Below are 40,918 nucleotides of genomic sequence, written 5' to 3'. Positions count from 1 at the left end.
TCCGGTGGTATAGCGCTGGCAAAACGCCCGCTGGTAAAGGTTCTCCATCCCGGCGGCTAACTGGTCAGGGATCCCTCGCCAGCCAAAACCCTGCACGCTCTGGAGCGACACGATGCCATCGTCCGGGCAGAAGTAGTTGTACACCCGACCATAATTGTTGCGGCCGTAGCGCGGGTCGCTGTGCCACTGGTGTTTGCGCGCCAGCGTACCGTCGTTCATCATCGCCTGCACAAAGTCCGGGTGATAGCGCCCGGCAGGATCATATTTGGGGTTAGTCGCCATCAGCCGACAAAAGTTACACAGGGTTTCCTGACGGGCTTTTGCGGTCTGCTGGCGGCCCGGGAGCTGGTTTTCCAGAAAACGCGGTGCCAGCGAATAAGGGGAATGGCAGAGGATGGTGCAGTCAGCCACTGCATATTGGGGGTCCTGCTGTCTTACCAGCATATTGGCCAGCATGGTGATAATGGTGCCCTGGCTGTGCGCAACGATATTAATGGTATCAAGTTCAGTTTTAGGGTTTTTTCTAATCTCAAGAATCAAATCCGCCAGCCGCTGCGCCGCAAAGAACTGATAAATCCGGTGCGGATTGCCGTAAATCGGGTGCGTATAATCCCCCCCGTTCAGCTTGCGGCTGTAAACGCCCGCCATCCAGATCGCGCCGCCGTTGGCGCCCGGTCCGAGCATATCCGGGATGCAGGTGGTGGCATTGGCAAAAGTACCACCCCCTTTGGCGACGGCCAGATCCAGCACGTTACCGTAGTTATCGTTGCAGAATCCGCGCATTTCCGGGTTAAGTTTTTTCAGGCGTTTTGGATCATTCTCCTGAAACGCGTCATACGGCAGCACCGATTCCAGCCCGAGCTTTTTGACTTCATCCCGGTAACGCTGCTGGTCGTTGTCATACGTCTCGCGGTCCACCGGGCGATATCCCCAGTAAAACGGGATCACCGGCGAGCGTCCACTGTGGATCACGCGCCGTGCAGCACCGTTCAGGTCGGTTAAGCCACTTATCTCCGCCCATTGATGAGGATGCATATCGGTGCGCGCCAGCCGGGTATTCAGCCCGGCGACAATCCCCTGCTCCTGTGTCTCGTAGGCGTCACCGATATCGTTGACGCCATGCACCAGAATAACGATGCAGGGTAATGGGCTGCGCACCGCAAATTCCTGGGTGAGCATTGCCCCTGCGGTATCACGGGGCACACCAATAAAAGTCCCGAGAACCGGGTTGTTGAACACATCGTCCGACTGCTTTTCCTTGCTCATCGTGTTGCTTCCCTTACTCACGATAGCGTTGCGTCTCGACTGGCAGACCGACGCAACATCTCCTGGCCACGCTACCAAGCGTGGCATCCATTTAGTTGCGTGAGAGGATAGTCAACAATGGTGACTAAGCGAGAAAATCTTTGTCAATCTGGTCGGCAGCACACAAAATTTCCCACTCAACCAAACCGCCCGGTAATGTAATCTTCCGTACGCCGCGCTTGCGGTGAAGTGAAGATCCGATCCGTCTCATCAAACTCCACCAACTGCCCGTTATGCATAAATGCGGTGTAATCGGACACGCGCGCCGCCTGCTGCATGTTGTGCGTTACCAGCACCAGCGTGAAATGTTGCTTGAGCGTCGTCATTAATTCTTCAATCACCAGCGTGGAGATGGGATCGAGCGCGGAAGTTGGCTCGTCCAGCAATAAGACTTCCGGTTCAATGGCGATCGCGCGTGCAATCACCAACCGTTGCTGTTGACCGGTAGAGAGGGTTAACGCGTTTTGCCCCAGCTGATCTTTCACTTCACTCCATAACGCCGCCGCGCGTAGCGCACGTTCGCAGGCTTCATTCAATATCCGGCGGTCACGCACCCCTTGCAAACGCAGGCCATACACCACGTTTTCATAAATTGATTTGGGGAACGGGTTAGGTCGCTGAAACACCATGCCGACACGGCGACGCAGTGCCGCCAGATCCTGCTCCGGTTGCATAATGGCATGCTGCCCCAGCCAAATCTCCCCTTCCATGCGGCTACCATCAATCACATCATTCATGCGATTAAAACAACGCAGCAACGTCGATTTGCCACAGCCGGAAGGGCCGATCAGCGCCGTGATATGGTTCTTCGGCAGTTGCAGGTCAATGTTATTCAGCGCCTGGCGCTCGCCATACCACAGCGAAAGCTGATTAACCTTGAGGGCAATGTCGTAATCAGGGGTCATGTGGAGAACCTTTTAATGCGTCATAAGCCGGTAACGCTCGCGCAGGCGGTGGCGCAACACCATCGCCAGCAGGTTGAGCGACAGGATAATTACCACCAGCAACAGAGCGGTGGCATAAACCAGCGGGCGGTCAGCGTCGATATTCGGGCTTTGAAATGCCAGATCGTAAATCTGAAAACCGAGGTGCATAAACTTGCGGTCAAGATGTAAATACGGAAATACCGCGTCCACCGGGAGTTCCGGCACCATCTTCACCACGCCAACCAGCATCAATGGGGCGGTTTCCCCGGCTGCACGCGCGACCGCCAGAATCAAACCGGTCAACATCGCTGGCACTGCCAGTGGCAACACCACGCGCCACAGGGTTTCCGCCTGAGTGGCTCCCAGCGCCAGCGATCCCTGTCGCAGGCTGTCCGGAATGCGTGATAATCCTTCCTCGGTGGCGACGATCACCACCGGCAACGTCAGCAACGCCAGCGTCAGCGCCGCCCATAACAAACCCGGGGTGCCAAATGTCGGGTTTGGCAGTGCGCGTGAGTAAAACAATTGGTCGATAGTGCCGCCAATCAGCCAGACAAAAAAGCCAAGGCCAAACACGCCGTACACAATCGATGGCACACCCGCCAGATTGACCACCGCAATTCGTACCAGCCGGGTCAGAGCATTACGTCCGGCATATTCATGCAGCCAGAGTGCCGCCACCACGCCAAGCGGCATAACGATGACCGACATCAGCAGTACCATCAGCACAGTGCCAAAAATTGCCGGTAGCGCGCCACTTTCGCTTTCGCCCGCCGCCGGATTATTGCTGACGAATTGCCACACCTGGCTGAAGAAATGTTGCACTTTCTGGCCGAAGCTCATGCTATTCGGGTACCAGGCCGCGACAATTTGCGCCAACGGAATCACATGGTCCTGCCCCTGCACATCGCGCAGCACCAGCACATCCCGCTGGCTTTCACTTTGCAGCTGGCTCAGTTGATTAGCCAGGGCGCTAAAACGCCGTTGCAGCGCGGCGCTGTTGGCATCGTATTCAGATTGCCGCCGCGCACTGAACACCCCTTTGCGTTGCTGCTCTTCCGCCTGTTGTTGCAGGTTTTCCAACTGGGCATTGAGACGCGCCATATCAATACGCCGGATCTGGCTCGCCTGACGTAGCTGCTCATGTGCCGCTTTTAAACGTTGATGCAGCAGCGCATCGCGATCGCGCGCCGTCAGCACTTCATTATTTTCACGCAATTCGATAAACCAGCCGTAAGCATTCCCGCCGCTGCGCCGCTGCAACACCATTACATCCGGCGGCTGACGGATTTCGGCCTGGTTTTGGCTGTCAATGACGCGGAAATCAGGCGGAGCAAAATCACGATTACCGGTTTTCACCACATAACGCCAGCCGCTGCCATGCTGCTGGCGCTGCACTGTCTCGCCCAGCAGCTTCACCGGTTCACCATCGGGTGGCTGGAGCTGATATAGATCGACCGGCTGGGGCCAGAAGGCGCGCATACCCTGCCAGGCCAGCAGCCCAATCAGCAAGGTAAAAGCCAACAGGCAGACGGCCACCGCTCCGGCGGTGAGCCAGCGCCAGCGATCATTTTGGCGCATCGCCTTCATCCCTGCCCCTCATGCTGGCTGAAACGCTGGCGCAGACGCTGACGAATGACCTCCGCCACCGTGTTAATGATCAGGGTAAAAATCAGCAGAATCAGCGCGCTAAGGAACAAGATACGATAATGGGCGCTCCCTGCCGCCGCCTCCGGCATCTCAATGGCGATATTGGCTGACAACGCGCGCAGCCCGGCAAACAAGCCACCTTCGCTCACCGGCGTATTGCCGGTCGCCATCAGGACGATCATGGTTTCACCCAACGCCCGACCAAAACCGATCATCAATGCGGCAAAAATACCCGCTGAAGCCCCCGGCAGCACCACGCGCGTCAGGGTTTGCCACGGTGTCGCCCCCAATGCCAGCGACCCTTGCCCCAGTGAGAGCGGCACACTGAACAAGGCATCTTCCGCTAAGGTAAAGATCAGCGGCACCAGCGCGAATCCCATCGCCAGCGCGGCCACCAGTAGGTTCCGTTGCTCATAATGGGCCAGACGCTCCCCGATATTTGGCCAGATGTAAGTGGGTAGCCACAGCGTAAACAGGGTGACGGCCAGCAATATCGGCAGCAATAACAACACTTCGTAGCCCGGCTGACGCCAGCGTGCGGGCAAACGCGGGCTTAACAGGCCACATAACAGCAAGGTCGCTGCCAGCACCAGTGGCAGCAACAGCACGCCAATCAACGCATTGCTGATGTGTGGTGCCAGCCAGATCCCGGCAATCAAACCGATGACCACGCTCGGCAGCGCCCCCATCATCTCAATGCCCGGCTTGACCCAACGACGCAAACCCGGCGTCATAAACCATGCGGTATACATCGCCGCTGCCAGCGCCAGCGGCGTGGCAAACAGCAGCGCCAGGCTGGCCGCTTTCAACGTGCCAATCACCAGCGGCATCAGACTAAACTTCGCCTGATAGCTGTCCCCTGCGGCGGTGGATTGCCACACCCAATCGGGCCGCGGGTAGTTTTCATACCAGATTTTTTGCCACAAATTACGCCAACTAAAATCCGGCCAGGGATCGTCGAGGCGCAGACGCTGCCATTGCCCTGCCCGCTCCAGCAGCAGCGTGTCACCGCGTGGAGAGAACGCAGCCGCCTGAACGCCGGGAGCCAGTTTGCGGGTGACAATCGGTCCCGGCTGTTTGCTGGCAAACAAGCTAACCTCGCCTGCCGCATTCAGGGTGGCGAATACGCGGCGCTGGGACTCAGTGACAATTAAGCTCGCGCCCGCGCTGGCATTGAAGGTGCGTATTTCCTGTAAACGCGGCCCCTGCGGCCCGGCAATGGCAAACCACTGGCTGACGCCGCGCGTATCCTGAATCAATAAGGTACGCCCCCCAGCCAACAGATGCAGGCTTTGCGGTTTCTCCGTCAGGGTTTGCGTTTCGCGCAATTGCGCACCATCCGCGCTGACTTGCCAGACGCGCAACAGGCGGCCTTCGCTGGTATACAGCACGCTGCCATCGGGTGAGAGCAACAGGCGATCGGCCTGCTGCTGCGGCAGAAGAATTTGACCAACGCGGTTTGAGTTATCCAGTGTCAGGAGAACAATTCCGGCAGCGGTTTGCGCTGCAATCCGCCATTGGTTGTCCGTGAGCGTAGCCAGCGCCATGTGCGACACCGCCCCCTGGGGAAGATGTAACGGACGATCGCCGAGTGGAAAGCGCCATTCGCCGTTAACCGGCTGCATCAGCAGTAGATCGCCCTGCATATTCAGCAGCAGGCTGTGATGGTCGGCGCTCTGCGCTACCCCATCCGGTTTGCCCTGCAACGCCAGCGCAGGTCCGGCAGGTTGTCCATCCAGCGGAATAAAACGTGCTTCGTTACGGCTGATACGCCAACCAAGCGGCCCATCACTGCCCATCGCCAACACCGGGGCTTTGTCCCACAGCTGTTGACTGGCAACCACCTGCACACCTGGCGTGCTAAAAAGGGGTAATACGACCCAGATTAACCAGAAGAACAGCAGTAACATCAATAGCAGAATTCCCACACCGCAAGCGGTGACGATACGCTTAACCCACCGGTCAATGGCACGGCGGCGGTTATCGCTAAAGTGGACGGGAATGCTTGTTATGCTCATGCAGATCAGGGTTAGGCTCGTAGACAAGCCGCTATGTTGCCCGTAGCTGATTGATAAGACAACTGTTGGCGTTGGACAAGCCTGCCATACTCTCGCCATAATGGTGAGGGAGACTGTGCGAAACAGCGCAATCGCGCCTTTTCGCCGGGCATCCCGTCCAGCAACAGCATCACGGAGTCAGAATGGGTCAGGAAAAGCTGTATATAGAAAAAGAATTAAGCTGGTTATCGTTCAACGAACGCGTGTTACAGGAAGCAGCGGACAAAAGTAATCCGCTGATTGAACGTATGCGTTTCCTCGGGATCTATTCGAACAACCTTGATGAATTTTATAAAGTTCGCTTTGCCGATTTAAAACGCCGCATTCTGATTGGGGAAGAACAAGGTTCACCCAGCACGCCACGCCACCTGCTGAAGAAGATTCAACAACGGGTACTGAAGTCTGACCAGGAATTTGATGCGCTGTATAACGATCTGCTGCTGGAAATGGCGCGTAATCAGATCTTCCTGATTAACGAACGCCAACTGTCACCCAACCAGCAGGTATGGTTACGTTACTATTTCAAGCATCAACTGCGTCAGCACATCACGCCAATTCTGGTCAATCACGACACCGACTTAATCGAATTCCTGAAAGATGATTACACCTACCTGGCGGTAGAAATTATTCGTGGGGACGATAAACGCTACGCACTGCTGGAGATTCCGTCCGATAAAGTGCCACGCTTCGTTAACCTGCCTGCTGAGTCGCCACGTCGTCGTAAACCGATGATCCTGTTGGATAATATCCTGCGTTATTGCCTTGATGATATCTTTAAAGGCTTCTACGACTATGATGCGCTGAACGCCTATTCGATGAAGATGACGCGTGATGCTGAGTACGATCTGGTCACGGAGATGGAATCCAGCCTGCTGGAACTGATGTCTTCCAGCCTGAAGCAGCGTCTGAATGCGGAGCCGGTGCGCTTCGTGTATCAACGGGATATGCCAGATGAAATGGTGGAGATGCTGCGCCATAAACTTTCCATCTCCAACTACGATTCGGTGGTGCCGGGTGGCCGTTACCACAACTTTAAAGATTTTATTAGCTTCCCGAATGAGGGCAAAAGCAATCTGGAAAATCGCCCGTTGCCGCAGATCCGTCACATCGGTTTTGATGGCTTCCGCAACGGCTTTGATGCGATTCGTAACCGCGATGTGCTGCTCTACTATCCGTATCATACCTTTGAGCATGTGCTGGAACTGCTGCGTCAGGCGTCTTTCGACCCGAGCGTGCTGGCGATCAAAATCAACATCTACCGAGTAGCCAAGAACTCACGCATCATGGATGCGATGATCCACGCCGCCTACAACGGCAAAAAAGTGACGGTGGTGGTGGAGTTACAGGCGCGTTTCGATGAAGAAGCCAACATCCACTGGGCCAAGCGTCTGACCGAAGCTGGCGTCCACGTTATCTTCTCTGCGCCGGGTCTGAAAATTCACGCCAAGCTGTTCCTGATTTCGCGTCGCGAAGGGGAAGAGATTGTGCGCTACGCGCATATCGGCACCGGTAACTTTAACGAGAAGACCGCGCGCCTTTATACTGACTACTCTTTGCTGACGGCGGATGCTCGTATCACCAACGAAGTGCGTCGGGTGTTTAACTTTATTGAAAACCCTTATCGCCCGGTGAGTTTCGACCATTTGATGGTTTCACCGCAAAATTCGCGCAATATGCTTTATCAATTGATTGATAACGAAATTGCCAACGTGCAGCAGGGAATTCCAGCGGGCATTACGCTGAAAATTAATAACCTGGTAGATAACGGGTTGGTGGATCGGTTGTATGCTGCTTCAGCGGCGGGGGTGAAAGTGAACCTGCTGGTACGCGGCATGTGCTCGCTGATCCCCGATTTACCGGGTATCAGCGAAAATATTCGCGTGATTAGCATCGTTGACCGCTACCTTGAGCATGACCGCGTCTATATTTTCGAAAGCGGCGGCGATAAAAAAGTGTTCCTCTCCTCTGCGGATTGGATGACACGTAACATCGATTACCGTATTGAAGTGGCCGTGTCGATCCTCGACCCGCGTCTGAAACAGCGCGTGCTGGATATCATCGCCATCCTGTTTAGCGATACAGTTAAAGCCCGTATCGTGGACAAAGAACTGAGTAACCGTTATGTGCCGCGCGGCAACCGCAGAAAAGTGCGCTCGCAACTGGCGATTTACGATTACATCAAGCAACTGGAACAACCTGAATAATTCCTATGCCAATATCCCATAAGAGTACGCCAAAGCCTCAGGAGTTTGCGGCCATCGACCTTGGCTCCAACAGTTTCCATATGGTGATTGCCCGTGTGGTGGATGGCGCCATGCAGGTGTTGGGACGCCTCAAGCAACGCGTGCATCTGGCCGATGGGCTGGATGCACAAAATCGGCTGAGCGAAGAAGCCATTCAACGCGGGCTGAATTGCCTGGCGTTATTTGCCGAGCGTTTACAGGGATTCAGTCCAGCCAACGTAACCATCGTCGGGACGCATACGCTGCGTCAGGCCATCAATGCGGAAGAGTTTTTGCAACGCGCGGCCGACGTCATTCCATACCCGATTGAGGTGATCTCCGGGAATGAGGAAGCACGTCTGATCTTTATGGGTGTGGAGCACACCCAGCCGGAGAAAGGTCGTAAGCTGGTCATTGATATCGGCGGTGGTTCGACTGAGCTGGTGATTGGCGAAGATTTTGAGCCACAACTGGTGGAAAGCCGCCGAATGGGTTGCGTCAGCTTTGCCCAGCTCTACTTCCCGAAAGGGGAAATCTCGCCGGAAAACTTTCGTCGCGCCCGTCTGGCAGCAGCACAGAAGCTGGAAACCCTGTCGTGGCAATATCGCCTGCATGGCTGGCAGTATGCGCTGGGCGCATCAGGAACCATCAAAGCGGCCTGCGAAGTGCTGCTGGCGATGGGCGAGAAAGAGAAACTGATTACCCCGGAACGGCTGGACCAGTTGTACAGCGAGGTGATCAAGCACAAATCCTTTGCTGCACTCAGCCTGCCGGGCTTGTCCGAAGAGCGCAAAGTGGTGTTTGTTCCGGGCCTGGCGATTTTGTGTGGCGTGTTTGATGCGCTGGCCATCCGCGAGCTGCGTCTGTCGGATGGTGCGCTGCGCGAAGGCGTGCTGTATGAAATGGAAGGTCGCTTCCGTCATCAGGACATTCGTAGCCGCACCGCCCAGAGTCTGGCAAACCACTACGCTATCGACAGCGATCAGGCTCGCCGCGTGTTGGAAACCACCGAACAACTTTATCTGCAATGGCTCGATCAGAATCCCAAACTGGCTAACCCGCAGCTTTCTGCCCTGCTGAAATGGGCGGCGCTGCTGCATGAAGTCGGGCTGACCATTAACCATAGCGGTATGCAGCGCCATTCGGCCTATATCCTGCAAAACACCAACATGCCGGGCTTTAACCAGGATCAACAGATGCTGCTGGCGATGCTGGTACGCTTCCATCGTAAAGCGGTGAAGATGGATGAGATGCCGCGCTTCACCCTGTTTAAAAAGAAGCAATTCTTACCGTTGGTTTTCCTGCTGCGTCTCGGCACCCTGCTGAACAATCAGCGCCAGGCGACCACGCGTCCGGATTCGCTGAAATTGTCCACCGATGACGGTCACTGGACGCTCACCTTCCCGTCTGGCTACTTTAGCCAGAATACATTGGTGCAGTTGGATCTGGAGCGCGAGCAAAGCTACTGGAATGAAGTGACCGGCTGGAACCTGATTCTGCAAGAGGAGTAAACGCGGGTTACTATGAGCATTCGTCCTGACAACTATTTCGCGGAAAAATATGGCCTGACGCCACCGCATTCGGAAGTGCTGGAAGCGCTGCCCAAATTAACGCCCGGTAAAGCGCTGGATTTGGGATGCGGCCAGGGCCGCAACAGCTTGTTTCTCAACCAGCAGGGCTTTGATGTGACAGGCTGGGACAGCAATCCGCAGAGTCTGGCGCGGTTGCAGCAGATTATCCATGAGGAGCAGCTGCAAAATATCCGCGCTGAGTCCTGTGATCTGAATCAGGTGCGCTTCAACGGCGAGTATCAGCTGGTGCTGTCCACCGTGGTGATGATGTTCCTGCAACCGCAGAGCATCCCGCAGTTGATTGCTGATATGCAGGCCAGCACGGTGAAATATGGCTATAACCTGATCGTCGCGGCGATGAGTACCGATGACTATCCCAACCCGCTGGATTTCCCGTTCACCTTTAAATCCGGCGAACTGAGCCACTACTATCGCAACTGGCATATCGTGAAATACAACGAACATGTGGGTGAGTTGCATCGCCGAGATGAAAACGGCCAGCGCATCCGCTGCCGTTTCGCCACGTTGCTGGCTCAAAAGGCAAGTTACTGACCGTAGCGGCGCGATTTATCGCGCGGGTTTTTCCTGCAACGCGCACGAAATTGCGCGATAAATCGCGTCGCTACGTGTTGGGTGGGTATTTTTAACCTTTTCTGCTCATTTTTCACCCAGCGATTGATTTAGCGATCTAAGTATGACTAAATGTTGCAATCGCCCAGAAGGGTATCAACAGGAAACACCCCGCGTGAATAACGCTTTCCCCGCACGAAGACGTCCCAAAACCGGTTCGATGACACGTATTGTTTTGCTGATCAGTTTTTTTATTTTGGTTGGCCGTCTGATTTTTACCATCCCTGGTGCCATTGAGCATCATCAGCAAAAGAAAGCCACTTCTGATCCGGTGACACAAAGCAGTAACGACACGCGTTAAGGAATTTGCGAGTCACTGCGCCGCCACATTGTCCATTGCGACGATGATGTTTGTTACGTCCTGTTTACCCGTAACGCACTACACTTCGAACTGACATTTACAGACACAAAGGACGCGTTATGTCTGCCACGCCCGCGCAACAACTGACTGAAACCCGCCATCGCATTCTAAACCTGCTGCTCACGCAACACGACCTGGTTGATGTCCTACTGGATAAGTCGGTTGACCTGCCTGCCAGCAAACTGAAAGAAGTCAGCGAGTGGCGTCATCAGTTGGAAGGCGATTTGCAGATGCTGCACGCCGCAGATTTGGCCGATATTCTTGAGGCGCTGCCGCAGGAGGAACGCCAGGCGTTGTGGCGCTTAGTGCCCTGTGAACAGCGTGGTCGGGTATTGGTGGAAGCGTCCGAAACCGTCTGGGCCAGTCTGACGGAAAGCATGACCGATCGCGAAATTCTGCGCGCGATCCAGCCGCTGGATATTGACGATCAGGCTTATCTGGCGCGTTATCTGCCGCGTGATCTGACTGGCCGTCTGTTGACCACCCTCGATCCCAGCCAACGCGCCCATGTTCTCAGCGTGGTGGAGTTCGATCGCGATCGGGTTGGTCGTATTATGGATTTCAACATTCTGACGGTGCGCGCCGATGTCACCCTCGGCACCGTACAACGCTTTCTGCGCCGACGTCAGACCATGCCGGACGGCACCGATAAGCTGTTTATCACGGATAAAACCAATCAACTGCTGGGTGAACTGCCACTCACCACCATCCTGCTCAATCCACCAGAAACGCGGGTGGACGCGGTGATGAATGCCACGCCGACCACCTTCCAGCTCAACGATAAAGCCGAAGATGCCGCAGGCGCGTTTGAGCGTTATAACCTGATTTCTGCCGCCGTTACCGACGCCAAAGGCAAGCTGATCGGCCGCGTTATCGTCGAAGACGTGATTGACCTCGTCAATGAAGAGAATGAGAGCAATATCCGTAAAATGGGCGGTATCAGTCAGGAGGAGGATGTCTTCGCGCCAGTACGCAAAGCAGTGAGCAAGCGCTGGGCATGGCTGGCGATTAACCTCTGCACCGCTTTCGTTGCATCCCGCGTTATCGGCCTGTTTGAAGAAACCATTTCACAACTGGTGGCATTGGCTACCCTGATGCCGATTGTCGCCGGCATTGGCGGCAACACCGGCAATCAGACCATCACCATGATTGTGCGCGCACTGGCGCTGCATCAGGTGGAGCCGGGCAACTTTTCGTTTCTGATTATACGTGAGCTGGGTGTTGCGCTGCTTAACGGCGTGTTCTGGGGCGGCATCATGGGGGCCGTCACCTGGATGATGTACGATAATCTGGCGTTAGGTGGCGTTATGATGCTGGCGATGGTGCTGAACCTGTTGCTGGCCGCGCTGATGGGGGTGCTGATCCCGCTCATTATGACCAAGCTGAAACGTGATCCGGCGGTCGGCTCCAGCGTGCTGATTACTGCCATCACCGATACCGGTGGCTTCTTTATTTTCCTCGGCCTCGCCACCTTGTTTTTGTTGCACACGTAATTTCGCACAACCTAATGCGCAGGGGCGCTATCTGCCAGCTAGAATCAGCCATACCTTAACCTCGCAGGAGAATACGATGTTTAACGTGGATGATTTTGTGCAGCCGAAAACCGGTGGTCCAAAAATGTTGGTGCTACGCGTTGACGGCGATACCCTGTGGTGCGCCCGGATTGATGATGCCACCAAAAAGGAAATTGCGATCAAAGCCGACACCGTCAATCTCTATCACGAAGACGGTGACTTCGGCGTGTGTTGATGGGCTTCGCCGGGGATTAGCCCGGCGGATTATCCTGCTGCACGTTGTCGCTGCCAATGCCGCCAATAAAAGGCAGTCGCAGACGCAATGGGGTAAAATCCAGCCCCATATTCAACCCCAGAATATTGAGTTCAAACCCTTCTTCCGCGCCGAGAGTCACCCCCGCCACCCCCAGCACTGATACCTGAATCCCACGCCCCGATGGCGGCAACCCGATTGGCCGCCATAAAGGGCGATAATCTTTGCCGACCGCGTTGGCAGGCAAATCCAGCGCCAGTGCCGGTACTTCACGACCAATATGAGCAAGGAAGGTGTTGCTGTTCGGGCCTGGCCAGGCATGGTAGGTCTGCGGCCAGGGATAGGATTTGATCGCGGCTTCAATCTGCGGAATCATCGCCTGCGCTGCCGCCCCGCGATGATCGACCAGCAATCTTGGCCGTGCACCATACCAGTAGCCATCGGGGAGATTGGCGTTGTGCCGCACTTTATCGTCACTCCCCCAACTGATCACTTCATAGCGGTTGTACTGTGTTTCTCCAGCGCGTTTAAAAATAATCCACGGATGGACCGCCACCGCCCCTTTCCAGCCATAGGTGGGGGCGGCATAGACCTGAACAATGGCTTGTGCAGCATAGACGCGCGGATCGGGGGCGATGCCAGCAGAATCTCGCCGTGCCGACCACCAGCCCCCGCGTTCGCTGGAGAGCGTACCGCCATGCGTGGCTTGTGCCAGGCTGGCAAACAGCGACAACAAAACGATGATAAAAAAACCAATGGAAAATGCTTTGACGGTCAACATGGCAACATCCGGCGAGAAAACAGGCCATTCACCGTAGCCTGTCTTTCGCTGGCTCGCTTAACGAGGTGTGGCTTTCGGAGTCAATTTCAAAAATCGCATTATGCAGAGGCGACGTTCAGAGGTAAATAACAGACGATTGTCATCGGTCATATCCCTTAATTCTGGCAGGTGGTTGGTTGTACGGTCAATACGCTCAACCATTTCGATATCAAAGAAGTGGTGCGCGTTACGCAGCAACTGAACATATTTTTCCTGGAAATTATCAACCCAGTTATGCACCTCAATAATAATGGTTCAAGCTTGTAATTTCGCTAAAAAAGCCTTACTCAACAATTCAAATCCTTCGATATCGATCAACACCAGCGAGCGTTGCAACTCTTCTGGCCGTAACGACGACAGGCTCAGCTCATTAGCCTCACCGAGGATTTTAAGCTTTCCCGGTGCCAGATTACGCTGCCAGCGTGGAGATTTGCTGATCGGCTGAACAGATATTTTTCAGGGTGAGGAGATCTTTTAACTTTATCTCATTGATTCCATTACTACAATCTGCTGATTGGATTGGTGAGATGTTCAGGCCGGATAGCTGTTTTTTTCTGCCGCAGCGGTCGCCACCAGCCAGTCACGGAAACGACGGTTTATGCGCTGCAAGACGGCAGACTCTTCCCAGACCAGGTAATAGGCGATCGGAGACGTCACCGCCACCTTGAGCGGATTGATTAACAAACTCTGAGCAATCGCCTCTCTGACCAGCGATTGCCGGATGAGAGCGATACCCTTCCCTGCCAGAGCGGCTTCAACAGCACCATTTGAATCAATAAATACCGGCCCTTTAGCGGTTTCAGCATTGTGAAAGCCAAGGGCATGGAACCATAGCTCCCAGTCAAGACGATGTTCATCATGCAGCAGGGTGTAGCGCAGGATATCAGGAGGTGTCAGAGGTTTTGCCACCAGCTGGGGGCTGCATACCGGTATCAGTCGGTCATTGAGCAGACATTCAACCTCCAGCCCTGGATAGTCCCCCGTACCGTGTCGCACAGCAAAATCAATCCCCTCGGAAAGCAGATCCACCTTACGGTTGGTGGTGCTGATTTGTACCTCCACACCGGAATTAGCTTGTTCAAAAGCGGGCAAGCGCGGCAGCAACCACTGCATAGCAAAACCGCTGGTACAGCTCACGGAAATTTTATTGCGCTTGCCTTCATCCATCAGCCGTTGTGTTGCTTCACTAATCTGGCTGAAAGCTGGACGAATAGCGCGCAGATACACCCTTCCTTCTGTGGTCAATTCCAGCCTGCGTGGCGTACGAATAAACAGCCGGACATTTACACTTTCTTCCAGTTTGGCTATCTGCTGACTCACCGCGCTGGGGGTGACACAGAGTTCCTCCGCCGCGTTCTTCATACTGAGCAACCTGGCGGCCGATTCAAAGCACATCAGTGCATAAAGCGGTGGGAGTTTCATGTGCCTCCATAAATTAGAAAATCTAAATATGATAAGAAATCGTCGTTTGAAACGTCATTTCAAGCGCTGCAAAGTGATATTTACGATTAAGTTGAGCTAATGGAGTAATCAAATGCGTATCCAGGACTATACAAGACTGATTCTTCTGGCCGCAATCTGGGGGGCAAGTTTTCTGTTTATGCGGATTGCCGCGCCTCAATTCGGGGCAATAAATACGGCGTTCCTGCGTGTCCTGTTTGGTTTTATTGGGCTGGCGCTGATCATGCTGGTACTGCGCTCCTCGTTTAATTTTGCCGGTAAACTGCGTGCCGCTCTCGTCCTTGGCGTGATCAATTCCGGCCTGCCGTTTTTTATGTATTGTCTGGCGGCAAAATGGCTCCCGGCAGGTTACTCCGCCATCCTGAATGCGACGACGCCATTAATGGGGGCAATCATCGGAGTGATGTTCTTCAGTGAAAAACTGACGGCACGCAAATGGATTGGTGTGATACTGGGACTGGTGGGTATCACCATCATCACTACGCTGGGCGAAAGTCATGCAGACAGCAACGTGCTGGCGGGTGTCGTAGCCTGTTTGGTGGCAACCGGCTGCTACGGACTGGCTGGCTTCCTGACACGACGTTGGATTTCGCAGCGCGGCGGTCTGGATGCGAAGACAGTCGCCTTTGGTAGCCAGATTGGTGCGACGTTATTTCTGCTGCCGTTTTTTGCCTTTTCTGTCGCGTATGAACCGGAGATTAACTGGCAGCAACCGAGCGTATGGGCCAGCGTGATCGCTGTTGGTCTGATTTGTACCGCACTGGCTTACATTCTTTATTTCCGCCTGATCGCCGATATCGGTCCGCTGCGTTCGTTAACCGTCACCTTTTTGATTCCGCCTTTTGCGGTGCTGTGGGGTTATCTGGTGCTGGGTGAGACGCTGTCCAGTGGGTTTGTGCTGGGCGCGGTGATGGTTTGTGTAGCGGTGTGGATGGTGGTGGGGCCGGGCAAGGAGAAGATGGCAGCAAGATAAATACCCTCATCATTTCTATGCAATATTAGTGTCGTAATACTGGGAAGTTTAAACACATTCCGTAACGCGCGATTTATCCTTTCAAAAAGGGGCATCATGATGAAAAACGAAAATCCCACTGTTGCGCTGATTGGCCCCGGCGCTATTGGCACCACCATTGCGGCTGCACTGCATGAAGTAGGTCGCACGCCGATGATTTTTGGCCGCACGGCACATGCGCAGCTGGAACTGCGTCACGACGAGGGAAAAATTATCGTGCCCGGACCTGTACACACAATCCCCGCTGAAGTAGCAGCCCCCTTCGATCTGGTTTTCGTTGCAGTAAAAACCACCCAAATTGCAGCCACCGCCCCGTGGCTGGCCGCGCTGTGCGATGAACAGACGGTCGTCTGCGCGCTGCAAAACGGTGTTGAACAGCCAGCACAGTTGGCCCCCTTCGTCGCAGGTGCCACGGTTCTGCCCTCAGTGGTGTGGTTCCCTGCGCAACGTGAACCTGACGCCTCGGTGTGGCTGCGCGCCAAACCACGCCTGACCCTGCCAGCTACCCCGCAGACCCACCTGGTGGTAGCTGCGTTACGCGATACCCGCTGTCAGGTCGATATCTCAGACGATTTTAAATCGATTGCCTGGCGTAAGTTATTGCAGAACGCGGTCGCCGGGTTGATGGTGCTGGCAAATCGTCGTGCCGGAATGTTTTCGCGTCCTGATATCACTGAACTGGCGCTGGCGTATCTGCGCGAATGTCTGACGGTAGCACGCGCAGAAGGCGCGAATCTGAGTGATGCGGTGCCACAGGAAATTGTCGATGGCTTCCATCGTGCACCGGTGGATTTAGGCACCTCGATTCTGGCGGATCGCCAGGCCGATCGCCCGCTGGAATGGGACATCCGCAACGGCGTCGTACAGCGCTATGGCCGTGTCCACAGTATCGCTACCCCGATTAGCGATGTGGTGGTGCCGCTGCTGGCGGCGGGCAGTGACGGACCGGGTTGATGAAACAAAAAAGCCCGCAATAATGCGGGCTCAGGATGATTATGCAACTGGAGCGGGGATTATTCCCACTCAATGGTTGCCGGTGGTTTACCCGAAATATCATAAACCACGCGTGAAATACCGTTCACTTCGTTGATGATGCGGTTGGAGACACGGCCAAGGAAGTCATACGGCAGGTGCGCCCAATGTGCGGTCATAAAGTCGATGGTTTCGACTGCGCGCAGTGACACTACCCAATCGTATTTACGACCATCGCCCATCACACCCACGGAACGGACCGGCAGGAACACGGTGAACGCCTGGCTGACTTTGTTATACAGGTCAGCTTTATGCAGTTCTTCAATGAAGATGGCATCGGCACGACGCAGCAGATCGCAATACTCTTTCTTCACTTCGCCCAGCACGCGCACGCCAAGGCCTGGACCCGGGAACGGGTGACGGTACAGCATGGCGTATGGCAGGCCCAGCTCCAGACCGATTTTGCGCACTTCGTCTTTGAACAACTCTTTCAGCGGCTCGACCAGACCTAACTTCATCTCTTTCGGCAGGCCACCGACGTTGTGGTGCGATTTGATGACATGCGCTTTGCCAGTGGCAGAAGCCGCAGACTCAATCACATCCGGATAGATGGTGCCCTGCGCCAGCCATTTTACGTCAGTCAGTTTGCCCGCTTCTTCGTCGAAGACTTCAACGAATACGCGACCGATGATTTTGCGTTTGGCTTCCGGATCGTTTTCACCCGCCAGCGCTTCAAGGAAACGCGTTTCCGCCGCTACGTGGACAATGTTCAGCCCGAAGTGGTCGCCAAACATCTCCAGCACCTGGTCAGCTTCGTTCAAACGCAGCAGGCCGTTGTCGACGAATACACAGGTCAGACGGTCACCAATCGCGCGGTGCAGCAGCATCGCAGTGACGGAAGAATCCACGCCGCCAGACAGGCCAAGGATGACTTTGTCTTCGCCAACCTGCTCGCGAATACGCTCAACCGCATCTTCGATGATTTTTGCCGGGGTCCACAGCGCTTCACAGCCGCAGATATCGCGCACAAAGCGCTCCAGCATACGCAGACCCTGACGGGTGTGAGTCACTTCCGGGTGGAACTGCACGCCGTAAAAACGCTTCTCTTCGTTGGCCATGATGGCAAACGGACAGGTTTCGGTGCTGGCGACGGTAACGAAGTCAGCCGGGATGGCAGTCACTTTGTCACCGTGGCTCATCCATACGTCCAGCAGCGGTTTGCCTGCGTCGCTGATGGCATCTTCGATGTCACGAATCAGCGCGCTCGGGGTTGTCACTTCAACCTGCGCATAACCAAACTCACGTTCGGTGGAGCCTTCAACTTTACCACCCAGCTGCATCGCCATGGTCTGCATGCCATAGCACACGCCCAGCACCGGCACGCCAGCGTTGAAAACGTATTCCGGTGCACGCGGGCTGTTCAGTTCGGTGGTACTTTCCGGGCCGCCAGAAAGAATGATGCCGTTCGGGTTGAACTGACGAATTTGCTCTTCGGTGACATCCCACGCCCAGAGTTCGCAGTAGACGCCCAGCTCACGCACGCGGCGCGCGACCAGTTGCGTATACTGAGAACCAAAATCGAGGATCAAAATGCGATGTTTATGAATATTTTCAGTCGTCATTGCGGCGTTTCCATTGGGATGGACTTAATAATAAAAGCGCCCGGCTAAAGCCGGGCGGTAAATCTTACGGGATTATGAACCCAAGCGGTAGTTCGGCGACTCTTTGGTGATGGTCACGTCATGGACGTGGCTCTCCTGAATGCCTGCGCCGCTGATACGCACAAATTCAGCTTTGGTGCGCAGGTCATCGATAGTCGGACAACCGGTCAGACCCATACAGGAGCGCAAACCGCCCATCTGCTGGTGCACGATCTCTTTCAGACGGCCTTTATAGGCTACACGACCTTCGATACCTTCCGGCACCAGTTTGTCGGCGGCGTTATCGGTCTGGAAGTAACGGTCTGAAGAACCTTTAGACATCGCACCCAGCGAACCCATGCCACGGTAGGATTTGAATGAACGGCCCTGATACAGCTCGATTTCACCCGGAGATTCTTCCGTACCCGCCAGCATAGAGCCGACCATGACTGCCGCCGCACCGGCTGCGATTGCTTTTGCGATGTCGCCAGAGAAACGGATACCGCCATCAGCAATTACCGGAATACCGGTACCTTCCAGCGCTTCTACCGCGTCAGAAACGGCGGTGATCTGCGGAACACCTACGCCGGTTACGATACGGGTAGTACAGATGGAGCCAGGGCCAATACCCACTTTCACCGCGCTCACACCCGCCTGCGCCAGCGCCAGAGCACCAGCACCGGTGGCAACGTTGCCGCCGATAATCTCGAGGTCCGGGTATTTCGCACGAGTTTCACGGATACGCTGCAACACACCTTCAGAGTGACCGTGTGAGGAGTCGATCAGCAGAACGTCCACGCCTGCCGCAACCAGCGCATCAACACGCTCTTCGTTGCCCGCACCGGCACCTACCGCCGCACCCACACGCAGACGGCCCTGCGCATCTTTACAGGCGTTAGGTTTACGTTCGGCTTTCTGGAAATCTTTAACGGTGATCATGCCCAGCAGGTGGAAGCTGTCATCCACCACCAGCGCTTTCTCAACGCGTTTTTCGTGCATTTTCTGCAACACGATGTCACGGGCTTCGCCCTCTTTCACCGTGACCAGGCGCTCTTTCGGTGTCATCACCGCAGAAACTGGCTGGCTCAGATCGGTCACGAAACGCACGTCACGACCGGTGATGATACCTACCAATTCGTTGTCGGCGTTAACCACCGGGTAACCGGCAAAGCCGTTACGCTCGGTCAGTTCTTTCACTTCCGCCAGGGTGGTGGTCGGCAGCACGGTTTGTGGCTCGGTGACCACGCCGCTTTCGTGTTTCTTCACCTTGCGAACTTCATCCGCCTGGCGCTCAATTGACATGTTTTTGTGGATAAAGCCCAGACCACCTTCCTGTGCCAGCGCGATCGCCAGACCGGCTTCGGTCACGGTGTCCATCGCTGCGGAGAGCATAGGGATGTTCAGACGAATGTTTTTCGTCAGTTGGGTGCTGAGATCGGCCGTGTTAGGCAGAACGGTAGAATGAGCAGGAACGAGCAGAACGTCGTCAAATGTGAGTGCTTCTTTAGCGATTCGTAGCATGGCAATATCTCAACCTGGGGGTGAATGAGAACAGATAAAATATTGCCGCGGCATTATACAGGCCGAAATCGGTTGCCTCCAGTGTTTTTTCAGAAAAACTCTTGATCCCCTGTACCAGCCATGTAGTATCGGTTAATTAACCCTCTGATTTGATATTTGATCTGCATCACATGTCGCTACCGCCAACCGCCAATATTTTTACTGTCAGCCGCCTGAATACCACGGTGCGTCAACTGCTGGAAAATGAAATGGGCCTGGTGTGGCTCAGTGCTGAGATATCCAACTTTACCCAACCGGCATCCGGCCACTGGTACTTCACCCTGAAGGATGATGGTGCCCAGGTACGCTGTGCCATGTTCCGTAACAGCAACCGTCGGGTGGCCTTTCGCCCCCAGCACGGTCAGCAGGTGCTGGTGCGTGCCAGTATCACGCTGTACGAACCGCGTGGCGACTATCAACTGATTATCGAAAGCATGCATCCGGCCGGTGAAGGCTTGTTGCAGCAGCAGTTCGAACAGTTGAAAACCCGGCTGGCGGCAGAGGGTTTATTTGATCAGCAATTTAAACAACCGTTGCCGGATCCGGCACGCCAGGTTGGGGTGATCACATCGGCAACCGGCGCGGCGCTGCACGATGTGCTGCGCGTGCTGCACCGTCGTGACCCTTCCCTGCCGGTGGTGATTTATCCCACCGCGGTGCAAGGAGTGGATGCCCCCGCTGCGATTGTGCGTGCCATTGAACTGGCAAACCTGCGCGATGAATGTGATGTGCTGATTGTCGGACGTGGTGGCGGTTCGCTGGAAGATTTGTGGAGCTTCAACGACGAACGCGTGGCGCGCGCCATTTTTGCCAGCCGCTTGCCGATTGTCAGCGCAGTCGGCCACGAAACTGATGTCACCATCGCCGATTTTGTTGCCGACCTGCGTGCGCCAACCCCCTCAGCCGCCGCTGAGCTGGTGAGCCGTAATCAGCTGGAATTGTTGCGCCGTCTGCAATCTCAGCAGCAACGCCTGGAAATGGCGATGGATTACTATCTGGCGCAGCAGCAGCGCCGCTACACGCGTACTCTGCATCGCTTGCAGCAGCAACACCCGCAACTGCGGCTGGCACGACAAAACACCGCCCTGCTGCAATTGCAGCAGAAACTCCATGACGCAATGGATCAGCGTCTGCGTAGCGCCAGTCATCAACAGGATCGTCTGCTACAACGCCTGAACGCACAGCAGCCACAGCCACGTATTTTGCGTGCTCAGCAACAGCTACAGCAGTGGCAATATCGGCTGCAACAGGGAATGCAGAACCAGTTAAATCAGCATCGTCAGCGCTTCGGCACGCTGGCGGCACAGCTTGAAGGGGTCAGCCCGTTGGCGACCCTGGCGCGTGGCTTTAGCGTCACCACGGATACCCAGGGCCATGTGGTGAAGAAAATGCAGCAGCTGAGCAAAGGCGATCTGCTACGCACCCGGCTGGATGATGGTTGGGTGGAAAGTGAAGTGACCGCCCTTACCCCTCGTAAACCCGCCCGATAAATCGCGCCACGACCTACCTGGCCTATACTTTCTGACACATTCATCTGTCAGGGAGTCTGATATGCCTTACAGCGTGATTCCACCTTACATGTTACGCAATATTATTGCGCATGGCTCCGCTCCACAGCAGGATTATGCACGCCGCACGCTGACCCATGTTCAACATCTGATGGCCGAACACAAACGCACCACCTCCCCCAACAGCGCGGCCACACCCGGCCAGGTGGTGCGTGCGATTTACGATGCCGAACATACGCAAAATCTGCCCGGCACGCTGTTACGCCAGGAAGGCCAGCCTGGCAACGGTGACGTGGCAGCAGAAGAAGCCTGGGACTATCTCGGGATCACTTACGATTTCTACTGGCAAATCTATCAACGTAACTCGCTGGATAACCGGGGGTTAAAACTGGACGGTACCGTGCATTACGGCAAGGAGTATCAGAACGCGTTCTGGAACGGCCAGCAAATGGTGTTCGGTGACGGCGATGGTGAGATCTTTAATCGTTTTACCATCGCCATCGACGTAGTGGCGCATGAGTTAACCCACGGCGTGACCGAAAGCGAAGCCGGGTTGGTTTATTTCTCACAGCCGGGTGCGCTGAATGAGTCGATGTCGGATGTGTTCGGTTCGCTGGTAAAACAATTTCACCAGCAGCAAACCGCCGATCAGGCCGACTGGATCATCGGGGAAGGGTTGCTGGCAAAAGGGATCAACGGACGCGGCCTGCGCTCCATGTCAGCGCCTGGCACGGCGTATGATGATCCGATGTTAGGAAAAGATCCGCAACCTGCCGATATGGCCCATTACATCGAAACCCGTGATGATAATGGTGGCGTACACCTCAACTCCGGGATTCCTAACCGGGCATTTTATCTCGCTGCCAAAGCGCTGGGCGGTTTTGCCTGGGAACTGGCGGGTCAGGCATGGTACGACACGTTATGCGACCGTAGCCTGCCGCAGGATGCGAATTTCAGCACCTTTGCTGGCTTTACCATCCAGCATGCCAGCAAACGCTTTAATCGCTCGGTGGCGGATGCAATTCAATCTGCATGGCAGGAGGTTGGTGTAATGTGAACATTCCCCCACTCACCGATGATGCGATTATTGAACTGGCTCGCGAAGGCGGGCTGGCTTTTATCCCACATTTACGTGGCGAACGCCGTTTTGCCCTGGCGCAATTGCCTGAACCACAAAAACACCGGGTATGCAGCGTGCTTGAGCAGGCGATGTCACTGGGTGAACCAGAAGATCAGGCTGCCAGCATGGGGCGTGGCGATCAACGCTATTTTCGCCTGCAAATCAGTTATGCCACCCATCAGCAGTCAGGAACGATTGTGATACTGATTCCTGAGCAGGTTGCGCCACCCGAGCTGGAAGCGCTGTGGCGAGATGGCGAACAGGCATAAAAAAAGGACCGGCGATGTCGGTCCTTTTTTCGTTTACCCGGCCAGCAGGCACTGGCCGAGGCAGTGACGGTTACGGCAGAGCGTAGGCGATCACGTAATCACCACGGTCCGGAGACTGACGAGCACCACCTGCGGAGATCAGGATGTACTGTTTGCCGGTTTTCGGAGACACGTAGCTGATCGGGCCACCCTGGCTACCTACTGGCAGACGGGCTTTCCACACTTCTTTACCGGTTGAGCTGTCAAACGCACGCAGGTAGTAATCCTGAGTACCGGCGAAGAATACCAGGCCACCCTGCGTTGCCAGAGAGCCACCCAGCGTCGGCATACCAATAGGCATCTGAGCGTGCATCTTGATACCGAACGGACCGGTATCCTGCACCGTACCTACCGGCACCTGCCAGACAATCTGACGGGTCTTCATATCAATCGCAGACATGGTACCGAACGGCGGAGCCTGGCACGGAATACCCAGCGGAGACATAAAGCGGTTTTTGTTGACTGCATACGGTGTGCCTTTCAGCGGGACCGCACCCATACCGGTGTTCACCGCTTCGCCACCATTGCTGGTAGCTGCTTTGCTGGTGTCCTGCGGAACCATCTGCACCCACAGGCCCAGACGCATATCGTTGACGAACATGTACTGGTTGTTCGGATCAAACGAGATGCTACCCCAGTTCATACCACCCAGTGAACCCGGGAAGCTGAGGGACACATCGGTGTCCGGCACGGTAAACAGGCCGTTGTAACGCATGGATTTGAAGCTGATACGACACATCAGTTGGTCGAACGGCGTAGCACCCCACATATCAGACTCTTTCAGGGTCTGGTTACCGATGTTCGGCATTTCTACCGAGTGCGGTTGGGTTTTGGTGTATTGCTCGTTCGGGATGTGGCCCTGCGGCATCGGCAGTTCTTCAACTTTGGTCAAAGGCTTGCCGGTCAGGCGGTCCAGTACCCAAATCATACCGGTTTTCGCACCGATCACGACCGCAGGCTTAGTGGTGCCATCCTTCATCGGGAAGTCAACCAGGCTCGGCTGCATCGGCAGGTCGAAGTCCCACAGATCGTTATGGACGGTCTGGTAAACCCACTTCTCTTCACCGGTAGTCGCATCAAGCGCCAGAATAGATGCGCCGAATTTGTGATCCAGTTTGGTACGATCTGCACCATACAGGTCAACAGACGAGCTACCCATCGGCAGGAACACGGTGTTCATCGCCGGATCGTAGGACATTGGTGCCCAGGAGTTCGGGGTGCTGCGGGTATAGTCTTTGCCCGGCATTAGTACGGCATTCGGGTCCACGTTGCCTGGGTCAAACGCCCAACGCATCTGGCCAGTGATGACGTCGAAGCCACGCAGTACGCCGCCCGGCATGTCGGTTTGCACGTTATCAGCAACACGACCGCCCACCACTACAGTGGTACCTGCCATCGCAGGTGCGGAAGTCAGCTGATACTGCGGGTCTGGTGCGTTGCCGAGGCCCGCTTTCAGATCCACCACGCCGTGGTTACCGAAATCTTCACAGAACTCACCGTTGTCAGCATTGATAGCAATCAGACGCGCATCGATGGTGTTCATCAAGATGCGACGCTGACAGGTATCACCCGCCGCCAGAGTCACCGGGGTCACCGGCGTTGAGCCAGGTTGAGTCGGTTGCGTCAGCGGTTTGGTCGCGTCAAAGTACGCCAGGCCACGGCAGCGGTTCCACACCTGAGACTGGGCGTTGATTTCACGTTTCCAGATCTGCTTACCGGTATCAGCCGCAACCGCAATCACGTTGTTGTGTGGCGTACACAGGTACAGGGTGTTGCCAACCTGCAACGGGGTTTCCTGATCTTCCGCGCCGTTACCGGTCGGGCTGATCGGGGTATCACCGGTGTGGAACGTCCAGGCGACTTGCAGATCCTTGACGTTATCACGCGTGATCTGGTCCAACGCCACAAAGCGATTACCCCCCGGGGTGTTACCGTAATTGTCCCAGTTTTTCTGCTGTTTCGCTTTATCCACCGGAATCAGCGGCAGCTCTTTGCCTTCAAAAGCCACGGTCGGATGAGGCTGGAACATCTGAACAAAGGTCACCACCATGCCCACGGCAATCACCGCAGACAGCGCGTAAGAGACTTTAGCCAGCGAGGTTTTGCCCTCAGCTTTGCGCAATGCAGGCCAGGTCAGGAACGCCAGCAGCATCAGGCCAGCAGGGACCATCAGGCGTGAAACCAGCGGCCAGAATACCCAACCCGCATCCACCAGCGCCCAAATCAGGGTGCCAGCGAAGACCAGAATAAACAGGGTAACGGCTGAAGATTTACGACGGAAGAATTGAACCGCCGACAGCAGCATAACAATACCGCTGATCAGGAAGTACCAGCTGCCGCCAAGAGAAACCAGCTTACCACCGCCGATGGCGAAGAACAGGCCAACGGCCAACAGGACCAGTCCGAACAATACAGACCAGATGCTCAACCCTTTACAGGGGCGAGCGGGATTTTCTGCCATAACACAAACTCTCCTGAAAAAATAAAGCGCAGGTGCCAGATATGGGTGCTTTCCGGTCACAGATCCCGTGCCCTGCCTGTGGCAGGAATCGTTTCGTTTACGTCTTTATTTTAGAACTATTGGTACGGGTGCGACGCCCGAGATGCAGTCTTGTGAGGAAGGACACAGCGAAGCGCTATTGATGTTCGCCACAAGGCGGCAGGATTGTACCACCTGGTACATTAAAAAGTGAACATCCATAACGCAGGAGTTACTGGGTAATAGCATTTTTGCTACAAATCCAGTCGTAACTTATTAAAATTTAAGAAGCTGAAATAGCATATTTCCGTAGCGGCGCGATTTATTGCGCGGGGGTTTCTTACATCGAGCGCGGAATTGCGCGATAAATCGCACCGCTACGATTCGGCGACGTCGGGGATAAACGTCACCCGCTTTTTCGAAATCAGGCCGTCGCCGTGCTGGCAAAAATAATCCACTGCGCCACAGGCTTTCAGCACCTGCAACGGTTGATGGCAATCCGGGCAGATGGCGATCTCACCAAAATGGCTGCCGCAATGGCGACAATCGAATCCCGCATCGCTGTGGGTGAGTAATTGCTGACAGTTGGGGCAATGGGCGCTCATATCGTTCTCCAGACAGATAAAAAAATGAGGGCCAATCTGGCCCTCATCATCTTATTTCTTGTTCTTTTTCAGGTGCGCCATCAGACGCTTACGTTTACGCTGCTGCGTTGGCGTCAGCAGGTTACGTTTGCCTGCATAGGGGTTATCCCCTTCTTTGAACTGAATACGAATCGGCGTACCCATAACGTTCAGTGAACGGCGGAAGTAGTTCATCAGATAACGTTTGTAGGAATCAGGCAGATCCTTCACCTGGTTACCATGAATCACCACAATCGGCGGGTTATAACCACCGGCATGCGCGTATTTAAGCTTCACGCGACGACCACGCACCAGCGGCGGCTGATGGTCTTCGGCAGCCATATTCATGATGCGCGTCAGCATCGAGGTATTCACACGCTTGGTGGAACAATCGTAAGCTTCGGTCACTGACTCAAACAGGTTACCCACACCACTGCCGTGCAGGGCCGAGATAAAGTGCACACGCGCGAAGTCGATAAAGCCCAGACGGAAATCCAGCGTCTCTTTCACTTCATCTTTCACTTCCTGCGACAGGCCATCCCATTTGTTGACCACGATGACCAGTGAGCGCCCACTGTTCAGGATAAAGCCCAACAGCGACAGATCCTGATCGGAAATGCCCGCACGCGCATCAATCACCAGCATCACTACGTTAGCGTCTTCAATCGCCTGTAGGGTCTTAATTACCGAGAATTTCTCCACGGTGTCGGTGATTTTTCCGCGTTTACGTACACCGGCGGTGTCGATCAGAATATATTCACGATCGTCACGCTCCATCGGGATGTAGATGCTGTCACGCGTGGTACCCGGCATGTCATACACCACCACACGGTCTTCACCGAGGATACGGTTAGTAAGCGTTGACTTACCCACGTTAGGACGGCCCACAATCGCCAGTTTGATTGGCAGCGTGGTCGGGTCGAAGTCATCTTCTTCCTCTTCTTCCAGCGTCTCACCGTTCTCTTCTGCCGCTAACGCCGCCCAGTAGGCTTCGTTTTCGTCCTCTTCGCTGACTTCCAGCGGTGCCACTTCGTCCATCCACGGCAGCAGTGCCGTTTCCAGCAACGATGTCACGCCACGACCATGAGAGGCCGCGATTGCATGAATCTCACCGAGGCCGAGCGCGTAGAAATCCAGCACCGCCGCTTCCGGATCAAGACCGTCCGTTTTGTTCGCCACCAGGAACGTGGCCTTCTCACGCGCACGCAGGTGATTGGCGATCTGCTGATCGGCTGGCATCACACCCGCACGGGCATCCACCAGGAACAACACCACATCCGCTTCTTCAATCGCCAGCAGCGATTGTTCCGCCATGCGGTTTTCGACGCCTTCTTCGGTGCCATCGATACCACCGGTATCAATAACAATAAATTCGCGCCCTTCAACTTCGGCGCGACCATATTTGCGATCGCGAGTCAGTCCAGGAAAATCCGCCACCAGCGCATCACGGGTGCGCGTTAAGCGGTTAAACAGCGTAGATTTTCCCACATTGGGACGCCCAACCAGCGCGACCACAGGTACCATAACACTTGCCTCAGTTTTTAAAATTTAATCGCCCGAATGGCGTGATTATAACGGCATTTGCCGTAAGGTTCAGGCTGAAGGCGCTAAGAATACCATAAAAACGAAACGGCCCCTGAACAATCAGGAGCCGTCGTAACCTACAGCCAGACCAGGCCCTTAACGGGAGATGGCGTAAACCTCACCGTCTTTTGACTGAATCAGCAGCTTGTCACCCGCCACCACCGGTTCGGTCTGGAAGCCGGAGCTGTCGAGTTTCTGCTGTGCCACAAAGCGGCCATCCAGCGTATTGATCCAGTGCACGTAGCCTTCACTGTCACCCACCACCAGGTAGCCGTCAAACAGCACCGGGGAAGTCAGGTTACGGTGCAGCAACTCACTCTGACGCCAGATAGCCACACCGCCATCGGCGTTCAGCGCATCGACGCGGTCATTCTGGTCAACCAGGTAAATACGGCCACCATCAACAATCAGATCTTTCACACCACCGATTTCGCGTTTCCAGATAATCTGGCCTGAACGCAGGTCCAGCGCCGTCAGGTTGCCGTTGTAGGCCAGCGCGTAAACCACGCCATTGACGATCACCGGCGTGGTATCGACATCGTTCAGACGATCGATCTCAGTCGCACCACTTGGCTGCGAAATACGCTGCTGCCAAATCAACTGCCCCTGGTTCATGATCACTGCGCTGACGCGACCATTGTCACCGCCAACAATCGCACCGCCGAAGGCAACCGCTGGCGCGGATTCACCACGCAGTGACAGCGCTGGCATATCCAGGTTGACGCTCCACTTGATGGCACCCGTGGCCTGATCCAGTCCCTGCAACTGACCGTTGCTGGTGTGAATCAGTACCAGGCCATCGCTGACCACCGGACGCGACAACGCTTCACCCGCGACCTTCGTCTGCCAGGCAATGCTGCCATCGCTGGTGTTCAGTGCAAAGACCTGACCGCGTTCACTACCGATAAAGATGTGATCGCCGTTCGCGGTGACACCACCTGACAGCAGAGCGGAGATGTTTTTCGAGAAGAAGCCGGTCTTCTCAGAGAGATTCACTTTCCATTTTTCTTTGCCGTTGCTGGCATCAAGCGCTTTCACCACGCCAAAGCGGTCAGCCGCATAGACGGTACCGTCCTGCCAGGCCGGATGCAGATTGGAGTAGAAATCACCCACACCATCGCCAACCGAGGTACTCCACGCGGTTTGCGGCGTAAACTGGTTTTCAACCTTCGGCAGCGGGGCCATTTTCACTACATCTTCTTCGCCGCTGAACAGCGAGCAACCGCTGAGCAGGGTGACTGAAATCAGCCCTGGCAGCAGGTATTTACGTAATTCCATGTGCGCTCTCTTGACTGGCTTAACTTAAGTTATTCATCTTCATCTGCAACATTTGCTTCAGTGCCGGAGAAGCTTGCGACTCCGCACCTTTGCTCCAGGCATCACGCGCGCCCTGCTTGTCGCCTTTGCTCAGCAGCGCTTCGCCACGAATGTCCGCTACGATAGCTGTCCAGCCATCACCCTTAACATTGTTGAGGGTAGAAAGTGCGGCATCGGCCTGATTTTGTTGCAGTTGAATGCGTGCCAGACGCAGGTTAATTACCGCCTGCAAGTTGGCATCTTTGGTATCTTTCAGCCCGCTCTGCAACAGAGCGATGGCTTTGTCCAGCTGGTTGGTCTCAACGTACTGCTTCGCCAGGTCCAGAGACGCCAGCGCACCGTAGGTGTTGTTGTTTGCACTGGCAAAACTGGCAACCGCTTCCAGCGTTTGCGGCTTATCAGCCTGCATGGCACTGGTCAGCTGCTGATACTGTGCTGAGGCTGCTTTATCGGCACCTGCTTGATGGCTGGCCCAAAAACGCCAGCCACCCAATGCTGCGATACCAATGACAACGCCTACCGCCAGCGCCTTGCCATTGTTGGCAAAAAAGCGACGCAGCGCATCAACCTGTTCGTTTTCGTTGCTGTAAACTTCCACGCAATCTTTCTCCTAAAAATGGCTGTTGCGATGCACGCTTACTGCAACAGCGTGCGCAACGTCGCGGCGGCTTCACTCTGGGCCAGCGTCTGCTGATCGCCGGTACGCAGGTCTTTAATCACTACCTGCCCGGTTGCCACTTCATCTTCACCCAGCACCAGCGCAATGCGCGCGCCCCACTTGTCTGCACGGGCAAACTGCTTCTTGAAGTTACCACCACCGAAGTTGGTCATCAGCTTCAATTGTGGGTCAGCATCACGCAGTTTTTCCGCCAGTTGCATCGCGGCAGACTGTACGCCCTGCCCCGAAGCGATAACATAGACATCAACAATGCGCGTCGGTTCAAATTCCGGGTTAACGGCCTGAACCAGCAACACCATGCGCTCCATTCCCATGGCAAATCCAACGGCTGGCGTCGCGCGACCGCCCAGTTGCTCCACCAGGCCATCATAGCGACCACCCGCACACACTGTGCCTTGTGAACCCAGCGCACTGGTCACCCACTCAAACACGGTACGGTTGTAATAGTCGAGACCACGTACCAGGCGTTGGTTGATGCTGTACTTGATACCGGCATCATCCAGCAGAGCACACAGGCCACTGAAGTGCGCGCGGGAGTCTTCATCAAGGAAGTCACCCAGCGTCGGCGCATCATTCAACAGCTGCTGGACGTCCGGATTTTTGCTATCAAGCACACGCAGTGGATTGGTGTACATGCGGCGTTTGCAATCTTCGTCCAGCACCTCTTTGTGCTTTTCGAGGAAGGCCACCAGCGCGTCACGATAGTTGGCACGCGCTTCCAGGGAACCGATAGAGTTCAGCTCCAGTTGGACATGGTCGGCGATACCCAGCGCTTTCCACCAGCGCGCGGTCATCATAATCAGTTCCGCGTCAATATCGGGTCCTTGCAGACCAAACACTTCCGCACCCATCTGGTGGAACTGACGGTAACGACCTTTCTGGGGGCGCTCATAACGGAACATCGGGCCCATGTACCACAGACGCTGCTCCTGGTTATACAGCAAACCGTGTTCGATACCGGCGCGCACGCAGCCCGCCGTGCCTTCAGGACGCAGCGTCAGGCTTTCGCCATTGCGGTCCTCAAAGGTGTACATCTCTTTTTCAACCACGTCGGTGACTTCACCAATCGCGCGGCTGAACAACGGAGTCTGCTCAACGATCGGCAGGCGAATTTCACTGAAACCATAGCTGGCCAGCACCTGCTTGAGCGTACCTTCAATACGCTGCCAGATTGCCGTATCTGCTGGCAGGTAATCGTTCATCCCGCGAATCGCTTGAATATTCTTCGCCACGTTAGAATCTCTTAAGACAAAAAAACCTGTCCGGCATCATACCTTATGAGGATGAAACCGCACAGGTTCAATCACAAACGGGTACGCGGATGCGTACCTTCCCTTATTTTTCCAGCTGCTGCACGTTGATGCGACGGCTTTCGTCCAGCATCGATGCCTTGGCACGAATACGCGCCTCCAACTGGTCGATCATGTCCTGATTGTCGAGGCGGTCGCGCTGACGCACGCCATCTTCGTAGAAACCACTTTTCTTATTACCGCCGGTCACACCGAGCGTGGAGACGGTCGCTTCGCCAGGTCCGTTGACCACGCATCCAATAATCGAGACATCCATCGGCGTGATGATGTCTTCAAGGCGTTCCTCGAGCGCATTCACCGTGCCGATCACATCAAACTCCTGACGCGAACAGGTCGGACAGGCAATAAAGTTGATGCCGCGTGAGCGAATACGCAGTGATTTGAGGATGTCATAACCGACTTTGACTTCTTCCACCGGATCGGCCGCCAACGAAATACGCAGCGTATCGCCGATTCCTTCAGACAGCAGCAGCCCTAAACCGATAGCGGATTTCACCGCACCGGCACGCGCGCCGCCCGCTTCAGTGATCCCGAGGTGCAGCGGTTGATCGATGGCTTTCGCCAGCAGGCGATAAGATTCCACCGCGAGGAAGACATCCGAGGCTTTGACGCTGACTTTGAACTGATCAAAGTTGAGACGATCGAGGTGATCCACATGGCGCATCGCTGATTCCAGCAGCGCCTGCGGCGTGGGTTCGCCGTACTTTTCCTGCAAATCTTTTTCCAGTGAACCGGCGTTAACGCCGATACGGATCGGAATATTGTAGTGACGTGCGCAATCCACTACCTGACGAATACGCTCGTTGTTGCCGATATTGCCTGGGTTAATACGCAGACAATCGACACCGTATTCCGCGACTTTCAGTGCAATGCGGTAGTCAAAGTGAATATCCGCCACCAGCGGCACATTGACCTGTTGCTTAATCAGTTTGAAGGCTTCCGCCGCATCCATCGTCGGCACTGAGACACGGACGATATCAACGCCCACGCGCTCCAGCGCTTTGATCTGATTGACCGTCGCTTCAACATCCGTGGTGCGGGTGTTGGTCATCGACTGAACGGCAATAGGCGCACCATCGCCGACTGGCACCTTGCCGACGTAAATCCGCGTTGATTTGCGACGGATAATGGGTGCTTCGTTATGCATATTCTCTCTCCACAATTGCCCGGCAGGTGAGGTGCGCGTTATTGCGCACCCACGGTCAGACGAGCAACCTGGTTATTACGGATAAAACGACTCAAATCAACGGGCTGATTCTGATATTGCACCTGCACAGCCGCTGGCGCACCAATTTTCAGACGATACGGAGGCTGACCGGCAAGGCTAAGTTTACCGCCACTGCGTTGCAGGCCGCTGAACAGCTTTTTACCGCTCGCGTCGGTCACTTCCAGCCAGCAGTCGGCACTGAAGTTCATCACCAGCGCGTTTGGATCGCTCGGTGCCTGGCTTACGCCAGCGCCACCGGTGGGCAACTGACCTTCCACGCTATTGACCGGCGCAGGAGAGGTCGCAGGTGGCGGTGTGGTATCGACCGGAGCCTGGCTCGGGGATACCACCGCGTTGTCATTGCTTTGTGCGGCTGACGCAGCAGGCGTTGTTGCTGGCGCAGTGCTGCTCTGAGCGGATGTGTTCGGGGTAGCAACCGCACCCGCACCGTTATCCACTGGCGTGCCGGCACCGTTAATATCGGCATCGGCAGTGGTGTCGTTGCTGCTGTTATCGCCCAACGGAATTGACTGGCTGTTATCGCTGTTGCTGCCGTTCTGGTCAGCCATCGACACCAGTTCCTCCTGAGAGGCTTTATGGTTCTGCCACCACCAGGCACCGGTTAAACCGATGACGACAAAGATCACCAACCAGGTGAAGATCATCAGCCAGCCATCACGTTTCTTACGGCGTTTACCCAAGGAGAAGCTCTGCATCGGCTCGATTTTGGCGGCACGCACCGGTGCCTGTTTCGCCATCATCGGCAACAAGTCGTCCTCCGGTACATGCACCAGACGCGCGTAGGAACGAATGTAACCGCGCAGGAAAGTGGAGGCTAAATCGGCTGGCGACTTGTCCTCTTCAATATCACGTACGGTGGAAAGTTTCAGGCACAGGCGTTCGGCGACGTTTTGCTGGGTCAGCCCCATCTGCTCACGGGCCAGTCGCAGGCGTTCACCTGTGGAATGTACTGCAGATTTCTCTTGAGTGGCTTCAGTATTCATTAGCTAAATAACGCTGGTACTGTATCGATTGTGGAAAACTTCGCGCCAACCGGTCGCCATAACGTGTAACGTCAGCAGCGTTTCCCTGTTGCGCGGCGAAACGTATCTGTAACCATAAACTGTCTGCACTGGCAGGCAGCCTGTGGTCATAAACCTCTAAGAGCAGTGAAACCTTGTTCCACGCTTGCTGATCAAACTGCCTTTCCGCCTCCGTCAGCAGTTGCCTGCCCTGCTCCGGTGCTTCATCCAACGCGCGAGTTAATTGCCCCCGCGCAGCGGCATTATCTTCAGCTTGCAGGTAACAATAGCCCGAAAATAATAATGCATCGTGACGGGCGTCGGGTTCCTGCGCATCAGCCGCTAACTTAAACTGTTGATGCGATTCGTCATACTGCCTCAAACCGCAGAGAAACGCACCGTAATTGTTAGCGACGTAACCGTTGGCAGGAGCCAGTTGCTGCGCGCGCTGGTAGTACCAACGCGTTTGCGCGATATTCTGCTGCGCCTGAGCCACGCGTGCAAGCGCCAAAGGAACACGATAGTCCTGTGGCGCAGCTTGTTGTGCTCGCAGCAAATTACGCTGCGCAGACGGAAAATCCTGCACCGCCAGATAGTGCAATCCAAGCTGCAAACGAATATCTGCCGCGCCCTGATGCGCGGGCTCACTGACACAACCGGTTACAACAAAGCCTGCCAATAACACTGCCGGTAATCCCTTACTCATTGTCCGTTCTCCCTGAGTGATTCAGGCGGAAGAGACTGACATGAGTTGCGCCTGGTGAATATCACCAGGCGCGGAGTTTCAGAGCGCCTTCACAGAGATGGCTTCACCGGCCATCTTTTTACGCATGGTACGTTTGGTACGGTCGATAACATCGCCCGCTAACTGACCACAGGCGGCATCAATATCGTCACCACGGGTTTTACGCACGATGGTGGTAAAACCATACTCCATCAAGACTTTAGAGAAACGATCAACGCGACTGTTGGAGCTGCGGCCATACGGCGCACCCGGGAAGGGGTTCCACGGAATCAGGTTGATTTTACTCGGCGTGTCTTTCAGCAATTCGGCCAACTGATGGGCATCGTCAGTGCTGTCATTAACGTGATCCAGCAGCACGTACTCGATAGTGACGCGTCCCTGGTTCGCATTCGACTTCGCCAGGTAACGTTTCACCGCCGCGAGGAAGGTTTCGATGTTGTATTTCTTGTTAATCGGCACGATGTCATCGCGCAGCTTGTCGTTCGGTGCGTGCAGTGAGATTGCCAATGCGACGTCAATCATATCGCCCAGCTTATCCAGCGCCGGAACCACACCTGAGGTCGACAAGGTTACGCGACGTTTGGACAGACCAAAACCGAAGTCATCCAGCATGATTTCCATCGCCGGTACAACGTTGTTGAGGTTCAGCAACGGTTCGCCCATGCCCATCATCACCACGTTGGTGATCGGACGCTGGCCGGTCACTTTGGCGGCACCGATAATTTTCGCCGCACGCCACACCTGACCGATAATTTCTGATACGCGCAGGTTACGGTTAAAACCTTGCTGCGCCGTCGAACAGAATTTGCACTCCAGTGCACAACCTACCTGGGAAGAGACGCACAGCGTAGCGCGGTCATCTTCAGGGATGTACACGGTTTCCACCAGTTGGTCGCCCACGCGGATCGCCCATTTGATGGTGCCATCGCTGGATCGCTTCTCTTCAGCCACTTCCGGGGCGCGAATCTCAGTGAGCTGCATCAGTTTGCCACGCAGCACTTTGTTGATGTCAGTCATCTGCTCGAAATCATCGCAGCAGTAGTGATACATCCACTTCATTACCTGATCGGCACGAAATGGTTTTTCACCCAGCGAAACAAAGAATTCGCGCATTTGCTGACGGTTGAGATCCAGCAGGTTAATTTTTTCGTTTTTTGGGGAGACAACCACGGGGGAAGCGGACGACGGCGTCACAATCTGTTCGGACATAATGTTCTCTGGCCTCGTTGTTACACGTTATGGCTCTGGTTAAGAATAGGAAAAAAACAGCGCCCTTGCTGAGCAGGCTCAACAAGGGCGCATAATTGTACTACATCTGCGGCATGATGCCAGGGGAACAGATTTACACCGGGTTAAAAGGTGTAAACCTTACGCCACCTTAGCGAGTGCGCGGGCAGACTTCGTTTTCAGCGAAGAAGTACGCGATTTCACGCGCAGCGGATTCTGCTGAATCTGAACCGTGAGTGGCGTTCTCGGTGAAGCTGTCTGCGTAGTCAGCACGCAGAGTGCCTGCCAGCGCGTTGTCCGGGTTGGTTGCACCCATCAGATCACGGTGACGCTGAACAGCGTTTTCACCTTCCAGTACAGAAACCACAACCGGACCAGAGGTCATGAATTCAACCAAACCGTCGAAGAACGGACGGCCTTTGTGCTCCGCGTAGAAGCCTTCAGCCTGCTCTTTGGTCAGGTGCAGCATTTTAGCGCCAACGATTTTGAAGCCCGCGCTTTCAAAACGGTTGTAGATTGCACCAATCACGTTCTTGGCGACAGCGTTTGGTTTAACGATTGAGAAAGTACGTTCGATTGCCATGTTGACCTCTATATTTAGCATCCTGAAGAAACCGGGAACCCGCCCGGTAAGAAAACGGGGCGATTATAGGGACATCATCGGGCGTTGCCTATCGTCGATCAGAGGAATTATTGAAAATAATTGATTTTTGTCGGGGCAAGCCGACCAAAAATGTGCCATACCCGAATGACCATCCCCAACTTTCTCCTTACTAACCCTTGAGATAGCGTCCACATTCCCGGACACTGAGTCTTTCCCGATTGATGAGAAGAGGTTGCTATGACAGCTCCCCTGTTTGTGTCTGCTGACTGGTTAAAAGAACATTACACCGAGGAAACCCTACAGGTGCTGGATGCGCGCATGTTGCCACCCGGCCAGGAAGCGGTACGTGATATCCAGGCAGAGTATCTGGCCGGGCATCTGCCCAACGCCCCTTTCTTTAATATCGAAGCCCTGTCCGATCATACCAGCCCTTACCCACACATGATGCCGCGTGCCGAGGCCTTTGCCGTGGCGATGCGCGAACTGGGCGTCAGCCAGGATAAACATCTGGTGGTTTACGACGAAGGCAACCTGTTCTCCGCACCACGCGCCTGGTGGATGTTACGCGCCTTTGGCTGCGTTAATGTGTCGATCCTCGCGGGCGGCCTGGCCGGCTGGAAAGCGGCAGGTTACGCGCTGGCGACCGGCCCGGTAAGCTTATCTGAAGGGGAGTTTGAGGCGAAGTATGACAGCACCCAGGTGAAACGGTTGACCGATGTGTTGTTGATCAGCCATGAGGGTGGCGCACAGATTGTCGATGCTCGCGCCGCGAATCGCTTCAATGCTGAAGTCGACGAGCCGCGTCCCGGCCTGCTGCGTGGCCACATCCCCAACAGCCGTAACGTGCCGTGGAACAATCTGGTGGCGAATGGTGCACTGAAACCCGCCGCAGAACTGCGTACGGAATTTGAGAAGGCAGGCGTGAAGCTGGAACAACCGATCATCGCCAGCTGTGGCTCAGGCGTGACGGCGGTGGTGGTGATTCTGGCGCTGACATCGCTTGGCGTGCGGGATGTTACCCTGTACGACGGCTCCTGGGGTGAATGGGGAAGTCGCGACGACCTCCCAATCGAGAAATAATCATCGTAGCGGCGCGATTTATCGCGCGCGGTGCCAGAAAAATCCGCGCGATAAATCGCGCCGCTACAGAGAATTCAGTTTTAGATAATGCGCTGACTGCCTTTAAAATCGCGCAGGAAGCTGCCCCAGCGGCGCTCGTAAAAAGGCGTAATGTGGACGGTGAAGAAATGGCTGACGCCATGCTCGCCACTAACCACTTCACAGAGATCGATCGGCACATCGTCGGTGAGCGTATCTGTCGCCACGCTGCCCGCCGCCTGGATAATCGCGTCAATATCGCTATCCGCCTCGATGCCAATCAACAGATTTGGCGTCTCATCGGCCTGCTCACGAATGCTGGCAATATACGCGCGTCGTACCTGTTTATATTTGGCAAACAGCTGGGTAAGTGAGTCAACCATCTGCGCCGGTGGCTCAGCCACTTCGGAGAGCAGCAAGGCATGGCCGCCTTCCAGTACCGTTTGCTGGCTGAGCGCGCTGCCCTCTTCACCCAGTAGATGCGCAATTTCGCCCGGTGAAAATTCTTTCCCTGCCGGGAGTTTCGGGTTGAGGAACAAGGTTTCACCCAGCGTCATTTCAAACAAGGTGCGTACCGGCAGACGCAGGTAAGGTTGCTCATCTTTGATGGCTTCGCTCATCGCCTGTTCAGACGTGAAAAAGGGGATGACACTACCGCCGTCTTCCTTTTCCCAGTGCTGAAGATCGACCGGTGTGGTGGCGTCGAACTGCTGCGCACTGCTTTCACCCGGCACCCAGACATCGGCTTCAAGCAGCAACTGAAAGAACTCCGGGCGGTGCGCAGGCTCGGTGGCAGCCAGTTTCAGCACCTCTTCAAGACGGTTACTCATGGTTTGGTTTTTCCAAAAATACGTGTCTGCACTGCTCCGTAGCGGCGCGATTTATCGCGCGTCATTTTCAAACCCGCGCCGCTACGTAATGTGCCTTAACGGGACATTATTTCAGTAACAAGTTCGCGATGGTGCGAACCCCGAGGCCGGTTGCGCCTGCTGACCATTGATCAACCGCGCTTTTGCGGTAGGTCGCTGAGCAGTCGATATGCAGCCAGCCCTGTTGATATTGACTGACGAAGTGCGACAGAAACGCGGCCGCGCTGCTGGCACCGGCGGAGTGTGCCGGGCTGGCGATGTTATTGAGATCAGCAAAGTTTGACGGCAGATGGCTGCGGTGGAACTCCGCCAACGGCAGACGCCAGAAGGCTTCGTTTTCACTGGCCGCGCTACCCAGCAGCGATTGCGCCAACACGTCATCAAAAGTGAACAGCGCGTGGTAATCGTTACCGAGCGCAGTTTTGGCTGCACCGGTCAGGGTTGCTGCGTCAATCAACAGTTCCGGCTTCTGCTCGCTGGCGTCAATCAGGCCATCGGCCAGCACCAGACGCCCTTCCGCGTCGGTGTTCATCACTTCAACGGTTTTGCCGTTGCGGTAACGAATGATATCGCCAAGACGGAACGCATTGCCGCTGACCATGTTGTCGGCACAGCACAGGTACAGCTTCACGCGTTTATTCAGACCGCGCGAGATCGCCAGCGCCAGTGCGCCAGTAACCGTTGCTGCCCCGCCCATATCGGACTTCATCGAGTCCATAAAGCCGCTCTGCTTCAGGCTGTAACCACCGGTATCAAAGGTGATGCCTTTACCCACCAGGCAAGCATAAACCGGGGTATTTTCGTCACCGCCCGGATTGAAATCCAGCGCCAGCAGAACCGGTGCGCGGGTTGAGCCACGACCAACGGTATGAATGCCGAGATAACCTTGCTCGCGCAAATCCTCACCCTTGGTGATGCGATAGCTCACTGCGTCGCCGCCGACAGCAGAAATCAGATCAATCGCGCTGTGCGCCAGTTGCTCCGGGCTGAGATCTTCAGCAGGCAGGTTGATGGTGTTACGTACCCAATCCACGATCTTCAGGCGACGATCAAATTCGTTCTGATCCTGCTCGCTCAGGGTCGGCCATTCCACCTGACGTGATCCTTTCGGGCCACGGTAGCCCTGCCAGAACGCCCAGCATTTCTCCAGATCCCAGCTTTCGCCGCTTAAGGCGACATGGCGAATACCCTGACCATCGAGTTTGCGCGCCGCGCGTTGAATACTCAGCAGCACATCTGCGCCGGTGAGATGAATCGTCATGCCACTGTCATTGCTGCTCAGCAACGCTTTGTCACCCCAGCGCGCGTCGGCGGCTTGGGAGCTGAGCGTAATCGTCATCGGTTGTGTTGTCATCGCGAGGCTCCGTATGCGTGAGTTATCACCTTCCGCCAGACCGGCGGAAGGATGCTGTTAAACGATAATTAGCGAGAATTTGCCGCAGGCATCAGCGCCCGCAGACGGGTTACCGCTTTGTTGACCAGCTCAATGGCGTAATCAATTTCCTCTTCGGTGGTAAAGCGTCCTAGCGAAAAACGCAGTGAGCTGTGTGCCAGCTCCTGCTCAACGCCCATCGCGCGTAGCACATAAGAGGGTTCGAGGCTGGCCGAGGTACAGGCGGAACCGGAAGAGAGCGCCAGATCTTTCAGCGCCATAATCAACGATTCACCTTCAACGTGGGCAAAACTGATATTGAGGATATTTGGTGCGCCCTGCTCCAGCGATCCATTCAGCGTGACATCGCTCAGCGCGCTGATGCCCTGCCACAAGCGCTGACGCAGTGCCGCTAGTCGCGCAACTTCGCTGCTCATCTCTTCACGCGCAATGCGATAGGCTTCGCCCATGCCGACAATCTGGTGCACCGGCAATGTACCCGAACGCATGCCGCGCTCATGACCGCCGCCATGCATTTGCGCATCAATCTGCAAACGCGGTTTGCGACGAACCCAGAGCGCGCCGATACCTTTCGGGCCATAAATTTTGTGTGCCGAGAAGGACATCAAATCCACCGGCAGGACACTGACATCAATGGGCAACTTACCCACACTTTGCGTGGCGTCGACATGGAACAGGATGTCACGTTGGCGACACAAAGCGCCAAGCGCGGCGATATCCTGAATTACGCCGGTTTCATTATTTACATGCATCAACGAAACCAGCACCGTGTCGTCACGCAGCGCCGCAGCCAACATGTCGGGAGTCACGATGCCATCACGGCCGGGTTGCAAATAAGTGACCTCAAACCCTTCGCGCTCCAGTTGCTGACAACTGTCGAGCACCGCTTTGTGTTCGGTCTGACTGGTAATGACGTGTTTGCCGCGCGCCTGATGGCACTGTGCCGCACCTTTGATGGCGAGGTTATCAGCTTCAGTCGCGCCGGAAGTAAAAACGATTTCACGCGGATCGGCATTGACCAGCTCCGCAACCTGGTTGCGTGCCACATCAACGGCTTCTTCAGCCTGCCAGCCAAATCGGTGAGAACGGGAAGCGGGGTTACCGAACGTGCCATCCAGGGTGAGAAACTGCATCATTCTGGTGGCGACACGCGGATCCGCAGGCGTCGTTGCCGCGTAATCCAGGTAGATCGGTAATTTCATTGCGCTAAAGCTCCGTATAAAAAATCATACGACGTTATAGCATGATTCAGCCTTCCCTGCCTTAGCAGGAAAGGCCGAAAGAGAGCGGATTACGCACGCAGGTTAACGTTGATGGTTTCCTGCACGCGGTGAGTCTGGAAGCGACGATTGTCGATGGCGTTTTGACGGTCAGCAACATCCAGAATTTCCTGGTTGTTGACCAGTTCTGCCAGAGTGATGTTGTTGAGGAATTCGCTGATGCGTTCGCTCAGGTCACGCCACAGAACGTGAGTCAGGCAACGTTCACCGCCCTGGCAACCTTCTTTGCCCTGGCATTTGGTGGCATCAACGGATTCGTCAACGGCGGTAATCACCGCACCTACGGCAATCGCGCCAGCATCTTTACCTAACAGATAACCGCCGCCCGGACCACGGACACTGGCAACCAAACCGTGCTTACGCAGACGCGAGAATAACTGCTCCAGATAGGAGAGCGAAATGCCCTGACGCTCAGAAATGTCAGCCAGCGGCACCGGCCCCTCGTGCGAGTGCAGGGCAACGTCCAGCATAGCGGTAACGGCATAACGTCCTTTGGATGTCAGTCTCATAGCATACAACCTCGTAAGCGTCCGTCGGTTATCGGCGGGTATCTGATGAATGGCCGCTAGTCTGACATTCCTGAGTAAATTG

35 protein-coding genes are annotated in these 40,918 nt (G+C 55.3%); 12 read left to right on the top strand and 23 right to left on the bottom strand.

Annotation, left to right across the window (positions count from 1 at the left end):
• From CTZ24_RS13985 to CTZ24_RS13970, 4 genes are all read right to left on the bottom strand, one after another.
• Positions 1 to 1,266: T6SS effector phospholipase Tle3 domain-containing protein (locus CTZ24_RS13985; RefSeq protein WP_208723833.1), on the bottom strand; the 1,266-nt coding region annotated here is incomplete at its 3' end.
• 176 nt (positions 1,267 to 1,442) lie between these two features.
• Complete coding sequence (gene pstB / locus CTZ24_RS13980; protein WP_208723832.1) at positions 1,443 to 2,210, bottom strand: phosphate ABC transporter ATP-binding protein PstB; 768 nt, start codon at positions 2,208 to 2,210, stop codon at positions 1,443 to 1,445.
• 12 nt (positions 2,211 to 2,222) lie between these two features.
• Positions 2,223 to 3,821 (bottom strand): phosphate ABC transporter permease PstA, encoded by a 1,599-nt coding sequence (gene pstA, locus CTZ24_RS13975; protein WP_208723831.1) that lies wholly within the window; start codon positions 3,819 to 3,821, stop codon positions 2,223 to 2,225.
• A complete protein-coding gene (locus CTZ24_RS13970; RefSeq protein ID WP_208723830.1) occupies positions 3,818 to 5,899 on the bottom strand; it encodes an ABC transporter permease subunit in 2,082 nt (693 codons plus the stop codon). The genes pstA and CTZ24_RS13970 overlap by 4 nt, the downstream gene beginning before the upstream one ends.
• Positions 5,900 to 6,081: 182 nt before the next feature.
• Between CTZ24_RS13970 and ppk1 the strand changes: the two genes are divergently transcribed.
• From ppk1 to CTZ24_RS13940, 6 genes are all read left to right on the top strand, one after another.
• Positions 6,082 to 8,142: a polyphosphate kinase 1 gene (ppk1, locus tag CTZ24_RS13965; RefSeq protein ID WP_208723829.1), complete on the top strand. Its 2,061-nt coding sequence runs from the start codon at positions 6,082 to 6,084 to the stop codon at positions 8,140 to 8,142.
• A 5-nt stretch (positions 8,143 to 8,147) separates the two neighbouring features.
• Positions 8,148 to 9,671, top strand: coding sequence for an exopolyphosphatase (ppx, locus tag CTZ24_RS13960; protein ID WP_021184330.1), 1,524 nt, complete (start codon positions 8,148 to 8,150; stop codon positions 9,669 to 9,671).
• 12 nt (positions 9,672 to 9,683) lie between these two features.
• Positions 9,684 to 10,283, top strand: a complete 600-nt coding sequence (gene tehB / locus CTZ24_RS13955; RefSeq protein ID WP_021184331.1) for a tellurite resistance methyltransferase TehB — start codon at positions 9,684 to 9,686, stop codon at positions 10,281 to 10,283.
• A 193-nt stretch (positions 10,284 to 10,476) separates the two neighbouring features.
• Positions 10,477 to 10,662, top strand: coding sequence for a YfgG family protein (locus tag CTZ24_RS13950; protein ID WP_036626450.1), 186 nt, complete (start codon positions 10,477 to 10,479; stop codon positions 10,660 to 10,662).
• A 119-nt stretch (positions 10,663 to 10,781) separates the two neighbouring features.
• Complete coding sequence (mgtE, locus tag CTZ24_RS13945) at positions 10,782 to 12,215, top strand: magnesium transporter (protein ID WP_208723828.1); 1,434 nt, start codon at positions 10,782 to 10,784, stop codon at positions 12,213 to 12,215.
• A 76-nt stretch (positions 12,216 to 12,291) separates the two neighbouring features.
• The gene (locus CTZ24_RS13940; protein WP_208723827.1) at positions 12,292 to 12,471 is read left to right on the top strand and encodes a GDFGVC terminal motif YodC-like protein; all 180 of its coding nucleotides are present in this window, start codon (positions 12,292 to 12,294) and stop codon (positions 12,469 to 12,471) included.
• A gap of 16 nt (positions 12,472 to 12,487) precedes the next feature.
• On the opposite strand, the gene CTZ24_RS13935 is transcribed toward CTZ24_RS13940, so the two are convergent.
• Together CTZ24_RS13935 and gcvA are read right to left on the bottom strand one after the other, a co-directional pair.
• Positions 12,488 to 13,270, bottom strand: a complete 783-nt coding sequence (locus CTZ24_RS13935) for a DUF3750 domain-containing protein (protein WP_208723826.1) — start codon at positions 13,268 to 13,270, stop codon at positions 12,488 to 12,490.
• 570 nt (positions 13,271 to 13,840) lie between these two features.
• Positions 13,841 to 14,731: a transcriptional regulator GcvA gene (gcvA, locus tag CTZ24_RS13930; protein ID WP_208723825.1), complete on the bottom strand. Its 891-nt coding sequence runs from the start codon at positions 14,729 to 14,731 to the stop codon at positions 13,841 to 13,843.
• 112 nt (positions 14,732 to 14,843) lie between these two features.
• Between gcvA and CTZ24_RS13925 the strand changes: the two genes are divergently transcribed.
• Positions 14,844 to 15,743, top strand: coding sequence for a DMT family transporter (locus tag CTZ24_RS13925; protein WP_208723824.1), 900 nt, complete (start codon positions 14,844 to 14,846; stop codon positions 15,741 to 15,743).
• A gap of 99 nt (positions 15,744 to 15,842) precedes the next feature.
• Positions 15,843 to 16,736, top strand: a complete 894-nt coding sequence (locus CTZ24_RS13920) for an oxidoreductase (RefSeq protein ID WP_208725559.1) — start codon at positions 15,843 to 15,845, stop codon at positions 16,734 to 16,736.
• 59 nt (positions 16,737 to 16,795) lie between these two features.
• Here the strand turns inward: CTZ24_RS13920 and guaA are convergent, their stop codons facing one another.
• Both guaA and guaB read right to left on the bottom strand, forming a co-directional pair.
• Complete coding sequence (guaA, locus tag CTZ24_RS13915) at positions 16,796 to 18,376, bottom strand: glutamine-hydrolyzing GMP synthase (protein WP_021184338.1); 1,581 nt, start codon at positions 18,374 to 18,376, stop codon at positions 16,796 to 16,798.
• Between the two features lie 72 nt (positions 18,377 to 18,448).
• A complete protein-coding gene (guaB, locus tag CTZ24_RS13910) occupies positions 18,449 to 19,915 on the bottom strand; it encodes an IMP dehydrogenase (protein ID WP_013510071.1) in 1,467 nt (488 codons plus the stop codon).
• A gap of 170 nt (positions 19,916 to 20,085) precedes the next feature.
• Here guaB and xseA point away from each other — a divergent pair, with 170 nt between their 5' ends.
• The 3 genes from xseA (at position 20,086) to CTZ24_RS13895 (ending at position 22,851) form a co-directional block, all read left to right on the top strand.
• Positions 20,086 to 21,444, top strand: coding sequence for an exodeoxyribonuclease VII large subunit (gene xseA / locus CTZ24_RS13905; protein ID WP_208723823.1), 1,359 nt, complete (start codon positions 20,086 to 20,088; stop codon positions 21,442 to 21,444).
• Between the two features lie 61 nt (positions 21,445 to 21,505).
• A complete protein-coding gene (locus CTZ24_RS13900; protein WP_208723822.1) occupies positions 21,506 to 22,519 on the top strand; it encodes a M4 family metallopeptidase in 1,014 nt (337 codons plus the stop codon).
• A complete protein-coding gene (locus CTZ24_RS13895; RefSeq protein WP_021184341.1) occupies positions 22,516 to 22,851 on the top strand; it encodes a protealysin inhibitor emfourin in 336 nt (111 codons plus the stop codon). Before CTZ24_RS13900 ends, CTZ24_RS13895 begins: the two co-directional genes overlap by 4 nt.
• Before the next feature lie 70 nt (positions 22,852 to 22,921).
• On the opposite strand, the gene CTZ24_RS13890 is transcribed toward CTZ24_RS13895, so the two are convergent.
• From CTZ24_RS13890 to ndk, 11 genes are all read right to left on the bottom strand, one after another.
• Positions 22,922 to 25,351 (bottom strand): glucose/quinate/shikimate family membrane-bound PQQ-dependent dehydrogenase, encoded by a 2,430-nt coding sequence (locus CTZ24_RS13890; RefSeq protein WP_208723821.1) that lies wholly within the window; start codon positions 25,349 to 25,351, stop codon positions 22,922 to 22,924.
• Between the two features lie 395 nt (positions 25,352 to 25,746).
• A complete protein-coding gene (locus CTZ24_RS13885; protein WP_021184343.1) occupies positions 25,747 to 25,974 on the bottom strand; it encodes a zinc ribbon domain-containing protein in 228 nt (75 codons plus the stop codon).
• A 51-nt stretch (positions 25,975 to 26,025) separates the two neighbouring features.
• On the bottom strand, positions 26,026 to 27,516 hold the full coding sequence (der, locus tag CTZ24_RS13880; protein WP_208723820.1) for a ribosome biogenesis GTPase Der: 1,491 nt from the start codon (positions 27,514 to 27,516) through the stop codon (positions 26,026 to 26,028).
• Between the two features lie 156 nt (positions 27,517 to 27,672).
• Positions 27,673 to 28,854 (bottom strand): outer membrane protein assembly factor BamB, encoded by a 1,182-nt coding sequence (gene bamB, locus CTZ24_RS13875; RefSeq protein WP_208723819.1) that lies wholly within the window; start codon positions 28,852 to 28,854, stop codon positions 27,673 to 27,675.
• A gap of 19 nt (positions 28,855 to 28,873) precedes the next feature.
• Entirely contained in the window at positions 28,874 to 29,491 is a 618-nt protein-coding gene (locus tag CTZ24_RS13870) for a YfgM family protein (RefSeq protein WP_021184346.1), read from the bottom strand.
• 38 nt (positions 29,492 to 29,529) lie between these two features.
• Positions 29,530 to 30,804 (bottom strand): histidine--tRNA ligase, encoded by a 1,275-nt coding sequence (hisS, locus tag CTZ24_RS13865; RefSeq protein ID WP_208723818.1) that lies wholly within the window; start codon positions 30,802 to 30,804, stop codon positions 29,530 to 29,532.
• A 103-nt stretch (positions 30,805 to 30,907) separates the two neighbouring features.
• A complete protein-coding gene (gene ispG / locus CTZ24_RS13860; protein ID WP_013510081.1) occupies positions 30,908 to 32,029 on the bottom strand; it encodes a flavodoxin-dependent (E)-4-hydroxy-3-methylbut-2-enyl-diphosphate synthase in 1,122 nt (373 codons plus the stop codon).
• Positions 32,030 to 32,067: 38 nt separating this feature from the next.
• Positions 32,068 to 33,093 (bottom strand): cytoskeleton protein RodZ, encoded by a 1,026-nt coding sequence (rodZ, locus tag CTZ24_RS13855; RefSeq protein WP_208723817.1) that lies wholly within the window; start codon positions 33,091 to 33,093, stop codon positions 32,068 to 32,070.
• Entirely contained in the window at positions 33,083 to 33,817 is a 735-nt protein-coding gene (pilW, locus tag CTZ24_RS13850) for a type IV pilus biogenesis/stability protein PilW (RefSeq protein WP_208723816.1), read from the bottom strand. Before pilW ends, rodZ begins: the two co-directional genes overlap by 11 nt.
• A gap of 78 nt (positions 33,818 to 33,895) precedes the next feature.
• Positions 33,896 to 35,065, bottom strand: coding sequence for a dual-specificity RNA methyltransferase RlmN (gene rlmN, locus CTZ24_RS13845; protein ID WP_013510084.1), 1,170 nt, complete (start codon positions 35,063 to 35,065; stop codon positions 33,896 to 33,898).
• Positions 35,066 to 35,234: 169 nt separating this feature from the next.
• Positions 35,235 to 35,666, bottom strand: coding sequence for a nucleoside-diphosphate kinase (gene ndk / locus CTZ24_RS13840; protein WP_007884899.1), 432 nt, complete (start codon positions 35,664 to 35,666; stop codon positions 35,235 to 35,237).
• A gap of 258 nt (positions 35,667 to 35,924) precedes the next feature.
• On the opposite strand from ndk, the gene sseA reads away from it, so the two are divergent.
• Entirely contained in the window at positions 35,925 to 36,767 is an 843-nt protein-coding gene (gene sseA, locus CTZ24_RS13835; RefSeq protein WP_208723815.1) for a 3-mercaptopyruvate sulfurtransferase, read from the top strand.
• Between the two features lie 80 nt (positions 36,768 to 36,847).
• Here the strand turns inward: sseA and sseB are convergent, their stop codons facing one another.
• The 4 genes from sseB to iscR form a co-directional block, all read right to left on the bottom strand.
• The gene (gene sseB, locus CTZ24_RS13830; RefSeq protein WP_208723814.1) at positions 36,848 to 37,615 is read right to left on the bottom strand and encodes an enhanced serine sensitivity protein SseB; all 768 of its coding nucleotides are present in this window, start codon (positions 37,613 to 37,615) and stop codon (positions 36,848 to 36,850) included.
• Positions 37,616 to 37,721: 106 nt separating this feature from the next.
• A complete protein-coding gene (gene pepB / locus CTZ24_RS13825; protein WP_208723813.1) occupies positions 37,722 to 39,008 on the bottom strand; it encodes an aminopeptidase PepB in 1,287 nt (428 codons plus the stop codon).
• Between the two features lie 68 nt (positions 39,009 to 39,076).
• A complete protein-coding gene (locus CTZ24_RS13820; RefSeq protein ID WP_208723812.1) occupies positions 39,077 to 40,249 on the bottom strand; it encodes an IscS subfamily cysteine desulfurase in 1,173 nt (390 codons plus the stop codon).
• A gap of 89 nt (positions 40,250 to 40,338) precedes the next feature.
• A complete protein-coding gene (gene iscR / locus CTZ24_RS13815) occupies positions 40,339 to 40,836 on the bottom strand; it encodes a Fe-S cluster assembly transcriptional regulator IscR (protein WP_021184354.1) in 498 nt (165 codons plus the stop codon).
• Positions 40,837 to 40,918: the final 82 nt, after the last annotated feature.

This window comes from Pantoea phytobeneficialis (assembly GCF_009728735.1).
GTDB classification, from domain to species: Bacteria; Pseudomonadota; Gammaproteobacteria; order Enterobacterales; family Enterobacteriaceae; genus Pantoea; species Pantoea phytobeneficialis.
Note: the sequence above shows the minus strand (reverse complement) of the source record. Positions and strands in the feature narration are given on the sequence as shown.

Coding starts and splice junctions, on each gene's coding strand:
- pstB (WP_208723832.1), bottom strand. CDS start 2,210: ATGACCCCTGATTACGACATTGCCCTCAAGGTTAATCAGCTTTCGCTG.
- pstA (WP_208723831.1), bottom strand. CDS start 3,821: ATGAAGGCGATGCGCCAAAATGATCGCTGGCGCTGGCTCACCGCCGGA.
- CTZ24_RS13970 (WP_208723830.1), bottom strand. CDS start 5,899: ATGAGCATAACAAGCATTCCCGTCCACTTTAGCGATAACCGCCGCCGT.
- ppk1 (WP_208723829.1), top strand. CDS start 6,082: ATGGGTCAGGAAAAGCTGTATATAGAAAAAGAATTAAGCTGGTTATCG.
- ppx (WP_021184330.1), top strand. CDS start 8,148: ATGCCAATATCCCATAAGAGTACGCCAAAGCCTCAGGAGTTTGCGGCC.
- tehB (WP_021184331.1), top strand. CDS start 9,684: ATGAGCATTCGTCCTGACAACTATTTCGCGGAAAAATATGGCCTGACG.
- mgtE (WP_208723828.1), top strand. CDS start 10,782: ATGTCTGCCACGCCCGCGCAACAACTGACTGAAACCCGCCATCGCATT.
- CTZ24_RS13940 (WP_208723827.1), top strand. CDS start 12,292: ATGTTTAACGTGGATGATTTTGTGCAGCCGAAAACCGGTGGTCCAAAA.
- CTZ24_RS13935 (WP_208723826.1), bottom strand. CDS start 13,270: ATGTTGACCGTCAAAGCATTTTCCATTGGTTTTTTTATCATCGTTTTG.
- gcvA (WP_208723825.1), bottom strand. CDS start 14,731: ATGAAACTCCCACCGCTTTATGCACTGATGTGCTTTGAATCGGCCGCC.
- CTZ24_RS13925 (WP_208723824.1), top strand. CDS start 14,844: ATGCGTATCCAGGACTATACAAGACTGATTCTTCTGGCCGCAATCTGG.
- CTZ24_RS13920 (WP_208725559.1), top strand. CDS start 15,843: ATGAAAAACGAAAATCCCACTGTTGCGCTGATTGGCCCCGGCGCTATT.
- guaA (WP_021184338.1), bottom strand. CDS start 18,376: ATGACGACTGAAAATATTCATAAACATCGCATTTTGATCCTCGATTTT.
- guaB (WP_013510071.1), bottom strand. CDS start 19,915: ATGCTACGAATCGCTAAAGAAGCACTCACATTTGACGACGTTCTGCTC.
- xseA (WP_208723823.1), top strand. CDS start 20,086: ATGTCGCTACCGCCAACCGCCAATATTTTTACTGTCAGCCGCCTGAAT.
- CTZ24_RS13900 (WP_208723822.1), top strand. CDS start 21,506: ATGCCTTACAGCGTGATTCCACCTTACATGTTACGCAATATTATTGCG.
- CTZ24_RS13890 (WP_208723821.1), bottom strand. CDS start 25,351: ATGGCAGAAAATCCCGCTCGCCCCTGTAAAGGGTTGAGCATCTGGTCT.
- CTZ24_RS13885 (WP_021184343.1), bottom strand. CDS start 25,974: ATGAGCGCCCATTGCCCCAACTGTCAGCAATTACTCACCCACAGCGAT.
- der (WP_208723820.1), bottom strand. CDS start 27,516: ATGGTACCTGTGGTCGCGCTGGTTGGGCGTCCCAATGTGGGAAAATCT.
- bamB (WP_208723819.1), bottom strand. CDS start 28,854: ATGGAATTACGTAAATACCTGCTGCCAGGGCTGATTTCAGTCACCCTG.
- ispG (WP_013510081.1), bottom strand. CDS start 32,029: ATGCATAACGAAGCACCCATTATCCGTCGCAAATCAACGCGGATTTAC.
- rodZ (WP_208723817.1), bottom strand. CDS start 33,093: ATGAATACTGAAGCCACTCAAGAGAAATCTGCAGTACATTCCACAGGT.
- pilW (WP_208723816.1), bottom strand. CDS start 33,817: ATGAGTAAGGGATTACCGGCAGTGTTATTGGCAGGCTTTGTTGTAACC.
- rlmN (WP_013510084.1), bottom strand. CDS start 35,065: ATGTCCGAACAGATTGTGACGCCGTCGTCCGCTTCCCCCGTGGTTGTC.
- ndk (WP_007884899.1), bottom strand. CDS start 35,666: ATGGCAATCGAACGTACTTTCTCAATCGTTAAACCAAACGCTGTCGCC.
- sseA (WP_208723815.1), top strand. CDS start 35,925: ATGACAGCTCCCCTGTTTGTGTCTGCTGACTGGTTAAAAGAACATTAC.
- sseB (WP_208723814.1), bottom strand. CDS start 37,615: ATGAGTAACCGTCTTGAAGAGGTGCTGAAACTGGCTGCCACCGAGCCT.
- pepB (WP_208723813.1), bottom strand. CDS start 39,008: ATGACAACACAACCGATGACGATTACGCTCAGCTCCCAAGCCGCCGAC.
- CTZ24_RS13820 (WP_208723812.1), bottom strand. CDS start 40,249: ATGAAATTACCGATCTACCTGGATTACGCGGCAACGACGCCTGCGGAT.
- iscR (WP_021184354.1), bottom strand. CDS start 40,836: ATGAGACTGACATCCAAAGGACGTTATGCCGTTACCGCTATGCTGGAC.